The sequence below is a fragment of the Candidatus Enterococcus testudinis genome, assembly GCF_002140915.1.
In the GTDB taxonomy this organism is placed as follows: domain Bacteria; phylum Bacillota; class Bacilli; order Lactobacillales; family Enterococcaceae; genus Enterococcus_D; species Enterococcus_D testudinis.
In genome coordinates this window covers 560,967-601,570 of the sequence record NZ_NGKU01000001.1, presented here as the reverse complement: position 1 = coordinate 601,570, position 40,604 = coordinate 560,967, and the positions used below count along the sequence as shown (strand labels likewise).

The 40,604-nt window shown below is 40.7% G+C and carries 38 protein-coding genes, 1 other RNA gene and 1 other annotated feature; of the genes, 8 read left to right on the top strand and 31 right to left on the bottom strand.

What is annotated here, in order from left to right:
• Window positions 1–7: 7 nt before the first annotated feature.
• Window positions 8–388 (bottom strand) — a sequence feature (16S ribosomal RNA rRNA prediction is too short).
• Between the two features lie 614 nt (window positions 389–1,002).
• Window positions 1,003–1,365, bottom strand: a complete 363-nt coding sequence (locus A5886_RS02955) for a hypothetical protein (RefSeq protein ID WP_086273565.1) — start codon at window positions 1,363–1,365, stop codon at window positions 1,003–1,005.
• A 67-nt stretch (window positions 1,366–1,432) separates the two neighbouring features.
• Window positions 1,433–1,813, bottom strand: a complete 381-nt coding sequence (locus A5886_RS02950) for a CvfD/Ygs/GSP13 family RNA-binding post-transcriptional regulator (RefSeq protein WP_086275968.1) — start codon at window positions 1,811–1,813, stop codon at window positions 1,433–1,435.
• A 93-nt stretch (window positions 1,814–1,906) separates the two neighbouring features.
• Between A5886_RS02950 and A5886_RS02945 the strand changes: the two genes are divergently transcribed.
• Window positions 1,907–3,088, top strand: a complete 1,182-nt coding sequence (locus A5886_RS02945) for a MalY/PatB family protein (protein WP_086273564.1) — start codon at window positions 1,907–1,909, stop codon at window positions 3,086–3,088.
• 55 nt (window positions 3,089–3,143) lie between these two features.
• Here the strand turns inward: A5886_RS02945 and A5886_RS02940 are convergent, their stop codons facing one another.
• On the bottom strand, window positions 3,144–3,755 hold the full coding sequence (locus A5886_RS02940) for a peptidylprolyl isomerase (RefSeq protein ID WP_179189957.1): 612 nt from the start codon (window positions 3,753–3,755) through the stop codon (window positions 3,144–3,146).
• Window positions 3,756–3,873: 118 nt separating this feature from the next.
• Here A5886_RS02940 and A5886_RS02935 point away from each other — a divergent pair, with 118 nt between their 5' ends.
• From A5886_RS02935 to A5886_RS02925, 3 genes are read left to right on the top strand one after another with little or no spacing between them, the layout of a single operon-like run.
• The gene (locus tag A5886_RS02935; RefSeq protein WP_086273562.1) at window positions 3,874–4,851 is read left to right on the top strand and encodes an NAD(P)/FAD-dependent oxidoreductase; all 978 of its coding nucleotides are present in this window, start codon (window positions 3,874–3,876) and stop codon (window positions 4,849–4,851) included.
• A gap of 8 nt (window positions 4,852–4,859) precedes the next feature.
• Window positions 4,860–5,471 carry a bis(5'-nucleosyl)-tetraphosphatase (symmetrical) YqeK gene (yqeK, locus tag A5886_RS02930; RefSeq protein ID WP_086273561.1) on the top strand — a complete coding sequence of 204 codons (612 nt, stop codon included), beginning with the start codon at window positions 4,860–4,862 and terminating at the stop codon, window positions 5,469–5,471.
• A 23-nt stretch (window positions 5,472–5,494) separates the two neighbouring features.
• Complete coding sequence (locus A5886_RS02925; protein WP_086273560.1) at window positions 5,495–6,004, top strand: phosphatidylglycerophosphatase A family protein; 510 nt, start codon at window positions 5,495–5,497, stop codon at window positions 6,002–6,004.
• A 67-nt stretch (window positions 6,005–6,071) separates the two neighbouring features.
• Here the strand turns inward: A5886_RS02925 and A5886_RS02920 are convergent, their stop codons facing one another.
• The 4 genes from A5886_RS02920 to A5886_RS02905 form a co-directional block, all read right to left on the bottom strand.
• Complete coding sequence (locus A5886_RS02920; protein WP_086273559.1) at window positions 6,072–6,713, bottom strand: TIGR01906 family membrane protein; 642 nt, start codon at window positions 6,711–6,713, stop codon at window positions 6,072–6,074.
• Window positions 6,710–7,480: a TIGR01457 family HAD-type hydrolase gene (locus tag A5886_RS02915; protein ID WP_086273558.1), complete on the bottom strand. Its 771-nt coding sequence runs from the start codon at window positions 7,478–7,480 to the stop codon at window positions 6,710–6,712. Before A5886_RS02915 ends, A5886_RS02920 begins: the two co-directional genes overlap by 4 nt.
• A gap of 1 nt (window position 7,481) precedes the next feature.
• Complete coding sequence (locus A5886_RS02910; RefSeq protein WP_086273557.1) at window positions 7,482–8,096, bottom strand: YutD family protein; 615 nt, start codon at window positions 8,094–8,096, stop codon at window positions 7,482–7,484.
• 87 nt (window positions 8,097–8,183) lie between these two features.
• Window positions 8,184–9,563: a bifunctional metallophosphatase/5'-nucleotidase gene (locus tag A5886_RS02905; RefSeq protein WP_086273556.1), complete on the bottom strand. Its 1,380-nt coding sequence runs from the start codon at window positions 9,561–9,563 to the stop codon at window positions 8,184–8,186.
• Between the two features lie 230 nt (window positions 9,564–9,793).
• Here A5886_RS02905 and A5886_RS02900 point away from each other — a divergent pair, with 230 nt between their 5' ends.
• Window positions 9,794–10,294 carry an FUSC family protein gene (locus tag A5886_RS02900; protein WP_086273555.1) on the top strand — a complete coding sequence of 167 codons (501 nt, stop codon included), beginning with the start codon at window positions 9,794–9,796 and terminating at the stop codon, window positions 10,292–10,294.
• A 217-nt stretch (window positions 10,295–10,511) separates the two neighbouring features.
• Here the strand turns inward: A5886_RS02900 and A5886_RS02895 are convergent, their stop codons facing one another.
• The 10 genes from A5886_RS02895 to A5886_RS02850 all read right to left on the bottom strand — a co-directional run bounded on the left by A5886_RS02895 (window position 10,512) and on the right by A5886_RS02850 (window position 20,837).
• Window positions 10,512–10,895: a DUF7006 family protein gene (locus A5886_RS02895; protein ID WP_086273554.1), complete on the bottom strand. Its 384-nt coding sequence runs from the start codon at window positions 10,893–10,895 to the stop codon at window positions 10,512–10,514.
• A 56-nt stretch (window positions 10,896–10,951) separates the two neighbouring features.
• Window positions 10,952–13,408: a WxL domain-containing protein gene (locus A5886_RS02890; RefSeq protein ID WP_086273553.1), complete on the bottom strand. Its 2,457-nt coding sequence runs from the start codon at window positions 13,406–13,408 to the stop codon at window positions 10,952–10,954.
• A 7-nt stretch (window positions 13,409–13,415) separates the two neighbouring features.
• The gene (locus tag A5886_RS02885; RefSeq protein ID WP_086275967.1) at window positions 13,416–14,426 is read right to left on the bottom strand and encodes a WxLIP family cell surface protein; all 1,011 of its coding nucleotides are present in this window, start codon (window positions 14,424–14,426) and stop codon (window positions 13,416–13,418) included.
• A gap of 130 nt (window positions 14,427–14,556) precedes the next feature.
• The gene (locus tag A5886_RS02880) at window positions 14,557–15,696 is read right to left on the bottom strand and encodes a WxL domain-containing protein (protein WP_306297889.1); all 1,140 of its coding nucleotides are present in this window, start codon (window positions 15,694–15,696) and stop codon (window positions 14,557–14,559) included.
• Window positions 15,697–15,958: 262 nt separating this feature from the next.
• Complete coding sequence (locus A5886_RS02875; RefSeq protein ID WP_086273552.1) at window positions 15,959–17,443, bottom strand: AcpB/EbpR/MafR family transcriptional regulator; 1,485 nt, start codon at window positions 17,441–17,443, stop codon at window positions 15,959–15,961.
• A gap of 98 nt (window positions 17,444–17,541) precedes the next feature.
• An RNA gene (ffs, locus tag A5886_RS02870) (signal recognition particle sRNA small type) lies at window positions 17,542–17,640 on the bottom strand.
• Between the two features lie 27 nt (window positions 17,641–17,667).
• Window positions 17,668–18,171 carry a tRNA adenosine(34) deaminase TadA gene (gene tadA / locus A5886_RS02865; RefSeq protein ID WP_086273551.1) on the bottom strand — a complete coding sequence of 168 codons (504 nt, stop codon included), beginning with the start codon at window positions 18,169–18,171 and terminating at the stop codon, window positions 17,668–17,670.
• 116 nt (window positions 18,172–18,287) lie between these two features.
• Window positions 18,288–18,623, bottom strand: a complete 336-nt coding sequence (locus A5886_RS02860) for a hypothetical protein (protein ID WP_086273550.1) — start codon at window positions 18,621–18,623, stop codon at window positions 18,288–18,290.
• A gap of 68 nt (window positions 18,624–18,691) precedes the next feature.
• Window positions 18,692–20,056 (bottom strand): RsmF rRNA methyltransferase first C-terminal domain-containing protein, encoded by a 1,365-nt coding sequence (locus tag A5886_RS02855; RefSeq protein WP_086273549.1) that lies wholly within the window; start codon window positions 20,054–20,056, stop codon window positions 18,692–18,694.
• A 145-nt stretch (window positions 20,057–20,201) separates the two neighbouring features.
• Entirely contained in the window at window positions 20,202–20,837 is a 636-nt protein-coding gene (locus A5886_RS02850) for a YczE/YyaS/YitT family protein (protein WP_086273548.1), read from the bottom strand.
• Between the two features lie 187 nt (window positions 20,838–21,024).
• Here A5886_RS02850 and A5886_RS02845 point away from each other — a divergent pair, with 187 nt between their 5' ends.
• Window positions 21,025–22,053, top strand: coding sequence for a tetratricopeptide repeat protein (locus tag A5886_RS02845; protein ID WP_143353751.1), 1,029 nt, complete (start codon window positions 21,025–21,027; stop codon window positions 22,051–22,053).
• Between the two features lie 104 nt (window positions 22,054–22,157).
• Here the strand turns inward: A5886_RS02845 and A5886_RS02840 are convergent, their stop codons facing one another.
• Complete coding sequence (locus A5886_RS02840; RefSeq protein ID WP_086273546.1) at window positions 22,158–22,811, bottom strand: DUF4767 domain-containing protein; 654 nt, start codon at window positions 22,809–22,811, stop codon at window positions 22,158–22,160.
• Between the two features lie 222 nt (window positions 22,812–23,033).
• Here A5886_RS02840 and A5886_RS02835 point away from each other — a divergent pair, with 222 nt between their 5' ends.
• Complete coding sequence (locus tag A5886_RS02835) at window positions 23,034–23,354, top strand: DMT family transporter (protein WP_086273545.1); 321 nt, start codon at window positions 23,034–23,036, stop codon at window positions 23,352–23,354.
• Window positions 23,355–23,421: 67 nt separating this feature from the next.
• Here the strand turns inward: A5886_RS02835 and A5886_RS02830 are convergent, their stop codons facing one another.
• Complete coding sequence (locus A5886_RS02830; RefSeq protein ID WP_086273544.1) at window positions 23,422–24,615, bottom strand: ATP-binding protein; 1,194 nt, start codon at window positions 24,613–24,615, stop codon at window positions 23,422–23,424.
• A 122-nt stretch (window positions 24,616–24,737) separates the two neighbouring features.
• A complete protein-coding gene (locus A5886_RS02825; protein ID WP_086273543.1) occupies window positions 24,738–25,055 on the bottom strand; it encodes a nucleotide pyrophosphohydrolase in 318 nt (105 codons plus the stop codon).
• 268 nt (window positions 25,056–25,323) lie between these two features.
• Here A5886_RS02825 and A5886_RS02820 point away from each other — a divergent pair, with 268 nt between their 5' ends.
• The gene (locus A5886_RS02820; protein ID WP_086273542.1) at window positions 25,324–27,678 is read left to right on the top strand and encodes an HAD-IC family P-type ATPase; all 2,355 of its coding nucleotides are present in this window, start codon (window positions 25,324–25,326) and stop codon (window positions 27,676–27,678) included.
• Window positions 27,679–27,749: 71 nt separating this feature from the next.
• Here the strand turns inward: A5886_RS02820 and A5886_RS02815 are convergent, their stop codons facing one another.
• From A5886_RS02815 to A5886_RS02765, 11 genes are all read right to left on the bottom strand, one after another.
• Window positions 27,750–28,601 (bottom strand): helix-turn-helix domain-containing protein, encoded by an 852-nt coding sequence (locus A5886_RS02815; protein ID WP_086273541.1) that lies wholly within the window; start codon window positions 28,599–28,601, stop codon window positions 27,750–27,752.
• Window positions 28,602–28,979: 378 nt separating this feature from the next.
• On the bottom strand, window positions 28,980–30,674 hold the full coding sequence (locus A5886_RS02810; protein ID WP_086273540.1) for an oleate hydratase: 1,695 nt from the start codon (window positions 30,672–30,674) through the stop codon (window positions 28,980–28,982).
• A 36-nt stretch (window positions 30,675–30,710) separates the two neighbouring features.
• Window positions 30,711–30,845: a methanol dehydrogenase gene (locus A5886_RS02805; RefSeq protein WP_086273539.1), complete on the bottom strand. Its 135-nt coding sequence runs from the start codon at window positions 30,843–30,845 to the stop codon at window positions 30,711–30,713.
• Window positions 30,846–31,025: 180 nt separating this feature from the next.
• The gene (locus A5886_RS02800; protein WP_086273538.1) at window positions 31,026–32,756 is read right to left on the bottom strand and encodes a phospho-sugar mutase; all 1,731 of its coding nucleotides are present in this window, start codon (window positions 32,754–32,756) and stop codon (window positions 31,026–31,028) included.
• Between the two features lie 2 nt (window positions 32,757–32,758).
• Window positions 32,759–33,820, bottom strand: coding sequence for a BtaManbiosPhlase (locus A5886_RS02795; protein ID WP_086273537.1), 1,062 nt, complete (start codon window positions 33,818–33,820; stop codon window positions 32,759–32,761).
• Between the two features lie 11 nt (window positions 33,821–33,831).
• On the bottom strand, window positions 33,832–34,728 hold the full coding sequence (locus A5886_RS02790) for a DUF1861 family protein (protein WP_086273536.1): 897 nt from the start codon (window positions 34,726–34,728) through the stop codon (window positions 33,832–33,834).
• 24 nt (window positions 34,729–34,752) lie between these two features.
• Window positions 34,753–35,757: an ABC transporter ATP-binding protein gene (locus A5886_RS02785; protein ID WP_086273535.1), complete on the bottom strand. Its 1,005-nt coding sequence runs from the start codon at window positions 35,755–35,757 to the stop codon at window positions 34,753–34,755.
• Window positions 35,750–36,775 (bottom strand): ABC transporter ATP-binding protein, encoded by a 1,026-nt coding sequence (locus tag A5886_RS02780; protein WP_086273534.1) that lies wholly within the window; start codon window positions 36,773–36,775, stop codon window positions 35,750–35,752. The genes A5886_RS02785 and A5886_RS02780 overlap by 8 nt, the downstream gene beginning before the upstream one ends.
• Window positions 36,768–37,628, bottom strand: coding sequence for an ABC transporter permease (locus A5886_RS02775; RefSeq protein ID WP_086275965.1), 861 nt, complete (start codon window positions 37,626–37,628; stop codon window positions 36,768–36,770). Before A5886_RS02775 ends, A5886_RS02780 begins: the two co-directional genes overlap by 8 nt.
• A 2-nt stretch (window positions 37,629–37,630) precedes the next feature.
• On the bottom strand, window positions 37,631–38,611 hold the full coding sequence (locus A5886_RS02770; RefSeq protein ID WP_086273533.1) for an ABC transporter permease: 981 nt from the start codon (window positions 38,609–38,611) through the stop codon (window positions 37,631–37,633).
• Window positions 38,612–38,713: 102 nt separating this feature from the next.
• A complete protein-coding gene (locus tag A5886_RS02765; RefSeq protein ID WP_086273532.1) occupies window positions 38,714–40,522 on the bottom strand; it encodes an ABC transporter substrate-binding protein in 1,809 nt (602 codons plus the stop codon).
• Between the last annotated feature and the right edge of the window lie 82 nt (window positions 40,523–40,604).

The following is a 40,604-nucleotide window of genomic DNA, read 5'->3' as shown; positions in this document are numbered from 1 at the left end:
CACTCACGCGGCGTTGCTCGGTCAGACTTTCGTCCATTGCCGAAGATTCCCTACTGCTGCCTCCCGTAGGAGTCTGGGCCGTGTCTCAGTCCCAGTGTGGCCGATCACCCTCTCAGGTCGGCTATGCATCGTTGCCTTGGTGAGCCGTTACCTCACCAACTAGCTAATGCACCGCGGGTCCATCCATCAGTGACGCAAAAGCGCCTTTCAACTTTCTTCCATGCGGAAAATAGTGTTATACGGTATTAGCACCTGTTTCCAAGTGTTATCCCCTTCTGATGGGCAGGTTACCCACGTGTTACTCACCCGTTCGCCACTCTTTTTCTTTCGGTGGAGCAAGCTCCGGTGAAAGAAAAAGCGTTCGACTTGCATGTATTAGGCACGCCGCCAGCGTTCGTCCTGAGCCAGGATCAAACTCTCATAATGATTTGTTTGAACGATCCAAAGGATCGTTAAGCTCATAAATTAAAACTTTTGCTAGCTATTGCTTGCATGTATTTGCTTCATAAAATGAAGCGTCCTACACATTGGTTCGTTTGCTTGCTTTGTTCAGTTTTCAAAGGTCTACGTTGCTGTGTTAGCAACTTTTATATCATATCAGAGTGACAAGTGATTGTCAACACTTTTTATAAAAGTTTTTTTCGCTTGTTGTTTTTCAACAACGTTGCGGCTACCTTAGCAACTTAATCATCATAACAAATGATTTGTTATTTGTCAACAACTTTTTTTAATTAATTTGTTGTCATATCAACAACGCTTAATCATTTTAATTTTGCGACTCAGTTATAATATCATCTGTTTTACATTTGGTCAAGCACTTTTTCAAACTTTTTTGAAAGTTATGTTTTGACCTGTTGGCGTTTTGCCAACGTTGATAAATTTACCATGCTTCTGACGTTCGGTCAAGGAAATTTTTCAATTTTTTTACGAAAATCGTTTCCATAAAAAAAGACCGCTCTCGCAGTCTATTAGTTGCTATTTTGTTTCCGCTAGATACAACGATCAAAAGAACGGTACTCCTTCAATATCATAATCTTCAATGATTCTACGGAAGATGTTTGGTTCCTCCCACGCATAGCCCTTTGGCAATTGTTGGGTTTGTTCTGCTTCTTGTGTTTCAAAAACAAATAAAGGAATGTTTTGTGTATCAATATTACCATTGGTCAATTCAACCAATTCAATCGCAGTCACATCTAAGTGGATCTGCTCCTTAAATAATTGTAGGATCGTAGCCAAGCCGGTTTTATCCTCTGAAAAATCTGTTGACGCTAGTTCTGCATTGCCTTCATTCATATGCATCAAAAATCGTTTCGAACCATTTGCTAAGTGCATCATAACTGTACCTGCTACTTTTTTGGATCCCAAAATACCCACCTCAGTTATTCATTTGTTTGCAAGGTAATTTTAGCACATTTTCAGAAAATGTGCACGATTATCTGTTGTTGGTTTCTTTTTCTAACATTTCTTTCGCTTCACTTGTCCATAGAGGTAAATTCTCTTCTATTGTACGAAACCCGATCCGCTTATTCTTATTGGTAAAGTATCGTTTTCTTTTAAAGGGTGATTGCACAAATGAGGATTCCAACGTGCGTCGCGACAGACTGATTTTTTGGCTATATTCATCGATATCAATGATTTGCACACGAATCTTCTGACCAATCTGCAACACTTCATGAATACTTTTCGTAAAACCAGATTGGATCTCTGATACATGGATCAACCCTTGCGTTTCTTTATCTAAAGAAACAAAGGCACCATATGGTTGAATGCCAGTTACTGTTCCTTCTATAATGTTTCCAATTTGATAGGTCATCGTCATTCCTCGCTTTTCCTCTTTTATTATACTTGAACAAGTGGTAGATTTGAAGTATCAGAACCAATCTTACAGATTATTGGAGGGATATTGATGATCGATTTTGATAAAGTCCACCCCCGCATCGACACGAATAGTGTGAAATGGGATGCAATTAAAGAAATGTATCGTCGTGAGAACTTGTTGCCTTTATGGGTAGCTGATATGGACTTCCTTGCGCCAGAACCCGTTACGAAAGCATTGCAGCAAGCTGTTGCCCAAGGAATCTATGGGTACAGTATTTTCCCCGACTCGCTCTATCACGCGATTATCGATTGGCAGCGAACCCGTCATGACTATACAATAGAAAAACAGGACATTCTATTCAACAGCGGTGTCGTACCGAGTTTGGCGTTGGCTTTACAGAGTTATACCCAAGAAAATGATGCTGTATTGATCCACGATCCGGTTTATCATCCCTTTGCTGATGTGATCAATCGCAATAAGCGTCAACTGATCCGAGAACCTTTACTTGAACGAAATGGCCATTTTGAAATTGATTTTGCTTCTATGGAACAAACGATTATTGATCATCATGTCAAACTGTTCATCCTTTGCAACCCACACAATCCCGGTGGACGTGTCTGGACAAAGGAAGAATTGAGAACGATCGGGACATTATGTCAAAAGCATCACGTCATAGTAGTCAGTGATGAAATTCATCAGGATATCGTGTTTGCGCCTCATACTTTTACTTCTTTTCAGACTGTTGATCCAAGTTTTGCGGCGTTTTCGATTGTCTTGTCTTCCGCAACCAAAACATTTAATTTAGCAGGAATCAAAAATTCCATGATATTTATCAAAGATCCTCAATTAAGAAAACAGTTTATAGAAGCACAAGAGATAAACGTACAAGGCGAAATCAACACGTTCGGTGCGGTAGCGACAGAAGCTGCTTATCGTGATGGCACACCTTGGCTAGAAGAACTGTTGCTATATCTTTCAGGTAACGCGGACTTCATTCGCGATTTCTTGCAACAAGAACTACCAAAAGTTCGCTTTCAGATGCCAGAAGGCACCTATTTGATGTGGCTTGATTTTTCAGCTTATGGATTATCAGACAATCAATTGCAGCGGATTTTGATCAAAGAAGCCAACGTTGTCTTGAACCAAGGAACCATCTTCGGTCCTCATGGCACACAACATATGCGTTTGAACTTCGCTTGCTCTCGGACCATTCTTACCCAAGCCTTGCAACAAATCGCCAAGGCATTTCAGGCAATCGATAACCAATAAAAAAATACCCAATTGTCAGGCATTGATCACGCCAAACAATTGGGTATTTCTTTTATTATTCGCTGATTTCGATTGTTTCTATCACGACATCATGTACTGGACGGTCTTGCGGTCCACGTTGTACGCCGGCAATCTCATCTACGACTGCCAATCCTTCAACAACATGACCAAACACAGTATGACGGAAATCTAACCATGGTGTTCCACCTGCTTTATAGGCTTCGATCACTTCGGCTGGATACCCCGCACCTTCTAATTGTCCTAGCATATTGCTTGGTACATTTTGATTGTTAACAATGAAAAATTGACTGCCATTTGTATTCGGACCAGCATTGGCCATTGATAAAGCACCACGCAAGTTAAACAACTCTTTTGAAAATTCATCTTCAAAGCTGCCGCCATAGATACTCTCGCCACCCATACCAGTACCGGTTGGATCGCCACCTTGAATCATGAAATCAGGAATGACACGGTGGAAAATAATCCCATCGTAATACCCTTTTTTCGCCAATTCGACAAAGTTTTTCACTGTTTTAGGGGCCAATTCTGGGAACAATTGAACAACGATATCCCCACGATTTGTTTTGATGACTGCTTGATGACCAGTTTGGTTTGCTAATGCTAACTGTGGAAATTCAGACACAACTAACTCCTCCTTCTCTATCATAAATCCATGATAGCAGAAAATTGAAAAAATGCTAGTTTCAATAATCTTTGCTATAATGAAATTATTCAATGAAATATCGCAAATTTCCAGCTATATACGCGTAGAAAAGAGGAATCACATGGATATTTTTGACATCACGATCATTGGTGCTGGTCCTGCCGGCATGTTCGCAGCCTTCTATGCCGGTATGCGTAACGCAAAAACCAAATTGATCGATAGTTTGCCGCAATTAGGGGGCCAATTGGCTACATTGTACCCTGAAAAATATATATACGATATTCCAGGTTATCCGAAAATCAAAGCCGGTGACTTGGTCCAAAATCTAGAAAAACAGCTGACCACCTTCAATCACCAGTACTGTTTAGAAGAGACTGTTTTGCATATTGAAAAATATGACGACTATCTTGAGATCACGACCGACAAAACGACCCATTATTCAAAGGCCGTGATTCTTGCTTTAGGCAACGGTTCTTTCCAACCAAGAAAATTGACTTTACCAGATGTAGATTGTTTTGAAGGATATGGATTGGATTACTTTGTGACTGATTTGATGAAATATGCAGGGCGCAAAGTTGCCATCGCCGGCGGTGGTGACTCAGCAATTGATTGGGCTTTAATGTTAGAACCTATCGCCAGCGAAGTCTTTCTGATTCATCGTCGTCCTGAATTCCGGGCACATGAACATAGTGTCAACAGACTGAAAGCTTCCTCAGTCAATGTCTTAACACCCTATGTGATCGAAGCAGTCCAAGGAGACCAACGATTGAACGGACTTTCGCTGCAGCAAGTCAAAGGGGACGAAACTGTTTCATTAAACTTAGACGCACTGATTGTGAACTACGGCTTCTCCTCTACTTTGAATATTAAAGATTGGGGACTAAAAAGCAGTCGCCAAGGTGTCTTTGTCGGTTCCGATATGCGCACATCGATTCCTGGTGTTTATGGTTGCGGCGATGTCGTTCTCTATGACGGCAAAGTCGATCTAATCGCAACTGGTTTTGGTGAAGCACCCACTGCTGTCAACAATGCATTACACTTTATAGATCCTAAGACACGTACGCAACCTGCACATAGCACAAGCCTTTTTAAGGAGTGAAGGGATGAATGACAGTCAACTTTGATTTATACGTGCAACCTGTCGGTGACGACGAACTTCAATTGCAAATGATCCATTATTTACAGCAATTTGGCGAGGATGATACAGCGCAACACAATATTGACGTGGCCGAAGCCGCAAAAACATTGGCCCTACGGTTTCATGTTGATGCCCAAAAAGCTTATACTGCTGGTCTGCTCCATGATATTAGCGTGGTGATTCCCAATCATCAGCGCATCGCTTTCCAACAAGCTATGAATGAACCTGTGTTGGGCGCTGAAGAACAAGCGCCCTTCTTACTGCACCAACAACAGTCTGCCATATTGGCTAAGAAAGTCTTTCATGTGACAGATCCAGAGATTCTTTCCGCAATTGCATGCCACACTACATTGAAAGCAGATTTCAGCCCATTAGATATTGTCGTTTTTTTGGCGGATAAAATCAAATGGGATCGCGAGGATCAGGCACCATTTTTTCCAGAGTTACTTGATGCATTATCTGTTTCTCTTGAAGCATCTGCAAAAGTTTATCTTGACTGGCTATTCAAAGGCGACATCATTGTCCCCCACCCCTGGGCAGTCGCTGCTTCTTCACAATTGGACAATATGTTCACAAAATAACCTATCACATCGGAGGGAAGAATATGGTATTAGAGAATAAAACATTAGAAGATAAGGCGCGGGAATTACTAGCGGATCGTGGTGTTTCCATGCAAGACATTGGTGAGTTGGTGATGTTTTTACAAAAAGACTACATCGCTGATATCACTTTGGCTATGTGCATTGACAGTGTCAATGCGGTCCTAAGCAAACGAGAAGTCCACAACACGATTTTGACAGGGATTCAATTGGATATCTTAGCTGAAGAAAACCAGCTGCTGCATCCGTTGCAAGAAATCGTTAAAGACGATGAAGGTCTATATGGTATCGATGAAATTTTGGCTTTATCCATCGTCAATGTCTATGGCTCGATTGGTTTTACCAATTATGGCTATATCGACAAAGTCAAACCCGGCATCTTAAAAGAGTTGAATCGTCATGACGGCCCGCGGGTCCATACCTTCTTAGATGATATCGTAGGTGCGATCGCCGCATCGGCAGCCAGCCGCTTGGCCCATCAACATCCAAGCAAGTCACATTATATTACGCAATAAAACCAAAAAACACTTCAGCCCAGACATCGTCCGCTGAAGTGTTTTTTTGATTATCATATGACCTGTGTTAGACGGTGCGCTTTTTCAAACTTCTCTTACCCCAAAAATAGAAAGCAAAGAAAAAGAGTTCAATCAAAACAAAAAATAAAATAAAACAATGCATGAAAAAGCTTTCTGGTAAGACATTGATGATTGGATCCGTTCTAGGATCAAACAACCAGTCATCATTGCTGAAAAAGATCTCGTGAAACGTCACAAAAAATCGATCAAAGCCAATCGCCATCAAAAAGCCGAAAAAGACAGGAATTACCATGCCCCATTGGAAGGGGCGAATGAACCGCCATTGTTGTCCTTTTTTCCAGAAACGCAGTTTCAGCCATATACTCGGCACGAGCGTGAGGATCATAACAGCATAGTTCAACAAAAACAGCTTCTTGACATCATAAAAATGGCCAGCACCGGTAGCTGACATCGGAAAATCTGGCAATGCCAACGTTTGATTGAAGGGATTGTTCAGAAAGTCTAATAATAGCCCATAGTTTTTGTGTAAAACATCCTGAGAAACAGTGGTTGCATCTAAAATATTTAAATAATGCACGTCAAACCAGTAAAGTGGGCGAAAATTGATCGTGATGGTAATCGCCAAACTGATCAAAAAGAGAAACAAACAGAGATACGCGAGACGTTCGAGCCAAATTTGTTTTTTCATTGATCAAAATCCCATTCATCAAGGGAATCCACCACGTAGGTGGGTGCTACTGGCAGCATTGGAACAGCTGCTTTGGGGGTAAAGCCAGAGAGGACCAATAATGAATCAATGCCATTGCGGATACCGGAACAAATATCCGTATCATAATTGTCTCCAACCATAATAACGTCAGCTTTATTCAACCCAATCCTTTCAACCGCTTTGTCCATAATAATGGCTTCCGGTTTGCCAATAAAAATTGGCGGTGTTTGTGTGGCTGTCTCAACCATCGCAATCAATGAACCCGCTCCAGGCAGCAATCCACGTTCGGTAGGAATGTTTTTATCCGGATTGGTGCCGATAAACGTCGCCCCCTTTTGGATCGCCAATGTTACTAGGACAAATTTTTCATAAGTGACCTCGTTGTCTAAGCCAACAACAACATAATCAGGATTGGTTTCTTCCCATTCAAATCCTGCCGCCAAAATCAAATCGATCAATCCCGCTTCACCAATGACAAATACTTTCTTGCCCTTCGCATCGTCTTTCATAAAGTCGATTGTCGCCAGACTCGCAGTATAAATTGTTTCTGGACCAACATGGATATTAAATTCTGTTGCCAATCGATCAGCAACAACTGCTGGTGTCCGTGTCGTATTATTGGTCACAAACAAAAAAGGCAATCCTTTGCTTTGCAAAGACTCCACAAAGCGTTTTCCTGCCGGGATCAGTTCTTTGCCTAAATAGATCGTGCCATCTAAATCAATCAAATATCCTTTATAACTCATATTATTCTTCCCTTTGTCGAATCGTAAATTCTTTTTTGTTGCTCTTTTTGACTGTGGTTGTTTCAGTTGTTTTCGGTTTATTTTCTTTTGGTTTACGATTTTTGATTGTTGGTTTCGCTTTTTTATTTGGCACTGTTTCTCTTTTTTCTTCGATGTGTGCCGCTTGCGTTTGTGTCTTTTGGGCAGCTGGTTTTTTCTTGCGACGGCGGGTTGTAGTCTTTTCTTTCTTGCCACCCATTCGTTGGATCACAAAGTAGGCGCAGCCGAAGTTGCAATATTCATAGAGATAGTCTTCCAGCATATCGATCCGTTGATCTGGCAATGCTTTGCGATTGTCTAAATCAAAGAAGCCTTTTAGGCGCAATTGCTCATATCCCCAGTCACCAACGATATAATCATAGCGTGCCAACACTTCACTAAACCGCTCCCCCAGTTTTTCAGCATTGAAGCCATCGCGATAGTTGACGATCACTTTATACTGTCGAGTCCCGACCATGATTTCATCTTCTGTCAACAAAGTAACCAGCTCGCCTTTTTTGGGCTGCTTTTCTGGCTCTTCTATAATTTCTTCGAGTACAGATGTGATTTCATCTGTGATTGTTTGTTTTTCGGTCATCTTTTCACCACCTATTGCTTATTATACCTTGTTTTATCTTTCAATGATAGTCGTGGATTTGCAGAGAAATACCAAAGGTACTCGCTTTCACTGCAGTGGATACTTTTGTCCCAAATAGCGCCCGACAACGGTACGAATAAATGCCGGAAACAAAAATTCAACAGTCCCTGCAATCTCGATCGTCGGAAAGAAAGGGATGAAGAGATAGTGATCCACAAGCGTGACCGTATATGCTTGCTCTGAAACAATTGGCTGATGCTGCCAGAGGACTTGGTGATTGATTCCATCATATTGGATCCCTTGATAGACGATCTCTCCGAAGATTTGGCCTCTAAATCCCATACCGACAATTGGAAACCGTCGCAAAAAGGCTCGATTCTTTTCCATCTCCAAAACCATCCTAATCAGATTGTCCCCCGTCAAGGTCACTTTGATCAAGTGCATCGGATGCGGCAGGATCGTATGAAGTTGATCTTGGTCCAAGACACCTGCTGGCAAATCACCTAAAAACAAACCTGTGTTCAACACCGCAGCTTCGGTTTCCCCTTCAGCGCATAAAGCCAACAACGCCTCGTGAATCAATGAATGCTGGCTAGGTGATACAGTCAATGTATGGGGCAGTCTGGCTACTTGGTTGGCTTTTAACAAGCGATGACCAATCGATAAATAGCCATTGATTTCTTCTTCATCTTGCGGAAAAGCCATCAAATCAGTGGTGGGTATCACTCGCGCCGATTTCCCTTCGATTTTGTGGTCATCCGTCAACAACACTTCGACTTCGCCAATATACAGGCCAAACTTTCCTGCAGCTGCGATCTGTACTCCGTTGACCGTTTCGCCATGGGTAAACAAATGGTGGGTATGTGAGCCCAAGATGACATCCAACTGGGGAAAGTGGGCCGCTATGTCACGATCTGCATTGATCCCTAGGTGGCTCATCAAGACCAGTACATCGACTTTTGGTCGTAAATGGGCAATCAATGAAGGCAAAATCTCCATTGGTTCACGGATATCCCAGCCATTAGGGGCATAGGTCAAAGGAAAAGGTGCTGTCAAACCTAGCAAACCAATTTTGGTCCCCATTTTGCTTTCAACGATGTGATGATCTTGCGCCCATCGGGGTGGCTGCAAATCTTTTTTATCAAACAAATTGCCCAATACGACTGGAAATTCAGCCAAATCATACAGGTGCTGCAAGTCTTCTTTCGGATTACCGACGCCTTCATTGTTGCCGATAGTGACTGCATCGTAATGCCCTTGGTTCATCAAGTCAACATTGGCTTGCCCATTGGTGGCTTCTGTCAGCGGATGCCAGCGATCAACGAAATCTCCTAAGTCTACAGTAACAACTGATTCATCAACGGAGACCGCTTCTCTTTGCCGTTGATCCAAGTATCGTCTAATTTTGGGCCAATGTTCTAGATGTGAATGGATGTCATTGGTATGAATAATCGTGATTTTTTCCATAAGCCGCCTCTTTCCAGCCGTTCTGATCCATCAAGAACAGCTTTTGTAACAGTTATCTGTCACAAGTTTACTACAAAACAACCATAAATTCTCTGAATGATGATTGATATATCCTTTGATCATCACCACAGTCACTTATACCGCTTACAATAAAAACTGAATGAATGACCTACCCAGCTGTGCTATAATAGACCTTTGTTTACTTATTTGATGGGGAAAGGGTGAACCGATTGACGATTTTCGGCTTAAGATTTGGCCTGCGTAATGTAAAAACGGGTATCAGTGTCTTTATTTGTATTTTGATCAGCTTCCTCTTACAACGAGAAACATATGTTGTCTCAACGATTACTGCAGTCTTCACCCTGCGTGAAGATCATCAAAACACCTTAAAATACGGCAAGCATCGAATCGCTGGCAATACCTTTGGTGCGTTAGCTTCCGTAATCTGTATCGCTATCTTTAAGTATTTTGGTTTCACCCCTATCGTTCAAATCATTGCTATCCCATTGGTCATCATGTGTATGATTGCACTATTGGTCAAATTCGATTACAACGAAGGCACTGTTGGTGCTTGTGCGACACTGTTGACGATTTTGTTTATGGTGCCGCATACGGAATCCTATGGATATGCCTTTAATCGGGTTATTGATAGTTTTATCGGTATGGGTGTGGCGATTTTGGTGAATCGGTTTTTGCCGGTATATCAACGAAATACAACGGATAACAAATAGAAGTACGATCAAACTGCAACCCCTTGATCGTACTTCTTTTATTTATTTTCAGGAACCATTTCAAGCGTCCAAGTAAACGTTGAAGAATAATGTGCAGCTTGCGGATTGCTCCCTTTTGGAATAGATCATTCAATGCAATGATCCGCTGATGACCTGTTCATATTCCGCTATGTTGAAAACAGGCACACTCACTCACTTCATCTGATACACATTAAAATTAAAGTTTTTCACTCAAAAACATTATCCCCCAAGGCGGTTGATGGTTCTTTTTATATCCTGCAAGTTCTCTATAATAAGAGTTTTTGTCCATTTGGATCATTTGAATAAAGTCTTCTTCTCCGTGATTGGCGATACACTCATCGACTTCATCGAAGGACAAAAATTCACATATTATTTGCAGTTGCGCATCGATAGCCAACAATTGTGAGAACGTATAAAAAAGCTGCTCATTATTTGACATATATAGCACTTCAAATTGGTGACATAGATCTTGATAAAAGCTATATATTTTTGGATATACAGTTTGGCAATTTGCCTGATAGACCATGGTGTCAAAATAACTTAAATACTGTTTTGGAGAATCGATTTGATCTAATTGCATATTTATTTATCCTTTCGAGCGTTTCGACTTTTATGTTTAGAATATCTATTTTCGATTTAATAATTACCTGGAACTGAACTTAATTCCCATTCAAAGGTTGTCGTATAATGATCTGCTTCAACTGCGGCAGTTGCAGGAACAGTTAAGCCTACACTTTCGTTTAATGTGTCAGGATCTCCGAAACGGTAAATCCAAGTGCCTTCTCCTTGATTCTCGTCCGCCAATAGTAAAGTTCGCTTATGTCCTGGAATTAGTTCGAAAGAGTCAGGTACCTGTATGGATGGGGGATTATTCCAATGACTAGACACTAATTCTTGGTTGGCTAAGTGAATACGCGCACCGATAAGTTCAAACCCATTTTGAGTTTTGAATTGCTCTTTTTGGGTCACAGCAAGTTGCCAGCCATGTCGTAAGTGTGGTATTCGGCGATCACTGATTTGGATATAATTTGGTCTTTCTTCAATTTCATTGATTGACCCATCTGCATTCAATAGGCGTTGTGGCTTTGCATAATAAGTACGCTCTTTTGCCGAAATGGCTTGCTGGCCAAAGTTAAATGAGGACACAAAATCTATGCTTAACGTATCTTGATGAGGGGGTAAATCTGGTTTGTTTTCTGGATTGACTTCAACGTCAGGATCGAGTGGATCAACCGGTGCAACTGGATTTTTTCCATAGACATAGATTACCTCAATTGGATCTGTTTCAAAGAAGCCTTTCGCATTTACAGGCGTCTCAAACAAATAATAGTTCGGTATCTCTTTGGCAGCTGTCTCATAACTATCTCCAATCACGCCTGTAATCACTTCTGGTGATACAATGTTCCCCCCTTCTTTATCTACATGTCGGACATGGACTTCACCAAATTGAACTTCTTCATATACAGCACGGACTTCTGTACGTTCAGATCCCATAGTAAAAGTTGTTGTCTCGGCAGATTTGTCTGCTATTCTTGAGCCCCTTCCTGAAATGATTTCCCAATGAACAAACCTATACCCTTCGTTTGGATTTGCCGCGATTGTTGTTGTAGATCCTTGTCGGATGGGGCCTAATCGCGGCGTTGGATTTCCACCTTGGCTAGGATTAGGCGCTATTGAAAGGGTATATAAAGGACGCGGCGGCGCATTACCGTTAAATGCGCTTATACCGATACTTTGTTTTGAACTAGGATTACCTAATCCCGAATTAGCATACACCACTTCAAAATCATCTGGCGTTGTGATAGCTGAAACAATATTTCTTGCTTGAGGTCCATTAAGTTGCAAATCTACAAAATCCCATAAATCTCTATTTATGAGTGCTTGACTACCTGTTATATTTACATATGCATTACCCGGCATTTTTATAGTAGTATCAAAAATCCCAGTGGCACGGTTATCTGAATTACTGATTTCTATACATCCATTAGGACTGACTTCAATGTAACTTTGGGAATTGTTTAAGGTGCTTCCTCTTTCTATGGAAAGGTTTTGAAGAGATGCTCCTGTTTCTATCACAGCCTGATTCGTAATCAATACCCGACCACTACCACTTTGAATAATCGCAGGATTCATTCGAGTAGGGGGTCTCAAATGGCCGATAAGTCTTGCGCTATTGTCAGGAACACTACTCAACACTAAATCAGCTGCTCCTGTCACGCTTAGCACATTACTCTCGTAAAATAAATTCAGATGATGTCTGTCAAATTCAATTCTTATACTTTGATCACGCACATTAAGTGTATCAGGTCCATCAGTAATAGCGCTTGTTAGATTAATAATCGACGTAGCATCACTATTCCAAGCAGCAAGGAATTGTGGCCAATTATCTACATTACTTATTGAACGATCATGGGGATCTCTAGTCTCTTCTAAGATACGTTCATTTTCAATATCAAGCAAATCTTGCGAAATATCCAAATTACTCTCTATGGCATAAACGAAGTCCATGTTTCCTTCATGTTGTGCTTCTTTCACGCTTCTCTCATCAACTTCTGCTATATTTTCGCTCTCTTTAAACAAAATAGAACGATTCTGTTCAACTTCCAAGTAAAAGAAGTCCGCATCATGACCAATAGTAACGAAGTACTGTCCAGCTGCTTCAAAAAAAACTGGCAGTTCGAAGGCTGTTCGCTTACCTTGTGTGCGCAGTGTCCAATACTCTCCATGTGCGTGCTGAAAGGTTTCACCTTTTGAAAAATACGAAGTGTATACTTGTCCACTTGCAGGAATGCGAACTAACACTTCATCCACGGCTAACTTACTCGTAAACTGTAATAAAACAAGTTGATTGATCGTTGTTTGATAGGTTTTATTTACAAAAGAAAATGCTTGGATTTCTTCCGTGGGGGTAGTGTCAGATGTTGCAGCCATAGGTTTAACAAAATAATCCGGCTGATGTACACGTAGTTTTTCAATCGTTGCTTCGTCAACAACTTGGCTTGCTTCCACAGAATTTAAACCAAAAGTAGTGATCAATGATGACATTATGGTAAAGATGAGTCCCCACACTGCTATCTTTTTATATACGTTCATCTCGTACTCATTCCTTAACTTGTTTTTCTTGTCTATTCTTGATAAGCAAGTACACAGAAAGAAGCATTAAGAGCGTAAACAAAATGATCGACCCGACCATCCACCAATTCAAACTAGAATCAATCGTTACATCTTGCCGATTCAATCCACGGGCTTCATCCGCTTCGATCGTGAATGTTTGTTCCCACGACCATTCTTCCTCACCAGAAGTTGCATTAAGTGTCAAAAGGTAGTCTCCACTTTGAAAACGATCGCCTTCCAATGAAATGGGGAAACGAAAATGGGAGTTCGGAGCCATTTGCATCTGTTCCGCACTTGCTGCATATAAAATCTCTGTATCCCCAACTTTTTGTATAGTAGCATCTACAGCCAATCGATTCACAAAGGTTGGTGTATAGTTTTGAATCGTTGCACTGATGACGTTTCGGTAGTTCAATTGATCTGCAAAGACGTCCAGAAGTTCAAGATCTGGCTGAATCGAATCTCGGGAATTGCTGACAACTACACCTATGACATAGGCAAATTCATTGTTGATAGCAACCCCTTCAACATCTTTCACCTCGTCTTCTGCTTCTTCTTTCACTTCAGCAATACGCAAGCCACCGGCTAAAAATCCTTCAAATGACGCTTCAGGCATATGTATAGGTACTTCAATCTCTTTGGTTTCATTTCCGGCTAATGTAATGACTTCGGATGTTTCAATCAAGGTATCCAATGCATAAGTTAATTTAGTATCTGGTTCTTCTGCATCCTTACCATATTCCACCACACCATGCACATTGGTATAAGCCGTATGGGGTGTAACTTGCACCTGGATTGGTTCACTACTTGCATTTTGGATAGTCAATTGCAACATGTCACTTTCACCGGCAGGCATATTCAAATCAAAATAACTCAGCGACCCTTCTACTTGATGATCTGAAAACACTGGTGTTACATAAAAATCCAATCCACTCTCTTCCGCCAAACCAACTTTTGGCTGCATGATAAAGAGCACCATAGCAATAGCAAAAACCATTTTGGTGACAATACTCAATTTATTTATAGATAGATGTCTTTTTAACAAATCTAATCCCCTTTCTTAAAAAACAGCGCTACACACACATGTAACGCTGTTGAAAAGTCCTCTTACTCGCCTTGCATTTGCTTTAAGCGTCAGCACCAGGTGTTGATGTCAATTCCCAACTCAACGTTGACGTATACGTTGCCGCATCTTTTGCAGTTGAACCGGGTACAAACAAACGAATTGCATGGTTTTCTACGACTTCTTTCTCTGCATCCGCAAATTGTTGATTCAAATCACGTTGATTTCCCCAGACTATAGAAGATGATCCTGCACCTTGGCCTCTGTCGGCCGTCATTACAGATACCGCACCTACATTAGGTATCAATTTCAAGCCATTTTGGTGACCTGCCGGGGTATTGTCCGGATTATTGGTCACATGACTTACACGGCCCTCCACAAATTCTATCTCTGCACCGGTTAACACGCCGTTATGTGTGCCTGAAGTAAAATCAGATAGACTTACTTGCAGATTCCAACCTCCGTTCGTTCCACGGACATCCTGTACTTGCGCAAATGACACATAAGGTACTTTGTTTTCGTCTCCGGTCGTGCCTTCAAGTTGCTGCATTTCAGCTACCATACTATAGTATTGCAACTGATTTGAGATAACTTGCGAACCAAAATTCATAGTCACGGCTTTCACAATTGACAAAGGTCCTGTCATATTAGGATCTTCTGGTTGAATATCTACTTCTGGAGCATCAGGATCTACAACCGGCGGTAAAACCTCTACTTCTTCATCCTCGCCTCCACCTGGTGCAAATTGAACATTTCCTTCCGTATCAACGTTATGAACTACTTCTGCTGATACAATTTTACTTCCGCCGGCTAAAATCGATGATGTGAGTGCGGTCACTGTTGCTAATTTAATAAGTTTCAAGTTCTTTCCTGCTTTCGTATAATTTAATTTTTTTAAATGTTTAAATCGCACTACACAGAGTGCGATGATCGCGATACCGAAATTCCTCAAGTACCTATTTGTGATGCTATTGGTTTGTGGCAAATTGATAAAGGGATTATTCACATCTTCAACCGGTGGTTTCCCGATGCTTTCAGATGGTGTCGGATCAGGCGCCCCGATTGGATCATAGTGACCAGTAAACCCGATGCTACCCCTTGTTGCCGTACTTCGTCTTTCTGTCCCTGTCAATTCCTTGGAAGTAGCCATAAACATTGTCAAAGCGACCATAAAACAGAGCCATATCTTGTGCTTTGTCTTCATTCCATCCTCCTTGCGATAACAAAAAGTTCGTAAAAAGGCACTTTATGTAGCTAATCTATTTATCTAACATGATGTCGTTTCCTTCATCATCCATTTTTCCAGAATACTTTTGTTGCTTTACTTCGTCGAAGATCTTCGCGAATGGATACAAATGAGTACCCCTTACTGAAAACTATCATAGCATCTGAAAACACAAAAAAACTTGTCAGTTATTTCTACCCTACTAGAAATAATGACAAGATTTTTTGTTCTGAAAGATTATCTATTGTTCTGTTATCTGGATTGCTTCACCTAGCTGCGGATTGATTTTTTGAATTACCCGCATCCAATCAAATCTATCGGGAATCGCTTTTAGCAAAAGATAGTCTGTTACCAAAATGAAGTCCGTTAGATACTCGCTGTAATTGGTTACCACCAAATCAATCTGCTGCAATGCCAAATAACCGGTTGTCACTTCATTGATTCGTGGAAAATATACTTGCATGTCATTTCCGACGTACCGCAAAAAACGCGCGCGAATCGATTGGCATATTTGCAAGTTTCCTTCAAGCACCACAGCAATACGCTGAATAGGTCGATCATAATACTCTCTGATTGCCTCTTGATACAGCGTCAAGGAAGCGCTGATATCCTCCAGATACAATGGACTGTATCCAAGAATGTTTTGCTGCTGATTCAAAAAAGACAAATTTTGTTTGAACTGAGGACTTTCTTGCGCCAACTCTCTGATTTCTGCTTGCACACCATTTAAAGCAGGTGCAGTTTCATCAGCAATTTTTTTTGCAACAAAAAACGAATGAATCAGACATTCAATGTCTTGCGTTTGTTTGAAACTGGATGACCATGTTGCTGTATAAGCCTGACTGATCTGCCTAAATTCCGGCCAAAATGAGTAAGTTTCGATAAAATCCTTCTCCAGCAATGGTTCAGTCAAAGTTCTCTTCGTGACCGTCAGCAGATAAAGCCAAATAAATTCTTTTTCAGGAATTTCAACACCGTACTCTTCAATGATTCTTTCCTTCAAAAGATTGTAATAGGTAAATCCGGAAATATTTCTAATAAGATACGCAAACCGATCCGGAACAGTGACATAATTCTTCTCCCGACACCTTTCAATAATAATGAACAGGGCATAAAAAAAATCAGTTGGCGGAATATCACTATTCCTTATTTTGGCTGGCGAAACATCCATATCGACCATCACCATATCCACCAATTCCTTCGGTGGAAGCAGTGTATGGGGTGTGACATCTGCCTCATAATAAAAATCTTGGAAAAATTTGCGAATATTGGTCTCATTCCCTTTCATGTTGACAGGGCTATAACCAATAGTCAATCCGTAGTTCTTTAGTATCGGTGCCACTCCTTGCAAGTATCTGCGTAACGTACTTTCCGATACATGCAAGCGATAAGCCCATTCTTCAATCGGATGTAACTCTCCATGAAAAATTCCTTCCATCAATTGATATAATCCTTCTTCTGACACTAACTGGCGCTTTTTTTCCAAATAATCCATTGGCGCCTTCTCTGTAAAATAATAGCCATAAGCAACCTGCGTCAACTGTATACTATCTCCAAAATGTTCTTTGATCCCCTTGATATCCGAACTGATCGTTCGCTGGGTCACATGTAATTTTGCTGCAAAAGCCGTCAATGAGCACGTACGCTCACGTTCAAAATCATTTAAAAGTTGAAACCATCGGACAGTTGTTTTGTTTAAGATAAAATTGATTTGCAGTTCTCTCATAGGCGCCTCCATTCACATTTACCCCAGAATAACCGAAACTAGTTTTTTGGACAAATAAAAAACCTAGGATTAACCCTAGGTTTGATGATCGTTTAAAATTGGGTAAAAAAAATCAGACACATGAAGGACCCTGCTTAGTGCTGCTTCCTTCCGGATCTGACACGCTTCACAAGACCTTCATTGTCCTAGCCTTTCGGCAGTATTTAGTATAACGTACTTTATCATCAATTGCCAGTCTTTTTTTGTTTTTTCTTTTCTCTCAAGCTACGGAAAAAATCAGTCAGCATTTGTCCACATGCTGCTTCCAAAATGCCGCCTTCTACATAAGACCAATGGTTAAATCGTTCATCGGTCAACAGATTCATCAATGTCCCAGCGGTTCCACCTTTCGGATCATAGGCGCCAAAATAGACTTCTTCAACTCGTGACAATAACATCGCCCCGCTGCACATTGGACAAGGTTCCAGCGTGACAAATAATTGTGCCCCCTCTAAGCGCCAACTCCCAACGGTTCGGCAAGCCTCTTGGATTGCGAACATTTCCGCATGGGCCGCCGCTTGTTGCTGCTGTTCTCTTAAGTTATGTCCGCGACCAATGATTTCTCCTTCCAATACAACGACTGCACCGATTGGTACCTCAGCGATCAAGGCCGCCTTATCCGCTTCTTTCATGGCTTCGCGCATAAAGTATTCTTTTTGTTCGTTGGTCAATCTACTGACTTTTTCCATCCTTGACGTTCACTCCTGCATATTTACTGAATACGTTTATTATAGCGGACTCTACAGCCAAAGACGAGAAAAACCCGCAACAATGTCGCTCGTTGCGGGTCTAGTCATCGATTGGATCAAAAAACAGAATCAATAAAACTGGTTAATTTGTCTTTGACATGTTCCGTTGAATCTTTGATGTTGTCGCCATAAACAGACACTTTGTCACGCCCATTTTTGACTTTTTTCATGACGCCCAATAAAGAATCTAGTTCATTGTCAGACAAACCGTCCACGACATCCAATAACTTTTCGTTGCCGTTGAATTTGTCATCAACAAACTTCTTCACCTTATGGCGATTGCAAGCGAAGCGTACTTTATTGAATACTTTGTCTGAAACAACGACTGCAGTGGTGATGCCAGCAATCGCTGCAATACTTAATCCAATCGTTACTTTTGATGATGTTTTCATATCGATCAGCTCCTTTGATTTGCTACTTCCATGATAGCACGGTGCGCCGAATATGAATACTATTTCGTTCAGTCCACTTGAAATCTTAAGCCTTTCGGAAAGAAATTCTTTACGATTCCTTGTACCTGTTTACCGATACCTACTGGCACTGCATCCACTTGCAAAATAACCCACCCGGTATTGCCAGGTACTGTGACTGTTTGCCCCGTAACATATTGTTTCCATTGATCGATCGTGATCGACACAGTCGGTCCTTGACTGCCAGCAAGAAATGCCATTGCCACAGCATAACTCGGCTCGATACGGTTTTTCTTTAGCGTACCAATATGCAAGCCCGGACGCAGGACTTTCAAACCTTTCAATGACGGCATGTCTTTAGGCACCAACCATAATTGTTCCCCAAAGACCTGCAGGACACCTTCATTGGCGGCCAAAAATGGAAATAATTCTTGCACATTCTGCCACAACTTCATCGTTGCTTGATCTACTTTACTTTGTCCGCTTTTGGTCTTTTGTTTCTTTGTCTTCACAGGTTTGGCTTCAGCTTGATACTGTAATTTCGCCGCAAAATGACCTTCGCCTTGATTCAAGTGAGGCCACAAGCGAATCGTCTTCTCAATGTCCGGTACATGCCCCCAATTAGGACGACCATGGGCTACGTTGTCCATGTCGATGGATTGGATCGCAAACGGATATGTTTCAACAAGCCAACTGATCATTGCTTCATTTTCTTCTGGCGCAAAGGTGCACGTGGAGTAAATCAACTGTCCACCAGGTTTCAGCATCTTCACTGCTTCTATCAGAATCTCTTGTTGGCGCATGGCGCATTGTTGCGGTGCATCACTGTGCCACTCCGCAACAGCCACTGGATCCTTACGAAACATGCCTTCGCCAGAACAAGGAGCATCGACAACGATTTTATCAAAGAAAGCCGGAAAATGACGACTCAACTCTTGGGGGCTATGGTTGGTCACCACCACATTCGAGAAACCCCAGCGTTCCACATTTTCCGCCAATATTTTTGCCCGTTTTGGAAAAATCTCATTGCTGACCAATAACCCTTCACCATTCAACTGACTCGCCAACTGTGTCGATTTCCCCCCAGGCGCTGCGCAAAGATCCAGCACCCGCTCGCCTGGTTGAGCCTGCGCAATCGCTGCAACAATCATGGCACTTGGTTCTTGACTGTAGACATAACCCGCTTGATGCAGCAACGACTTCCCTTTGACTGCGCCAATATAGGCATTTTCGGCATAAGGAGCGTTGGCCCGGTCTGGTCCGTACTTTTCAAGCATCGCCTCTGCATCTGGCTTAGCGGTATTTAAGCGAAAGCCTTTCACAGGCTGTCCATCGACCAATGCAGCAAAAAAAGCGGCGGATTCTTCCCCTAATAAATGTTGGTATTTTTCAATAAAAGATGTTGGTAAGTCCATACATGTTCCCCCTCAGCTTTTTTATCATAGCGACTGAAAGACAATTATGCAAGAACTACTCCTTTGATGAACAAAAAAAAACACAACCTATCACATAAGTTGTGTCCTAATGATTATTGCTTGCCCATGATGTTCAACCTGAAATTTATTTGAATATCGCTTTTTTGATCGTCCGTTCAATAAATGGTTGAGAAATATAATCATCCCAGAATTGAATCAGCGGACCCACTAAAAAGGCACTGATAAATGTCCCAACACCAATCGGACCGCCCGTAAATAACCCTAACAAGGCAAAAGCAACGTCTTGGATCACCCGTACCACACGATAATTGGCTTTGGTTTGATCGACGATCGTTGGCGCAATCGCATCATAAGGCGCACTCCCCAATTTTGCGGACATATAAAAGGACGCACCAAAAGTGAAAAATAAGATACCAATCACTAGAAAGATGCCTTGTTGAATCCAGTTATTTGGACCAACCTGAAATGTATCAAAGACCATCGTATAAAAATCAATAAAGAATCCTGTCAGAACCATATTGATCACGGTCCCGATGCCAATATGACGCCGCCCAAAAATAAAAATCAAGATCAACACGACAATATTGATCATCAATTGATAGATACCCAAAGATAGACCCAATAATCCTCCCACACCAATATTTGCTGCAGTATAGGGATCGAGTCCCACACCGCCTACACGTAAAAGTGCTGCCCCTAACCCTAAGATTGCTACACCAATCAATGCGTAAAGGGAACGCAACCACGTTTCTTTTTTCATTCAACCGCCGCCTTCTCTTTTCTTTTTAGTATAACGATAAACAATGGAATTGGGAATTTGAATGCTTGATCTAGGCACACAATCAAAATCAGCTAAATACATGAAAGCTGTTTCCTTATCTAGGCTATTATGTGCTATGCTTAGGCAACACAAAAGCATTGACATCAATCTTGAGAGGAAGATTCCCTTGAAATTATCCCCCATGAAACCTGAACAGTACCAACATTACCTATCTCACGCCATCAAAGAATATGCCAAAGACAAAGTCACGGCGGGAACTTGGTCACAAGATGAAGCCATCGCTTTATCTACGGAAAGTTTCACTCGTCTGTTGCCACAAGGACCAGACACCAAAGACAATTATTTGTTTTCTATCCTGCCTGATGAACACGCTGAGCCGATCGGTACACTTTGGCTCAACGTCGCGCAGGAAAAAGCCTTCATCTACGATTTTGAAATCGATGAAAGCTATCGTGGCCAAGGCTATGGCAAACAATCCTTACAGGCAGCCGAGCAATGGGCGCTGCAAAACCACCTAACGGAAATCGGTTTGCATGTTTTTGCCCACAATCAGTCTGCTCATCACCTGTATAAGAAAATGGGCTACGTGGAGACCGATATTTCTATGGTTCGGCATTTACCTGCGGACGATCCAATGAAGGATGTTGATCCCGTTACTAGCACCGGCTTAGATCAACAGCTTCAGCACTTGATTGCACAAAGAGAAACCGCCCGGAGCACCCAAGACACCGAGCTGCTGCAGCAGTGTTTGCATGGGCTTAAAGCATTGCAGAAAGAAGCACCAAATAACGCCATGATTCATTATCAAATCGGTATTTGTTTTGACAACCTTGGATTTACGTATGATGCGATTCCATGCTATAAACTAGCAATGACATTAGGCTTGCCCAATCATGACCTGCGCCGCTGCTTCCTCGGTCTGGGCAGTTCTTACCGCGTAACAGGACAATATGCAGAATCATTGGCAACGCTAGAAAAAGGGACAAATCAATTTCCCGACTATAAGCCGTTGCAGTTGTTTTATGCGTTGGCATTATTTAACACCCAACAATTTGACCAAGCGTTGGCACAGACTTTCACCACATTATTGCCCGACAATCAGGACCCAGATATTCAGTATTTTGCCAAAGGATTGCAGTTTTATGCGAGCCACTTGGATGAACAATGGTCGCCTGATAGGTACGATGAAAAATAGCCTTTTGACACAACAAGGATGTCCATATCGATCCAAACAAAAAGATGTGCGTTGGCACATCTTTTTGTTTGATTCAATTATTCTATACCACTCAAACCTATTGTTTAATCACCCATCACAATATCTCGAAACCCATCTTTCAACGCTGCATTTTCGGTTTCAGAAAAATACAAATAATTCTGTTCATTGCCTTGGTTTTGACTCGTGACCAATACCATTGGTTCCCCCTGATGAATCGTAAAGAAGTAGACATGTTTTTCTAAATAATCTTGCGTCTCAGCATCAGAATAGACAGCGACCAACGTATACTCTGCCTCTGATTCACCAGTTTCTGACCATGCAATATCGATTGGTGTGCCATCGATCACCGCCTGCCATTTATCTGACCCACTTAGCACGCCATCAGGCAAAGCCAACCCGTATAAATCAACAGTATTTCCTGGGCTATACGCTTGATAACGTTGCTCCATCTCCGTGCCCCAATCCTCCATGAAATCGGCCAATTGATCGGCCTTTGTTTCATTCCAACGTGTCGTTTGCTCTTCAGTTTCTGTGCTTGACGTTTGCGTTGTTTGCGTTGCATCCGCTGTACTGGCTGTGGTGCTCATTTCCGTCGATGATTGGCTAGCCATCGTGGAGGAAACAGAGGATTCACTACTCGTTTGGCTACTGGTACTAGATGAATTGGTTGTACTACCTCCACAGGCAGCCAATAACAATAGCGTTGGCAACATCCACAAAGCTGTAATTTTTTTCATCTTTTCCACCTCGTCTTTTTTTACTATATCACTATTATACGGTATCGAATGGGATCGAACAAATCATACCATTTACGCTTTGTTTGACCCAACTGACTAAATGTGCAATAATAGCTTCATTATAAAAAAACGTCACCACCGGGTGATCCAAGTATGTAGCCAACTCTTTAGGTCTTGTAGAGTGGTTAGATGCTTTTTTTTATGTATAAGGAGGAATGTCAGATGACATGGTTCTATTTAGTATTGGGTGGTTTATTCGAAGTAGTATGGGCAAGTACGATGAAATTGAGTAATGGTTTTACACATCTTTGGTACAGTCTTGCCACAGTGATTGGTATGGTCTTTAGTTTTGGGTTCTTGGCATTAGCGGTCAAACAACTGCCATTGAGTATCGCTTATCCAGTCTGGACGGGCATCGGTGCAGTCGGTTCGATTATCGTTGGGGTGATTTTGTTCAAAGATCAATTGTCACTTTTGACCTGGTTTTTCGTGGTGTTATTGATTGTGGGGATTCTTGGTATTAAGTTTACGAGTGGACATTGAAATAAAATAGATTATGAAGCAAAAAAACGAACCTGAAAAGCGTTCGTTTTTTTCGCATACGTTTCGTCTACTCTGATAACAACCAATCCACTATATAAACAATTGGAATTCCATCCACTTGAGTGACTTCACTGTATCTGCCAGTGATGACTATTTTTTGATAATTGTCTTTGATATGCAGCAGGTTGTCGGTTTCGTGAGAATTATCCGGCAATTGATAGGCCACTTGGATATACAATGTTTCGTCCAATCTTCTGGCAACAAAATCAATTTCTTTATGATTGATTTTGCCTATATCGACTGTATAGCCTCTGCGCAACAATTCCATAAAGACAATATTTTCTAATCTATTGCTGTAATTACCATCTTTCTTGCCAACCGCATGCCTTCTCAAACCCGCATCAACAATAAAGTACTTCCCATTTGTTCTTAAAAATTCGCGACCTCGAATGTCGTATTGACGGACTCGATAAAACAAAAAACCACTTTCCAGCAATGCTAAATAACGATTGACTGTATGATTGGATGTGTCGATGCCTTCACTTCTAAGTGTATGGGCAATTTTTGATGTATTGACCAATTGACCAACATTATCTGCTAAAAATCGAACGATTGATTTCAATATTTCAGCGTCTTTGATACCCGCTCTCAAAGCGACATCATTCAAAATAATTGTGTCAAAGATGCCTGATAGAATCGTATCTTTAATCGACTGATCAGCAATCACGACACTCGGAAAACCACCAAACATCTCATATTCTTGATAGGCAGAATCCACATGACGCGTATCTTTGTCGATTTGTTTAACAGTCAGAAATTCTTGGAAAGACAAGGGATAAATAGGAATCTCGATATACCGCCCACTCAAAAGGGTGGCTAATTCTCCTGATAACATATTGGCATTTGAACCAGTGATCACAATATCACTATTATAACTCACCCGCACCCCATTGATGACCCTTTGCCAACCTTGAACTGCCTGTATTTCGTCTAACAAAAGATAAAACTTCTTTTGGTCTTTTGGTAATAATGCAGCCAACTTTGCATGGAGTTTTTCTTCAGTATTAATCATTTGATAGTCGAAACTCTCGAAATTCATATAAATAATATGATCATCCGGAACGCCTGATTCAATCAAGTAATCTTTATACAGTTGTAGTAACACAGACTTTCCAGCGCGTCGCACGCCTGTAATCACTTTGATAAAATCGCTATCCTTAAACTGAATCAATTGTGAAAGATATGCAGGTCTTGAAAACATGGAATCTCCACCTCAACTTCCAATTTTGATATATTTTACCATTATTTGAAGTTAACTTCAAATTTTCCGGAATTCCAAGTTTTTTTGAAGTTAACTTCAAATTTAACAAAAAAATATCTCCCCTATTTCAAACCTCGACTCTGATCGACGGGATACTTTCTATTGTTCTTGATCAGTTTTTCTTGAATGATCGTATCGATATCCAGCTTTAGATTATCCGCCAACATGTAACTATAAATCAGCACATCCGCGATTTCTTCTTTTAAGTGTTCAAAATCTGCCAAAGCTTCTTCTGATGTTTTCCATTGAAAAATTTCCAGCAACTCTGCGGCTTCGATTGAAATCGACAAAGCCAAGTCTTTTTCATTATGAAACTGACGCCAATTACGGTCATCTCTAAATTGATTGATACGGTCCATTGAAGTTTGTTTGTTTTCCATGTGTGATACGCTCCTTTTGCTGGCTGAATGCCTCTCTCACACCATACCTCATTTTCTACAAAAAGTCCTCACCTTACTTACATCACCTAACAACCAAGTGACAAAAATGAAACGACTGCTCCCTAGCAGAGTATGCTATATTTTACACAGTACATTTATTTTGTTCATAAAAGTCAGAAACATAATCATAGGATATATCCCCTACCCAAGACCGATTACAGCTTTCATCCAAATCGGTAGACTAATTAGTAGACAACATACAGAAAGGATGAGTAGGATCGAACACAAAGATGCACGTGGATTGACGACAGCAGAAGTAAAAGCGCGTGTGCAACGCGGGGCCGTCAACAAAACAAAAAAAGACCATTCAAATGGTTATCCAAAAATTATATTCACCAATATATTCACTTTTTTCAATTTGATCAATACACTGCTGTTTTTCCTCGTCTGCTTAACAGGGGCCTACCAAAACGGGTTGTTTGTTTTTGTGGTTTTCAGCAATGTCATCATCAACCTATTTCAAGAAATCCGCGCAAAACGAACCCTTGATAAAATGGCTTTGTTAAAAGTAGCCAAAGTCGATGTCTATCGCGACGGTGTTTTGGCAAACTTGCCGATTGAAAAGCTGGTTTTAGACGATCAAATCGTATTGAAAAGCGGAGATCAAGTACCGACAGATGCCAAAATCATCGAAGGTACGCTGGAAGTCAATGAATCGCTGTTGACGGGTGAAGTAGATAGTATTTATAAACAAACAGCAGATTCCTTGTTCTCTGGTAGTTTCATCACATCAGGGGAAGCCGTCTGCCAAGTGACCCATGTCGGCGCAGACAATTATATCGAAAAAATCAACAAAGAGGCCAAATCCAGCAAGCGCCAGACGTACTTGATCCAAGGCAGCTTAAACAAAATCATCCGTTGGATCAGTTTGATACTGGTACCGCTATGCAGCCTTTTGTTCGTGAAACAATATCTATTCTCACAGGCGTCCTTCAATACCGCAATTTTGCGGACCGTGGCCGCAGCGGTGGGCATGTTTCCCGAAGGCCTCTTCCTATTGACCAGTGTGACCCTCACAATCAGTGCAGTCTACTTGGCCAGACGTCGTGTATTGGTACAAGAATTGAACTGTATCGATACTTTGGCACGGGTCGATGTGATTTGTTTGGACAAAACCGGCACGATCACAGAAGGAAAAATGACCGTGGAAAAGGTGATCCCTCTCGCTGCCGAAACAGACCTGACCGAGATCACAGGCAATCTGCTGGCCCACCTGCCGGATCAAAACCCAACAGCATTAGCCTTAAAGGAACATTTTGCGCCTGTATCCACCTTTACGATGACGCATGTGACCCCTTTTTCATCTGACCGTAAATTTAGTTGCGTCACGTTTGCTGAAAGGGGCACATACTTCATTGGAGCCGCGTCCATGCTGCTATCTGATGCCTATCAGTCAGTGTTGGACCAAGAACATGCCTTTGCCAGTGCAGGTCATCGCGTAATCTTACTGGCCCATAGCAAACAAGCCTACGAAACGGAAAAGACGTTGACAGACATTACGCCCTTAGGCTTCTTCCTATTGTCAGACACGATTCGGTCAGATGCCGAAACAACTTTGGACTACTTCCGGTCCCAAGGCATTCAATGTAAAGTCATTTCAGGTGATGATCCTGTCACTGTCAGCCAGATCGCGCAAAAAGTCAATTTACCAGGAGCTTCAGCGTATATCGATGTCTCCTCATTGACTGACGCTGAATTGAAGGAAGCTGTTGGCACGTACCAAATTTTCGGTCGTGTCACACCGCAACAAAAGAAAGCCATGGTGCTTTATCTCAAAGAACTTGGCCATACGGTTGCTATGACCGGCGATGGCGTCAATGACGTCCTTGCTTTGAAAGCATCTGATTGCTCGATTGCAATGGCTTCAGGTGTAGATGCTGCCCGACAAGTATCGAATTTGGTGTTACTGGACAATCAATTTGCAGCACTGCCTTCCGTCATGGATGAAGGCCGACGGGTCATCAACAATATCACCCGCTCTGGTTCATTGGTGTTGGTCCAAGTGTTGTTCTCGATCATCATCACGATCGGTACATTGCTGTCAGGCACAACGTATCCTTTTGAACCAATACAATTAACCATGATCAATGCCTGCTTTGTCGGCATTCCTACATTCTTCTTGAACTTTGAACCTGATTTCAAGCGGATCAAAGGGGATTTCATGACAACGATTTTCCAAAACGCCTTTCCAACGGCGCTCACGATTTCGATTGGCACCTTGTTGATCATTAATGTGGGATACTGGTTCAATAGCAGCACACAAGCCCTATCGATCATGAGTATTATTTTTACAGCTTGGAACTATCGGCTGCTGCAAAGAAAAGTCTATCCGCCAATCAACCACTATCGGACGACGATTTTCTTTTGTACACAATTTTTCTACTTTGTCGCCTTGATTATTGGCCAAAACCTATTCAATCTAGGCAACACCACCTATATCAATATGATTTTACTGATTGCCCTCTTGAATTATGCTACCTATATGCACCGTTTTATTGAAAAATGGATGAAACAGCTGCATCGCCGCTACACCAAGAAGCGTGCCTTGCAAAAAGCATCATAAATCAGTTACTCGAAAAAAAATAGCCCAACATACCATTCTTCACTGGCATGTTGGGCTGTATTGCGTGTGTATCAACAATTATGAGCGACTAACACTTCTTCAATACCTTTTGCTACATCTTCATAACCCAGATAGGTCAAAATCGATCGCTCTTTTTCGACATCACTGATCGTAAATTGGTCTTTCTTTTCGATCACTTTACTAAAAATATTGCCGCAAATCTTTTCATACATATAGTTGGGATCATCCGTGTATTCAAACAGTTGTGCCAACAATTTAGGTCCATACGTATAATCCTTGCGAATCGCCACCAACAAAATCAATGCATTCAATAAAATGTGAGAGAAATCGCTGTGGATCGGCGACTCTTTGATAAATGTATGGATCCGGCGATTCAATCGATTCAAATTTCCATAGATATAGTCATTCGAAAAGGCAAACATACAACTGCCAAAAATTGAAATCTCAAATTTTCCCCACGTATCAATACTGTTTAAATAGTCGGTGATGTAGTCGATGCCAGACTGACTCCCCGCCAAGGTATGATGCTTCATATAATTGTATTCTATCGTAAACTGTTCTATTTTGATTTGAAAAAAGACATCTTCGGTCTCCGCATACTGCTCGGATAACTGCTGCAACAACGCCTGATACTTCACCTCATTGGGATGCATTAGCGCTTGTCTAAATAGACGGTCGTAGACTTTTTTGCTATCCATGCTAGGCATATCCAAACGATTGAGATATTCTTCATAGGTCACATTCAATTTAGAGAGAATCTGAGTCAGTTTTTCCGAAGACATGGATGTGCCTCTTAGTTCAAATTTGTTCAGCGTTTCTCGGCTCATGATTCCTTCAGCCAATCGAGCAATCGTGAAGCCCCGCTCTTCACGTAACACCTTGATTACTTCATTACTTTTCATGTTGCTACTCCTTTTATTTAAGGTACATTTCGTCACATTTCAAACCAAGTATACCTTAAGTTATGTATCCTTGGTATAGAAACAATAGCGCTTGCTGGGGAGTAAAAACGATCAGTGTTATTTCATCGGGGAATTTGTAACAATGGAATGTCTGTCGAAGAGGCGTCTTTGACAATTTCATTTGGTATCAAAACACGATTCGTCTGATTCTGAGTTCTATATGAAAATAATTTACTGTTATAAATTAGCTGACATATTCCAGAAAACTTACCCACACAGTTGTTTTATTGTTTGCAAAATCATCTATACCAAAAAAGCTGCACCCTTTTATTACAGGATAAAGGAAGCAGCTTTTTTGTGTGATGTCATGTCATTAGATCAAGCGAACATTTTCTTAGCTGCCCGCGCCAACGTCTTCAAATCTTTGTCATATCGTGGTGTTGGTACCAAGCGTGACATGGGGATACCCGCAAAATGAAATGCGGCGATTTCTCCTGAGCGAACAGCACTTTGTTCTGTGAAAATCATTTGATACGGTTGTTCAACAAACTCACCGGTAAATGCCAAGTTGGTTGCATGAGCTGGGATCACTTTTGGCCGATCACTTTTGGCGCGATTGTTAAATAAGGCTGAAGCATAAGGCATATACACAGGGATATTGTTGATAACACTCTCCATGATCAGCGCTTCCTTCTCACGGATATTCCCTGGTCCTGGATCCACTTTTGATAACTGACCAATCAACTCTTGAACCATTTCTTTCCCATTCATTTCTATATACGCTTTATTGACAAACTCGCCAATCCGTCGCGGATATAAGAAGTAGCCCCAAATCACGGTTTCATTTGGTTTTTGACTGGTAAAATGCGGTTGATGATGAACCACGATCGACATGTTGACGTCTTTTTGATTCAAAGCTGTGATAGGTGTAGTTGAAATAAACGAGTTCAACGCATTGCCTGGTTCTTGAGTGGTAATGCGTGTGATTTCATTCAGCAGCAAATGATCTTTGGTCGTCAACGTAAAACTGACCCACTCACTGGCATCACGATCAGCAAAGAATTTGTCTGGATTACCAACGTTGTAAAAACGTTCAGCAGCCTTTTTCCACAAGCTTGACGCTGCACCATAATCCATGTTTTCAGCCGCTGGTGTGTCGAAATCTCCCAATGTTGCTGAATCTGTGATGGATCCATTGGTAAAGATGACCGCCGTATCTTCGTCTACTGAAACAAATTCATCCGTATTGGTCTTTACATTGCGCATGTGCAAACCAGTGACCGTGATTTCATCTTGCATCGCAGTTTCTTTAAATGCCCAATCCGTCACCAATCGATCCAACACGATGTGACAACCTTGCTCTTTCAAATAATTGATCAACGGCAGCATAATACTTTCATATTGATTGTAGCGGGTCCGATTGACACCGACTAAATGTTCGATTTGGGTAAATTCATAGACCATTTGATGCATGTACCGACGCAATTCTTGCGCTGAACTACGGGTCCGAAATGCAAAGGTCGTTTCCCACATAAACCAAAAGTTTGATTCAAAGAATGCCGGATCTTCCTTGAAATATTCAGCAATTGTCACATTGTCGAGTTTTTCTTCCTCTGAATCTGGCATCATGATCATCTGTGTCAACAGCATGCGGCTTTTGTTATTCAGCCCTAAATGACCGCCATCAATAATCCCTTTCCCACCTTCCAACAACCGTGCTTTATCAAACGTCCGATGCTTGGCATCGAAATCGCGGGTGTCCTCGGCAGCCGTCATGTTGGGTTCAGTCGCAGAGGGAATCCGATCCAACAAGTCCATCAAATCAACATAGGTGCGATAATTTAACATCCGGCCACCGCGGGCCACATAACCTTTTTGATTCTCCATTGGGTGATGTTTATTCCAGTATTCATCTGCGACATCTTCAGTTGGTGCCCCATCATTTGATCCATGGTCATCGAGTGAATAAAAAGTGATTTGGTCGCCTTGCCAATGGCCTTCTTGAATCAGGTAAACAGCTGCTGCCATATTGGATAATCCTGCACCGATCATGATTGCTTTTTTCTTTTGCATTGTGCTTCCTCCTAATCGTTCGTCCACTACTTCTGGCTAGTTCAATGTTGAATCATATTCATCATATAACCAAGCATCATCCTCAAAAAAACCGGTCTTCTTCGCCAAATATCCAGCACCTGCCGCAACGATACCTAAGCCGATACCCAGTAAGATCATTTTTTTCTTCATGTGATTTCGCTCCTTCGTGTTTAGATGTTTTGTTCAACTTACGGATTCATCGTAGTCCTTAGGGTGAAATACTTCAAATGATAACCTTTGTGATTTTTTGAGAATTGGACAGTTGGGGGGATTTGTCAAAAAGAATGGGGAAAGCGATGACTATCACTTCCCCCATTCTTTTTTAGATATTTAATATATACTATCAGATTTCTCAATCAAATAACTAAAAGCATCTTTCAATTGTGATAAATTATTCCTAGATGCTTCTTCCGTCTTCGCATTGACAGAGTAATAGATTTTAAACTTGGGTTCAGTCCCTGAAGGCCTTAGACAAATCCATGATCCATCAGTAAATCGATATTTCAAAACATTAGATTTCGGTAAGCTCAGTGGTGTGATCAAACCTGAAGAATCACAACTTTCTGAAACAAGATAGTCTTCTTTCGATAATAACTGAAATGAACCTAATTTTTCAAAAGGATGAGTCCGAAAAAATTCAAGTTGTTGATTCATTGCCTTCAGTCCATCTTTCCCGGTAAACGAAACCGTTTCTAAATATTCTTGATAATAGCCAAATTCTTCCGCTATCCTATCCAAACGATCAATTAAATCTTGATTATTCAACTTGCAATCTAATGCAATTTCAGCAAGCAGTACGGCAGATTGAATCGCATCTTTATCTCTCACAAATGGTGCAATCAAGTAGCCATAGCTCTCTTCGTATCCTAGTAGGAACTCTTTATCCTGTTTCTCTTCGGATTGTTGGATTTGTTCACCAATAAATTTAAATCCTGTCAGAGTATTTCTGGTTTCTATTCCATATTGATTCGCAATTTTCTCCCCTAAATCAGAAGTAACAATTGTTTTAGCAATAAAATAGTCAGTCAGTGAATGTCCCTGACGTTGCTTTTCTTTAATGAGATAATCGAGCAATAAAACACCTATCTGGTTACCATTCAATAAATTAGGTTTTCCTTCTCTCATCACCACTGCACCTAGTCTATCTGCATCAGGATCCGTCGCAAATATAATTTTCCCTTCATAACTATTCGCAGCTTTTATTGCCAATTCAAAAGCATTTGGATCTTCTGGATTTGGTGAAAGAACAGTCGAGAAATTAGGATCAGGTACTGACTGTTCTGCAACAACATGTACCTGAGAAAAACCTACGTGCTCAAGGGCTTTTTGCATCAATTGGTTTCCAGCACCATGCAAGGGCGTATACACAATAGATAATCCCCCGCCAGATTGTTTAACTTGTTGTTTATTTTGGATGACTTCTGTTATGTTTCTTAGGTACTGTTCATCCATTTCTTCCCCAACATATTGAATTTGTTTTGACAATAGATAATTTGGCAGCGAGTCGGTTTGGATAGCTAATTCATTGGTCATGGTTGCTAAAATAGCTGCTAGTCTGTCTGCCGTTTCTAACGTGATTTGTCCCCCATCTGCTCCGTATACTTTAAATCCATTATATTCCTTGGGATTATGGCTTGCCGTAATCATAACCCCTGCAAACGCCTGAAATAATCGCACCATAAATGACAATTCTGGTGTTGGTCGCAATTGATCAGACAAAAAAACTTTGATATCATAACTAGCCAAAACACATGCTGTCCACTCAGCAAACTCTTTCGAAAAATGACGATTATCGTAAGATATAACAACACCTTTCTCTTTTCCATTTGATTCAATAACATATTTTGCTAGTCCAAGTGCAACACGTTTGATCGTATACTCATTGATTCGATTGGTGCCAACACCTAGCTCTCCTCGCATACCACCGGTTCCAAAAGACAAGTATCCATCAAAATGCTCTTCTTTGTCTTTATCATTCACTAAGGATGCGAGCTGTTCTTTGTATCTAGCAGCCAATGTTTGATTTAATTGCCACTCTTCAAATTTATCTTTCCACATCATAATTATTCCTCATCAAGTTGGCGTAGGATTTCTTTAATTGATAGGGTGCACCCTGCCATAGACGTGTCAGCTACCCCGTAGTACATGGTCAGTTTATCCCCTTCAACAATACCGCCGCAACCAAACACAACATCACCAAAAAAACCATTTTTTTCATACAGTGCATCTGGCTCCATAATTGGTTTCTTACTTCGCTTCAAAACGATTGTGGGATCAGCTAAGTCTAACAAAGCTGCCCCCATACAGTAGCGATGTTCCGGAGTCGCACCATGATAAATAACCAACCAACCTTGTGCTGTTTTAATTGGTACAAGACCTCCTCCAATCCGTCCGTTTTCCCAACTTTGTTCCCTAATACCTAATAGGTGCTGGTGGTTACCCCAGCTTTGCAAATCTGGGGAAGAAGCAATCCAAATATCATAGTTTCCAATACTTTTCAATGATGGCCTGTGTAATGCATAATAATTTCCATTGATTTTTTCTGGGAAAATCAATACATCTTTGTTTTCAGGTGCAAAGATATTCCCTAAGTCTTCATAGGTTTTAAAGTCTTTGGTCATCACCAATGAGTCACAGACACCTACAGGAGATACAGAACTAAAATTGATATAATAATTGTCTTCGATTTTTGTACAGCGTGCATCCTCGATACCATAGGTCTGATAGTTATTAAAAGGATAAAGGAAAGCTTCATCGTCAATTGTAAAATGATGCCCATCTTTACTTCGTGCAATCCGGATATAAGATAATGAGGTTAGATAAACAAAACTATCGAGCTTGTCTTTTTTACGAATCATTCTAGGATCTTCAAAATCGTAGGCATGATCATTTATATCAAATGAAATAATATCCATAGTCTTTGTCAACGTATTATATACAGGCGCTTTAATGATAGAAGGATCTTCTGAAATAGGTCGCTCTGCAACGCGTAACAACAAAATCACCTCATCATTGTATTCAGCTACACCCCCATTAAATGCTCCAATGACCTCATACCCTTCATGTAACGGCATTACATCCGTTGGTGTAATTAATGGGTTTTCTTCAAAACGTTCAATTTTCATATAGGTATCCTCTATCTAAACGGGTTTTCTATTTTTATTTTTTGTGCACCAGCGTCACTGATACCTGCAAAAAGCATTGCCTCATCATCTTTGATCTCTATACCTCCACTAAAAACAACGTCATAAAGATCTTCTCTTTTAGCGGGACCTTCAGCAAAATCTTTTCTTTCGGCAATAATTTTTGGTGATCTAATTTCAAATGATGGCACTTTTAGTTCAAATGTCAGCGCATAATAATGGCGGTTACCAAAATCATCAAACTTTGCGGCATGACCCAAAACAAACACTTTATCATCTATGCAATGGATCTCATTTGCACCACCCCATTCTTCATCTGAAAACTGATTTTCCAGTAGCGGTGCATGATCTATCGCTTTAATTGTTAATTGTCCTAAATGATCAACTATGCAAGCACCCATTTTACCTCGACCGCCCTTGTCTCCTTGTGGACGTGTTAAAACAAGAATTTGACCATTATTTAATTGCTTTATACGCAAATCTTTCATTCCCCAAGGTCCAGTGAATACTTTTTCCACTTCACTAATTGTGATTAACCGATAAAAAACTGTCCGCCAGTGGGCTTTGCTCTCTTCAAAATGGACTTCGACTCCACCTATAATCAATTGATTATCTATGAAAGTGACAAAGGGATCTTGTAATGGTAAACAAATTGCATCTGGCACCATCACCCAAATATTTTCTTTCTCTTCTTCAAAAAAACCAATCACCGACTGTTCATCATGGCGAGATTCGATCCGACCAGCAAGAAGTTCGTGATCATTGAATGTGAATGATGCGGTTATATTGTAGACATCTTTGTCTCCCACACCTATGAAGGTAAGTTTTTTTGGAGTAAATCGATTAGAATGGATTCGATGTTTTTCTAATAGTTCGTTTATTTGAATCATTTTGTGCTCCTTTTTTCAATTTGATTATACTGGATGGCCTATTTCATTTTCTTGTTGAAGATTGTCGATCTCCTCGGCAAAGAAACAGGCAACTTCCGTGTTATTACAATTCCTTAACAGTGGTTTATTTTGACTACAGGTTTCTTTCGCATAAATACAGCGAGGATGAAAAATACAGCCTTTGGGCAGTTGCTTGATATTGGGAATATCGACCCCTTTCAGCGGTAATGCTGGCATTTGCTGATGACCAATGTTGATTCCTTTTGGCACTGCTGCTATCAAGGCTCTGAAGTATGGATGCAATGGATTACTTGTTGCTTCGGTTATATCTGCTAATTCAACAATCTCACCTAAGTACATAACAATTAACTTACCATCATCCGAAATATACCTTGCTGTAGCTAAGTCATGAGTAATATATACAAAAGAAATACCGTATTTTTCATTCATTTTTCGTAGAAGTTTCAACAAAGAAATTCTTAAGGATACATCTACCATAGAAACCGGCTCATCAGCGACGATAATTTCCGGTTTTACCGAAATCGCTCGGGCAATCAAGATTCGTTGTCTTTGTCCCCCACTTAATTGATGTGGATATTTGTCTATAAAATGTGACGTAGGCGTTAAACCGACGTCCTCAAGTAATGCTGAAACTGTTTTGCGTGCTTCTTGTTCACTTTTAACGATTTTGTGCGCGACGATTGGCGCTTTTAAAGATTGATAAATTGTCTTGTAAGGATTGAGTGCGGCAAAGGAGTCTTGTTGTACCATCTGAACTTTCAAGCGATATTCACGATATTCTTTTTTGTTCATCTCACGAATGTTTTTGCCACGATAGCTGACGGTCCCACTAGTAGGCTGATGGATATCAACGATTACCTTTCCTAAGGTCGTTTTACCGCAACCGCTCTCCCCAACGACTGCCACACTTTCTCCTTCTTTAATCGTCAAATTGATTCCCCTCAAAATCATTTCTCCATGATTTGAAAAGGACTTATATAATTGGCTGATTTCGAGCAAATTATTCATCATGACTCACCCCTCGCATTTCATTTGCATGGGCACATCGAGCAAAGTGATTATTTGATACCGAGAATAATTGATTGCATTGACTTGATAGTCCTTCACAATTGATTTTTCTGGCCAATGAACACCGTGATTTAAACCGGCAAGTGCCATCAGCTTCTAACATATTGAAAGTAGCACCTCTAATTGATTGTCTAGTTTCGATTGAGTCTTCTAAGTTGGGAATTGCCTCTAATAAAGCTTGCGTATAGGGATGCCCTGGGTACTGTGCAACTTCACCAACTGGACCGATTTCAACAATTTGTCCTGCATACATGACTGCGATTCGATCCACCATAGAACTAACGATGGAGATATCGTGTGTGAGGAAAATAATGGTAATTCCTTTTTCGCGATTGATTTTTCTTAATATTTCTAAGATGTACCATTGTGTAATTACATCTAGTGCTGTCGTCGGTTCATCAAGAATGATGACCTTTGGATCTAGTAATAAGCTTAGTGCAATCAAAACACGTTGCTTCATTCCCCCGCTTAACTCAAATGGATACATTTTCAAAACACTTTTGTCCAACCTTACATATTCAATCAATTCCGTAATATGAGCCAGCAGTTGATCTTTTTGCCATTCCTTAACATGGGCTGCATAGGTTTCAATAAAATGTTCTTCGACTGTGATAATCGGATTTAATGCACTTTGTGCTGCCTGAAAAACTGTAGCCACTTCTTGCCAACGATAGGCCATTTCGTCTTTTAGACTTAATGTTAGTAAATCCACTTGCTTTTTTTCACCATCAATATAACAAACTTCGCCATCAATAATTTCTCCTGGTGTATCAATCAAGTTTAATATTGCGAAAGCCAACGTTGATTTCCCACTACCACTTTCCCCGATAATACCTAAAATCTCGCCACGTTCAATGGCTATAGAAACATCTTCTATTGCTTTTAATGGTCGTAATTCTTTTCCTTTTTTCAAATTAAAGCATACGGTCATATGATTGGCTTCGATAATTTTATCCATTCATTTCACTCCTGATCCTAGGGTTGAATGCATCTTCCAAACCTTTGGCAAACATGAAGCATGACGATTGAAAGATAACTATTCCGACAATAGGCGTCAGCAAATAGATCCATGCAGAGGAACCAAACATCGCGCCTGTCTTTGTCATCGCTAGATTCAACATGATTCCCCAGTGCTCACCTTTAAATGGTGCTAAACCAAGCAGCATCAGACCAACTGAAGCAAGTACAGATGCACGCATGATCAACACAAAATTGATGACAATGAAAGGAACAATACTCGGGAAAATATCTTGAAAAACAATATATTTATTACTCATCCCCAACATTTGACTAGCTAATATATAATCACTGTTTCTCAATGTCATGACTTGACTTCGAATACTTCTTGCCAATCCAGCCCAATTCCAAATAGCCAGTAAAAACCCGAAGGCCAAAACATTTCCAGCACTAATAACTAATGACAATGCCATCAATACTGGGAAAGAAGGAATCGTTAACACTACATTTGTGATTAACATTAAAATTTTGTCGACAATACCGCCAATATAGCCTGAGAAAATACCTACAAGTACGCCAATCAAAATAGAGAAGAATCCAGCACAGGCAGCAATCATAATGACATCTTTGGTTCCTAAAATGAATTGATAAAGAGTATCCCTTCCAGTGAAATCTGTCCCTAACCAATGATTCCATGAAGGACCTTGCAAGCGATTGGCATAATCTGCTGGGAGATCTCCGATCAACCATTCTCCGAACACAGCAAATCCGATCAATACTAGGAGGACATAAAAACCGAAGGCCGCTTGTCTATTGGCTAAAATAACTCTAATAAAACGCTTCAGCTCATCCAACATTATTTCCCCCTTCTTAATCTAGGATCCAAAATCCCATACAGACTATCCACAATAAAATTCGCACCCACAACAGTTACAATAATCATAAAGAACATACCTTGCATCAGCGGGATATCTCTCACTGCTATGGCTGTATTAAGGTAATAGCCAAGACCAGGATAAGAAAAAATATTTTCAATCAATGGTGCTCCGCCAAGAAGCATGCCAAATGTTGTTCCTAGTGTCGTAATCATCGGCAATCTGGCGTTTTTACCTACATATTTTCCGCGAATAACTTTATCGCTTAAACCACGAGCTCTTGCATACTTAATATATTCTTGATGCATAACGTTCATTGCACTTCCACGCATATTTAAAATCCAGTTTGCTAAATATACAATGAAAATCGCAGCAATTGGTAATATCCCATGAATAACAACACTCCAGATAAATGGTCCATTGAAACCAACCACAACGCGTGAAGCATAAGCTCCCCGACTAGGTAACCATGTCAATTGAACAGCGAAAATCGATACTAGGAAAAAACCGATAACGTAATCTGGAAAAGAGCCAATCATCGAAGTCAGCATTTCCGTCACCGCATTGATTTTTTTGTTTTTCGACCATGCAACAAATAACCCTATTTGAGTACCCGCAAGATAGGATAAAACAGTAGCAGTTCCAGCTGAAAAGAGGGTCCACGGTAATGCACTTAAAACAATATCCAATACAGGTGTTCGAAAACGTATAGACGTGCCCAAATCTCCACGAATCAGATGTGCGATAAAATGCCCAATTTGTTGGACAAGCGGTTGTGATGGATCATAGTTCAACATAGCAACCGCACGATTGATTGCATCAGCTTCGGAAATGCCTAGGGAACTTCGAAGCTCATTCGCCAAAATCATTACAGGGTCACCTGGCATGATTTTAATGATTAAAAATGTCATAAAGACGCCTGCCGCAATCGTAATAAAGACATTTGCTAGCTTTTTTTTCATGGTTTCATCCTTTCAATTTAAATTGCGGAATGAATGTCTCGTGTTCTATATTAATGAAACTAGGTAACTACTGTTCCGTCACCTAGTTTCACTAGTTAGTGGCTATTCAACAGTTGTTGTCATACTTTCTTTCATCGTTTCTTCAGAAATCAAAGAAGAAAACATTGTCTCACCCACACCTATAAACCTAGGATCTTGAATCAATGCATGAGGCTCTATATCAAAATTGATGGCTTCATTTAAAACACGGACAGGAAATCCTTTTTCTAAATATGGTATAAAGAGAATATTGTGATCAGTGACAGTCATCAACTCTTTCGTTACCTCAATAAATGTTTCCTCTTTACTATCAAAGAGTTTGTTCGTCAAACCAATCACGTCAATCTGTCCACCAGCATGATCTTCTAAGAAAAGTTGACCTGTTTCTTCTGTTGTTAAACCAAACAACCAGCTTCGACCTTTATATAATTGCTCATAGGTTCCATATGGATTTGCATACAGCATATTAGACGGCGGTGCGAATTCAATCGCTACCGTATGTTCCCCATTTCTAAGATATGCATCATAAGAAGCGCCTTCCATTGGTAAAAATGTAACGTCAAAACCAAAATTATTGAGTTCATTGACTATTGCTTCACCTGGTAGCAAAGCTGAGCCCCATCCATTATTGCAAGAAAAATCGAAAGCCACTTTATTGCCTTGTGCATCTATCCATGACCCATTTTCTTTTTTCCAGTCAGCAGCTAATAACACTTCTTCTGCTTTATCCACATTGTATGTCCTAGCATCTAGCGTTTGTACCGCCCAGTCTTCCAGACCAAAAACTTTCTGTAATGATACTGGCAATCCTGAGCTGCTGTTCTCACTCTCCATACTTCCTACTTCTGCCAATGGTAAAATTTCATCTGGATTTACTAAATAAGCAATCGCTTCTCTAAAAGCTCTTTCTTCAGCAAACTTCTGCGTGATATTAAATACCACAGACATTTGAGAATACTCCGGCAAATAAAACTCTTGGAAGAAAGGCAACTTGGTTTCAACTTGTTTAATTAAATCTTCTGTCATTCCACCACTATGCATATCTAAAGTACCATCAATCATGCTATTAGCAGCAACTTCTGGGGTGACTGCACGAATAATCGTCAATTCATCAATTCCTGTATCAGTATAAAAATGATCATTTCGTGTAAGTACTGCTTCACTGGTGGATAAATTACTGATAGCAAATGCTCCAGAACCAACCATATCAGTAATTTCAGGCATGTGTTCCTCTAATTCTTCGTTGATTTTTTGCAATTTTTCATTGCCCGCTTCGGAATACCAAAATGTATTGGTTTCGTCATGCCACTCTCGCTCATTATCCGCAACCTCTTGATATCGTTCAGCAAAAGCACCATAGGCATCTGTTTTTGCTGAAATTTTGACATCTACCAATAAGTTCATCATTAATTCACTTTCATTTTTAAAGTGAAAGATTAATGTATCATCTGAAATTGGTTCAATGTCTTCTAAGAATTCCCATAATTGCTTTTTCCCAATCCACATTTGATAGCTAGTTAAGACATCGTCTACGGTTAACTCAGTGCCGTCATTCCATTTGAGACCTTTTTTTAATTGAACAGTGATTCGATTACCATCTATTTGATAGTTATCGGCTAAGCGTGGTTTAAAATTTTCACCATCCGTTCCAACAGGTGTGAAAGAAAATAATGGCTCTTGTAGATATGGTTCAGCACCCCCACCTATATATCCACCTATATACGGATTTCCGTGGGCTGTTGGCGGCACAACATAGTCTCCATTAATGACTAATTTCCCTGTCTCTAAAACTTCGGCAGCCTCTTCACTTTCTCCACAAGCACTTAATAAAATAACGAATAAAAATGACATGCAAGCTATTAGTTTTTTCATGCTTCAAATCCCCCTTTTTTATAAAAAGCATTTTACATCTCTATTTAATTAAAAATATTTAATTCACTAGATATATAAACCG

Excerpts from the sequence above, each read along its gene's own strand:
- A5886_RS02790 (WP_086273536.1), bottom strand. The coding sequence starts at position 34,728 with ATGATTCAAATAAACGAACTATTAGAAAAACATCGAATCCATTCTAAT.
- A5886_RS02795 (WP_086273537.1), bottom strand. The coding sequence starts at position 33,820 with ATGAAAATTGAACGTTTTGAAGAAAACCCATTAATTACACCAACGGAT.
- A5886_RS02925 (WP_086273560.1), top strand. The coding sequence starts at position 5,495 with ATGGTATTAGAGAATAAAACATTAGAAGATAAGGCGCGGGAATTACTA.
- A5886_RS02855 (WP_086273549.1), bottom strand. The coding sequence starts at position 20,056 with ATGGACTTACCAACATCTTTTATTGAAAAATACCAACATTTATTAGGG.
- A5886_RS02825 (WP_086273543.1), bottom strand. The coding sequence starts at position 25,055 with ATGGAAAACAAACAAACTTCAATGGACCGTATCAATCAATTTAGAGAT.
- A5886_RS02815 (WP_086273541.1), bottom strand. The coding sequence starts at position 28,601 with ATGAAAAGTAATGAAGTAATCAAGGTGTTACGTGAAGAGCGGGGCTTC.
- A5886_RS02850 (WP_086273548.1), bottom strand. The coding sequence starts at position 20,837 with ATGAAAAAAGAAACGTGGTTGCGTTCCCTTTACGCATTGATTGGTGTA.
- A5886_RS02835 (WP_086273545.1), top strand. The coding sequence starts at position 23,034 with ATGACATGGTTCTATTTAGTATTGGGTGGTTTATTCGAAGTAGTATGG.
- A5886_RS02880 (WP_306297889.1), bottom strand. The coding sequence starts at position 15,696 with ATGAAGACAAAGCACAAGATATGGCTCTGTTTTATGGTCGCTTTGACA.
- A5886_RS02810 (WP_086273540.1), bottom strand. The coding sequence starts at position 30,674 with ATGCAAAAGAAAAAAGCAATCATGATCGGTGCAGGATTATCCAATATG.
- A5886_RS02935 (WP_086273562.1), top strand. The coding sequence starts at position 3,874 with ATGGATATTTTTGACATCACGATCATTGGTGCTGGTCCTGCCGGCATG.
- A5886_RS02875 (WP_086273552.1), bottom strand. The coding sequence starts at position 17,443 with ATGAGAGAACTGCAAATCAATTTTATCTTAAACAAAACAACTGTCCGA.
- A5886_RS02945 (WP_086273564.1), top strand. The coding sequence starts at position 1,907 with ATGATCGATTTTGATAAAGTCCACCCCCGCATCGACACGAATAGTGTG.
- A5886_RS02890 (WP_086273553.1), bottom strand. The coding sequence starts at position 13,408 with ATGAACGTATATAAAAAGATAGCAGTGTGGGGACTCATCTTTACCATA.
- A5886_RS02780 (WP_086273534.1), bottom strand. The coding sequence starts at position 36,775 with ATGGATAAAATTATCGAAGCCAATCATATGACCGTATGCTTTAATTTG.
- A5886_RS02910 (WP_086273557.1), bottom strand. The coding sequence starts at position 8,096 with ATGACCGAAAAACAAACAATCACAGATGAAATCACATCTGTACTCGAA.
- A5886_RS02770 (WP_086273533.1), bottom strand. The coding sequence starts at position 38,611 with ATGAAAAAAAAGCTAGCAAATGTCTTTATTACGATTGCGGCAGGCGTC.
- A5886_RS02805 (WP_086273539.1), bottom strand. The coding sequence starts at position 30,845 with ATGAAGAAAAAAATGATCTTACTGGGTATCGGCTTAGGTATCGTTGCG.
- A5886_RS02905 (WP_086273556.1), bottom strand. The coding sequence starts at position 9,563 with ATGGAAAAAATCACGATTATTCATACCAATGACATCCATTCACATCTA.
- A5886_RS02820 (WP_086273542.1), top strand. The coding sequence starts at position 25,324 with ATGAGTAGGATCGAACACAAAGATGCACGTGGATTGACGACAGCAGAA.
- A5886_RS02915 (WP_086273558.1), bottom strand. The coding sequence starts at position 7,480 with ATGAGTTATAAAGGATATTTGATTGATTTAGATGGCACGATCTATTTA.
- A5886_RS02940 (WP_179189957.1), bottom strand. The coding sequence starts at position 3,755 with ATGATAGAGAAGGAGGAGTTAGTTGTGTCTGAATTTCCACAGTTAGCA.
- A5886_RS02950 (WP_086275968.1), bottom strand. The coding sequence starts at position 1,813 with ATGACCTATCAAATTGGAAACATTATAGAAGGAACAGTAACTGGCATT.
- tadA (WP_086273551.1), bottom strand. The coding sequence starts at position 18,171 with ATGGAAAAAGTCAGTAGATTGACCAACGAACAAAAAGAATACTTTATG.
- A5886_RS02785 (WP_086273535.1), bottom strand. The coding sequence starts at position 35,757 with ATGAATAATTTGCTCGAAATCAGCCAATTATATAAGTCCTTTTCAAAT.
- A5886_RS02830 (WP_086273544.1), bottom strand. The coding sequence starts at position 24,615 with ATGTTTTCAAGACCTGCATATCTTTCACAATTGATTCAGTTTAAGGAT.
- A5886_RS02765 (WP_086273532.1), bottom strand. The coding sequence starts at position 40,522 with ATGAAAAAACTAATAGCTTGCATGTCATTTTTATTCGTTATTTTATTA.
- A5886_RS02920 (WP_086273559.1), bottom strand. The coding sequence starts at position 6,713 with ATGAAAAAACAAATTTGGCTCGAACGTCTCGCGTATCTCTGTTTGTTT.
- yqeK (WP_086273561.1), top strand. The coding sequence starts at position 4,860 with ATGACAGTCAACTTTGATTTATACGTGCAACCTGTCGGTGACGACGAA.
- A5886_RS02800 (WP_086273538.1), bottom strand. The coding sequence starts at position 32,756 with ATGATGTGGAAAGATAAATTTGAAGAGTGGCAATTAAATCAAACATTG.
- A5886_RS02840 (WP_086273546.1), bottom strand. The coding sequence starts at position 22,811 with ATGAAAAAAATTACAGCTTTGTGGATGTTGCCAACGCTATTGTTATTG.
- A5886_RS02860 (WP_086273550.1), bottom strand. The coding sequence starts at position 18,623 with ATGAAAACATCATCAAAAGTAACGATTGGATTAAGTATTGCAGCGATT.
- A5886_RS02885 (WP_086275967.1), bottom strand. The coding sequence starts at position 14,426 with ATGGTTTTTGCTATTGCTATGGTGCTCTTTATCATGCAGCCAAAAGTT.
- A5886_RS02895 (WP_086273554.1), bottom strand. The coding sequence starts at position 10,895 with ATGCAATTAGATCAAATCGATTCTCCAAAACAGTATTTAAGTTATTTT.